This is a genomic window from Lancefieldella parvula DNF00906 (assembly GCF_000758945.1).
Lineage (GTDB): Bacteria > Actinomycetota > Coriobacteriia > Coriobacteriales > Atopobiaceae > Lancefieldella > Lancefieldella parvula_C.
The window spans coordinates 1-46,390 of sequence record NZ_JRND01000029.1 but is presented as its reverse complement, the minus strand read 5'-3'; the positions used below and the strand labels follow the sequence as shown (position 1 = coordinate 46,390).

The 46,390-nt window shown below is 50.1% G+C and carries 39 protein-coding genes and 1 tRNA gene; 25 read left to right on the top strand and 15 right to left on the bottom strand.

Translation table 11 applies throughout. The features are described from left to right. Positions 1–366: 366 nt before the first annotated feature. Positions 367–1,641, bottom strand: coding sequence for a class I SAM-dependent RNA methyltransferase (locus HMPREF1647_RS05925; protein ID WP_035433014.1), 1,275 nt, complete (start codon positions 1,639–1,641; stop codon positions 367–369). Positions 1,642–1,811: 170 nt separating this feature from the next. Here HMPREF1647_RS05925 and HMPREF1647_RS05920 point away from each other — a divergent pair, with 170 nt between their 5' ends. From HMPREF1647_RS05920 to HMPREF1647_RS05880, 7 genes are all read left to right on the top strand, one after another. Next, positions 1,812–2,780: a lactate/malate family dehydrogenase gene (locus HMPREF1647_RS05920; RefSeq protein WP_035433012.1), complete on the top strand. Its 969-nt coding sequence runs from the start codon at positions 1,812–1,814 to the stop codon at positions 2,778–2,780. 771 nt (positions 2,781–3,551) lie between these two features. Then, positions 3,552–4,541: an SPFH domain-containing protein gene (locus tag HMPREF1647_RS05915; RefSeq protein ID WP_035428197.1), complete on the top strand. Its 990-nt coding sequence runs from the start codon at positions 3,552–3,554 to the stop codon at positions 4,539–4,541. A gap of 17 nt (positions 4,542–4,558) precedes the next feature. Next, entirely contained in the window at positions 4,559–4,759 is a 201-nt protein-coding gene (locus tag HMPREF1647_RS05910; protein WP_035433010.1) for a type II toxin-antitoxin system antitoxin, read from the top strand. A gap of 1 nt (position 4,760) precedes the next feature. Next, positions 4,761–5,960: an ABC transporter ATP-binding protein gene (locus HMPREF1647_RS05900; protein ID WP_262363822.1), complete on the top strand. Its 1,200-nt coding sequence runs from the start codon at positions 4,761–4,763 to the stop codon at positions 5,958–5,960. Between the two features lie 2 nt (positions 5,961–5,962). Beyond that, entirely contained in the window at positions 5,963–7,807 is a 1,845-nt protein-coding gene (locus tag HMPREF1647_RS05890) for a hypothetical protein (RefSeq protein WP_035433008.1), read from the top strand. Positions 7,808–8,081: 274 nt separating this feature from the next. After that, on the top strand, positions 8,082–10,157 hold the full coding sequence (locus HMPREF1647_RS05885) for an elongation factor G (protein ID WP_035433006.1): 2,076 nt from the start codon (positions 8,082–8,084) through the stop codon (positions 10,155–10,157). Between the two features lie 711 nt (positions 10,158–10,868). Beyond that, positions 10,869–12,626, top strand: coding sequence for a 1-deoxy-D-xylulose-5-phosphate synthase (locus HMPREF1647_RS05880; protein WP_035433005.1), 1,758 nt, complete (start codon positions 10,869–10,871; stop codon positions 12,624–12,626). 251 nt (positions 12,627–12,877) lie between these two features. On the opposite strand, the gene HMPREF1647_RS05875 is transcribed toward HMPREF1647_RS05880, so the two are convergent. Next, entirely contained in the window at positions 12,878–13,972 is a 1,095-nt protein-coding gene (locus HMPREF1647_RS05875; RefSeq protein WP_035433003.1) for a glycerol dehydrogenase, read from the bottom strand. A 233-nt stretch (positions 13,973–14,205) separates the two neighbouring features. On the opposite strand from HMPREF1647_RS05875, the gene HMPREF1647_RS05870 reads away from it, so the two are divergent. From HMPREF1647_RS05870 to HMPREF1647_RS05850, 5 genes are all read left to right on the top strand, one after another. Then, complete coding sequence (locus tag HMPREF1647_RS05870) at positions 14,206–15,408, top strand: FprA family A-type flavoprotein (protein ID WP_035433001.1); 1,203 nt, start codon at positions 14,206–14,208, stop codon at positions 15,406–15,408. A gap of 653 nt (positions 15,409–16,061) precedes the next feature. Further along, entirely contained in the window at positions 16,062–17,405 is a 1,344-nt protein-coding gene (locus HMPREF1647_RS05865; RefSeq protein ID WP_035432999.1) for a hemolysin family protein, read from the top strand. 46 nt (positions 17,406–17,451) lie between these two features. Beyond that, a complete protein-coding gene (locus HMPREF1647_RS05860; protein WP_035432997.1) occupies positions 17,452–18,324 on the top strand; it encodes a cyanophycin synthetase family protein in 873 nt (290 codons plus the stop codon). A 57-nt stretch (positions 18,325–18,381) separates the two neighbouring features. Beyond that, complete coding sequence (locus HMPREF1647_RS05855; RefSeq protein ID WP_035432996.1) at positions 18,382–18,843, top strand: YtxH domain-containing protein; 462 nt, start codon at positions 18,382–18,384, stop codon at positions 18,841–18,843. Between the two features lie 65 nt (positions 18,844–18,908). Next, the gene (locus HMPREF1647_RS05850; RefSeq protein WP_035432994.1) at positions 18,909–19,895 is read left to right on the top strand and encodes a hypothetical protein; all 987 of its coding nucleotides are present in this window, start codon (positions 18,909–18,911) and stop codon (positions 19,893–19,895) included. Between the two features lie 85 nt (positions 19,896–19,980). Here HMPREF1647_RS05850 and HMPREF1647_RS05845 read toward each other — a convergent pair whose 3' ends face one another. From HMPREF1647_RS05845 to HMPREF1647_RS05830, 4 genes are all read right to left on the bottom strand, one after another. Beyond that, positions 19,981–21,312: an Nramp family divalent metal transporter gene (locus tag HMPREF1647_RS05845; protein WP_035432992.1), complete on the bottom strand. Its 1,332-nt coding sequence runs from the start codon at positions 21,310–21,312 to the stop codon at positions 19,981–19,983. Next, positions 21,313–23,199 (bottom strand): magnesium transporter, encoded by a 1,887-nt coding sequence (locus tag HMPREF1647_RS05840; protein ID WP_035432990.1) that lies wholly within the window; start codon positions 23,197–23,199, stop codon positions 21,313–21,315. A 430-nt stretch (positions 23,200–23,629) separates the two neighbouring features. Then, on the bottom strand, positions 23,630–24,172 hold the full coding sequence (locus tag HMPREF1647_RS05835; protein WP_035432988.1) for a LemA family protein: 543 nt from the start codon (positions 24,170–24,172) through the stop codon (positions 23,630–23,632). A gap of 240 nt (positions 24,173–24,412) precedes the next feature. Beyond that, positions 24,413–24,503 (bottom strand) — tRNA-Ser (locus HMPREF1647_RS05830). 179 nt (positions 24,504–24,682) lie between these two features. On the opposite strand from HMPREF1647_RS05830, the gene tadA reads away from it, so the two are divergent. After that, a complete protein-coding gene (tadA, locus tag HMPREF1647_RS05825) occupies positions 24,683–25,177 on the top strand; it encodes a tRNA adenosine(34) deaminase TadA (RefSeq protein WP_052039166.1) in 495 nt (164 codons plus the stop codon). A 9-nt stretch (positions 25,178–25,186) separates the two neighbouring features. On the opposite strand, the gene HMPREF1647_RS05820 is transcribed toward tadA, so the two are convergent. The 3 genes from HMPREF1647_RS05820 to HMPREF1647_RS05810 all read right to left on the bottom strand — a co-directional run bounded on the left by HMPREF1647_RS05820 (position 25,187) and on the right by HMPREF1647_RS05810 (position 28,359). Continuing rightward, positions 25,187–26,506, bottom strand: coding sequence for a class I SAM-dependent rRNA methyltransferase (locus HMPREF1647_RS05820; protein ID WP_035432985.1), 1,320 nt, complete (start codon positions 26,504–26,506; stop codon positions 25,187–25,189). 73 nt (positions 26,507–26,579) lie between these two features. Further along, on the bottom strand, positions 26,580–26,960 hold the full coding sequence (locus tag HMPREF1647_RS05815) for a DUF1304 domain-containing protein (protein WP_035432983.1): 381 nt from the start codon (positions 26,958–26,960) through the stop codon (positions 26,580–26,582). Between the two features lie 43 nt (positions 26,961–27,003). Beyond that, positions 27,004–28,359, bottom strand: coding sequence for a DEAD/DEAH box helicase (locus tag HMPREF1647_RS05810; protein WP_035432981.1), 1,356 nt, complete (start codon positions 28,357–28,359; stop codon positions 27,004–27,006). 46 nt (positions 28,360–28,405) lie between these two features. Between HMPREF1647_RS05810 and HMPREF1647_RS05805 the strand changes: the two genes are divergently transcribed. Both HMPREF1647_RS05805 and yfcE read left to right on the top strand, forming a co-directional pair. Beyond that, the gene (locus tag HMPREF1647_RS05805) at positions 28,406–29,389 is read left to right on the top strand and encodes a homoserine O-succinyltransferase (protein ID WP_035432979.1); all 984 of its coding nucleotides are present in this window, start codon (positions 28,406–28,408) and stop codon (positions 29,387–29,389) included. Between the two features lie 129 nt (positions 29,390–29,518). Further along, positions 29,519–30,079 carry a phosphodiesterase gene (gene yfcE / locus HMPREF1647_RS05800; protein ID WP_035432977.1) on the top strand — a complete coding sequence of 187 codons (561 nt, stop codon included), beginning with the start codon at positions 29,519–29,521 and terminating at the stop codon, positions 30,077–30,079. A 79-nt stretch (positions 30,080–30,158) separates the two neighbouring features. Here the strand turns inward: yfcE and HMPREF1647_RS05795 are convergent, their stop codons facing one another. Then, entirely contained in the window at positions 30,159–30,878 is a 720-nt protein-coding gene (locus tag HMPREF1647_RS05795) for a GntR family transcriptional regulator (RefSeq protein ID WP_035428170.1), read from the bottom strand. Positions 30,879–31,012: 134 nt separating this feature from the next. Between HMPREF1647_RS05795 and HMPREF1647_RS05790 the strand changes: the two genes are divergently transcribed. The 7 genes from HMPREF1647_RS05790 to HMPREF1647_RS05760 all read left to right on the top strand — a co-directional run bounded on the left by HMPREF1647_RS05790 (position 31,013) and on the right by HMPREF1647_RS05760 (position 38,038). After that, positions 31,013–32,410: a glycoside hydrolase family 1 protein gene (locus HMPREF1647_RS05790; protein WP_035432975.1), complete on the top strand. Its 1,398-nt coding sequence runs from the start codon at positions 31,013–31,015 to the stop codon at positions 32,408–32,410. Between the two features lie 23 nt (positions 32,411–32,433). Continuing rightward, complete coding sequence (locus HMPREF1647_RS05785; protein WP_035432973.1) at positions 32,434–33,873, top strand: PTS sugar transporter subunit IIC; 1,440 nt, start codon at positions 32,434–32,436, stop codon at positions 33,871–33,873. A 76-nt stretch (positions 33,874–33,949) separates the two neighbouring features. Then, on the top strand, positions 33,950–34,246 hold the full coding sequence (locus HMPREF1647_RS05780; protein ID WP_035428165.1) for a PTS sugar transporter subunit IIB: 297 nt from the start codon (positions 33,950–33,952) through the stop codon (positions 34,244–34,246). A gap of 55 nt (positions 34,247–34,301) precedes the next feature. Next, complete coding sequence (locus tag HMPREF1647_RS05775; protein ID WP_081933331.1) at positions 34,302–34,637, top strand: PTS lactose/cellobiose transporter subunit IIA; 336 nt, start codon at positions 34,302–34,304, stop codon at positions 34,635–34,637. 14 nt (positions 34,638–34,651) lie between these two features. Beyond that, positions 34,652–35,539: an ROK family protein gene (locus tag HMPREF1647_RS05770; protein WP_035432971.1), complete on the top strand. Its 888-nt coding sequence runs from the start codon at positions 34,652–34,654 to the stop codon at positions 35,537–35,539. A gap of 252 nt (positions 35,540–35,791) precedes the next feature. Further along, positions 35,792–36,076: a zinc ribbon domain-containing protein gene (locus HMPREF1647_RS05765; protein WP_035432969.1), complete on the top strand. Its 285-nt coding sequence runs from the start codon at positions 35,792–35,794 to the stop codon at positions 36,074–36,076. Between the two features lie 24 nt (positions 36,077–36,100). Further along, positions 36,101–38,038 (top strand): RNA polymerase sigma factor, encoded by a 1,938-nt coding sequence (locus HMPREF1647_RS05760; protein WP_035432967.1) that lies wholly within the window; start codon positions 36,101–36,103, stop codon positions 38,036–38,038. Between the two features lie 129 nt (positions 38,039–38,167). Here HMPREF1647_RS05760 and HMPREF1647_RS05755 read toward each other — a convergent pair whose 3' ends face one another. Both HMPREF1647_RS05755 and asnA read right to left on the bottom strand, forming a co-directional pair. Next, positions 38,168–39,709, bottom strand: a complete 1,542-nt coding sequence (locus tag HMPREF1647_RS05755; protein WP_035432965.1) for a zinc ribbon domain-containing protein — start codon at positions 39,707–39,709, stop codon at positions 38,168–38,170. 190 nt (positions 39,710–39,899) lie between these two features. Beyond that, on the bottom strand, positions 39,900–40,901 hold the full coding sequence (asnA, locus tag HMPREF1647_RS05750) for an aspartate--ammonia ligase (RefSeq protein WP_035432963.1): 1,002 nt from the start codon (positions 40,899–40,901) through the stop codon (positions 39,900–39,902). Between the two features lie 9 nt (positions 40,902–40,910). Between asnA and HMPREF1647_RS07020 the strand changes: the two genes are divergently transcribed. Together HMPREF1647_RS07020 and HMPREF1647_RS05745 are read left to right on the top strand one after the other, a co-directional pair. After that, positions 40,911–41,141 (top strand): hypothetical protein, encoded by a 231-nt coding sequence (locus tag HMPREF1647_RS07020; protein WP_156095559.1) that lies wholly within the window; start codon positions 40,911–40,913, stop codon positions 41,139–41,141. Positions 41,142–41,184: 43 nt separating this feature from the next. Beyond that, on the top strand, positions 41,185–41,616 hold the full coding sequence (locus HMPREF1647_RS05745; RefSeq protein ID WP_035432961.1) for a Dps family protein: 432 nt from the start codon (positions 41,185–41,187) through the stop codon (positions 41,614–41,616). Between the two features lie 226 nt (positions 41,617–41,842). On the opposite strand, the gene HMPREF1647_RS05740 is transcribed toward HMPREF1647_RS05745, so the two are convergent. After that, positions 41,843–42,193 carry a cupin domain-containing protein gene (locus tag HMPREF1647_RS05740; protein ID WP_035432959.1) on the bottom strand — a complete coding sequence of 117 codons (351 nt, stop codon included), beginning with the start codon at positions 42,191–42,193 and terminating at the stop codon, positions 41,843–41,845. A gap of 638 nt (positions 42,194–42,831) precedes the next feature. On the opposite strand from HMPREF1647_RS05740, the gene HMPREF1647_RS05735 reads away from it, so the two are divergent. Continuing rightward, a complete protein-coding gene (locus tag HMPREF1647_RS05735; RefSeq protein ID WP_052039165.1) occupies positions 42,832–43,470 on the top strand; it encodes a transaldolase family protein in 639 nt (212 codons plus the stop codon). Positions 43,471–43,619: 149 nt separating this feature from the next. Here HMPREF1647_RS05735 and HMPREF1647_RS05730 read toward each other — a convergent pair whose 3' ends face one another. After that, positions 43,620–44,813, bottom strand: a complete 1,194-nt coding sequence (locus HMPREF1647_RS05730; RefSeq protein WP_035432955.1) for a zinc-ribbon domain-containing protein — start codon at positions 44,811–44,813, stop codon at positions 43,620–43,622. Positions 44,814–44,824: 11 nt separating this feature from the next. Next, positions 44,825–45,676 carry a zinc ribbon domain-containing protein gene (locus HMPREF1647_RS05725; RefSeq protein WP_035432953.1) on the bottom strand — a complete coding sequence of 284 codons (852 nt, stop codon included), beginning with the start codon at positions 45,674–45,676 and terminating at the stop codon, positions 44,825–44,827. Positions 45,677–46,390: the final 714 nt, after the last annotated feature.

The following is a 46,390-nucleotide window of genomic DNA, read 5'->3' as shown; positions in this document are numbered from 1 at the left end:
TGCCTGTATCACAGCGGCAGAAACACTTCCGGCGTACTTGGCAGCATCATCAAATAAATGTAGGTCTGCTTCTGCAACATAAATATTTTTTGTGGCCATAACCATATCTCCTTATTATTGTAAATTATATCTGAAGTTCAGTATCTATATAACTATGAACATAGTTATAATCATATAGAGATATTTTGTCAATCTTGTTGCATAAATTGATTCGTAGTATTCCAGTTATAAACATTTCCCTTAATTGATTTTGCTCTATAAGTTTCCTTGGCAGCTATTTCTGCAAATTTATCCTTCATTAGTAGCTTTGCAGCTACTAATGAAGGATTTTCAGGTATTGCCCTCAATTCAATTTGCAACTTTAATTTAAGCCCGAGAAAGCACCACAACGCATTCAACGTGCTTGGTGTGAGGGAACATGTCCACAGGTGTCACGCGCTCAATGGCAAACCCGCTGTCGAGAAGAACTTTGAGGTCTCTGGCCTGCGTCACAACGTTGCAGCTCACGTACACGATTTTCTTCTGGGCTAGCTGGGCAGTTGCCTTGAGGAAGGTGGGCGTTGAACCCGCACGAGGCGGGTCAAGAATAATAACGTCAAAGTTCTGACCGTCTTTTGCCAGAGCTTGCATGTAGCGAGTGGCATCGTCGCAGATAAACTCAGCTTCAAGCTTATTGTTCCGAGCGTTTCTGCGAGCCATCTGAATGTTGTTTTCAACCTGGTCAACGCCAGTGAGCAAGAGGTTGATGCCTTGAGCTTGAGCGGCGTGCGCCAAGCAAAGTCCAATGGTTCCTGTACCGCAGTAGGCGTCAAGAACTCGTAGGTTGCTGGCCGGTGCGGAAGTGGCTGCCTGAGTGGAAATGCTGGCCTGCGCGGCATCAGCGGACTCGGAGCCTGTAAGCTCGGAGCCAGCAAGCTCGGAGCTAGCTAGCGCGCCGTCGATGGCCAGTTGGTAGAGCACCTCAGTTTGCTGAGGGTTGGTCTGGTAGAAACTGGTTGGACCAATCTCAAACGTGCAGCCCAAAAGCTTGTCGCTCATGGATGTTGAGCCCCAAAGCAGACGGGTTTCTCGCCCCAAGATTGCGTTGGTGCGCTTCTGGTTGACGTTCAAGAAAATGCTGGTTAGCTCGGGATGTGCCTTGCGAAGTGCGGCAATAAACTCCTGTTCATGGGGCAGGTGCTGACCGTTGATCACCAGCACCAGCATGACATCGTCGGTGGCATATCCGCAGCGAACTACGCCATGGCGCAGTGCTCCCTTGCCGCGATCTTCCTGGTAAGCGTGGATGTTGAACTGGCTGGCAAGATACGCCACATCGTTGAGGATGGCGCGAGCTCGACCGTCTTCTACCAGGCATTCCTTTGAAGCAATAATCTTGTGCGTTCCGCTTGCGTAAAAACCGGAGCGAACCGTGCGACCCTTGCCAGGCGCAAATGGCGTTGCCGCCTTATGACGATACGCCAGGGGCTCGTCCATTCCACGGATAGGCTCGATAGTTACGTTATTGATGCTTGCCAGCGGAGCGAGAAGTTCTTCTACCTGCGACTGCTTGCGCTTAAGTTGGATAGGATAGGGGATCGAAAGCCATTCACAGCCTCCGCAGCTACGCGCAATAGAGCATGTTGGTGTCTTGTATCCCATAGTTCCTCTCCAAATCTTGGATTACTACTATACCGTTTACAGGTTTTAATGGCACGTTGAGGTGACTGTTGTATCTAATCTGTTTCGTCTTTCTGTATCGTTGCCCGTTTATGCAAAAAACCGCTAGGCTATCAGGCACAGTAATTTTGGACGAGATAAAGGGGTGGATTATGGCTCTCATCAGTAAGATTGGCATCATTGGTGCTAATCACGTCGGCGCTCACGTTGCAAATGCCCTGCTTTACCAGGGACTTGTTACCGAGCTCTTTATTAGTGATACAAATGAGGTCCTGTGCAAAGCTCAGGTAAACGACCTGTTGGACGCAATGCCATTTTATCCACACCCCGCTCGCGTCTATGAGCTTGATGACCGTTACGAGGAACTTGCTGGCTGCGATATTATTGTTAATGCTGCTGGCCACATTGAGGCTGCAGCAGCTAGTCGTGATGGTGAGCTCTTCGTCACCACTGACGAGGCCAAGAAGTTTGCAAAGCGCATTGCAGACGCTGGCTTCAATGGTGTTTGGGTCAACATCGCAAACCCATGCGACGTTGTTACCACCGAGCTTCAGTATCTGACCGGCGCCTATCCAAATAAGGTTATCGGCTCCGGTACCACGCTCGACTCCGCTCGACTCCGCCACGCACTTTCCGGCGCTACCGGCTATCCAGCATCTTGCATCAACGCTTGGATGCTCGGCGAGCACGGCAACGGCATGTTTGCTTGCTGGTCACACGTTTCCATTGGCTGCCTCACCCTCGACGAAGTTGCAGCTCAGACGGGCAAGACCTTTGACCTCCCAGAGCTTGAGCAAGCTGGTCGCATGGGCGGTTACGTCACTTACAGCGGCAAGCAGTGCACCGAGTACTCCATTGCAAACGGCGCTGTCGAGGTCATCAAGGCTATTGTCCACGACACCAAGCTGATCACGCCAGTCTCCACGCTGCTCAACGACGTGTATGGCGTTTCTGGCTTCTACTCTTCACTTCCTGCAGTTATCGGCGCCAATGGTGTCGAGAAGGTCTTTGTGCCCGAGCTCTCCGACTCTGAGATTGAGGCATGGCGTAAGTCCTGCGAGCACGTCAAGGGCAACATCGACCAGCTTGGTTGGCTTGAGGTAGACGCTCGTATCGACTAGCGCGCCGCGAGACTGCGTGCGGGCTTCGGGCTCTGACGGGCGCGAACTGCGGCGGACGCGAGCAGTGTCGGCTGCGAGCAGGTAATAGTGCACACCGAACACACCTTGGGGCTTCTCCCGAGGTGTGTTTTTTATGCGATCAAGCTGTCTCTCTCCATTTTTTGATTGGCTCTGATTGCGAGCCTGAAAAGCTCATCATGTCTGAGTAAACTTACTCAGATATGATGAGAAAACCGGCAAATCGCTCAGACAAGGTGTACTTTTCCGGCAAATCGTTCAGACATGGCGAGAAAATCAGGCTCCATAAGAGTGCTCATGAAACTAACCTCGGATTCAAAAGTCACATCACGAAGGGTCCGCCTGAAAAGTGCAAAGAATCTGTGTTTTGGATACAGATTCTTTGCAGAAATCAGGCAAATCCACAGATTCTTTGGTGTTATCAGGCAAAAGTTACAGAATCTTTGCAGAAGTCAGGCGCGCTTGATGTAAGCCTTGCGATTCAGCTGCAATTCTCGAAGAGAAGAACTTCTCGCCTTGCGCATCACACACGGTCAAGCGCACGGTCAGGCGCGCTTGGTCCAGGCTCTACAGGTCAACTGGCATTTCAATGCACGCGACCAGACATGCTCCTGAGTGCGCAACGCATGCAGAAAAACCACCTCCTTACCTGCGATTTTTGAACAACATTTAAATAAAAATTTCTATTGACTTGTAATCAACGTGATATCACAATGATGCCAACATGAAGCTCATTGTTACAAAGGAGATCTTATGAGCACCGAGAAAATCATTAAGTCCAAGAGTGGTTGGCTGTTCCTGCTGATTACCATTGTTCTTTTTGCAGTTGCAGCCCTGTTTTTGGCTAATTTTGTACTCAGCGCTATCGCTGCAGACAGAAATCCTCTCCTGGACCCATCGTTCCCAAGCATCATTGGTGCGCTGGTATTCTTCTTTGCCGGAATGTTTGTTTCAAGCGGCTTATTCAGCCTTCAGCCTGGTCAAGCAAAGGTTTGCGTGCTGTTTGGTAAGTATATTGGCACCGTTAAGGACGAGGGTCTTCGCTGGGCAAATCCTTACTATGCCAAGACTCTTTCCACAAACTTGGGAGACCTTTCTTCTCTCGCTGCAGGCGTTACTCCCAGTGTAAGCGTACATACCTCCATCATTTCCACCCGTGCTCGTACGCTGAACGGCGAAGTCCTCAAGGTCAACGACCGCATGGGTAACCCAATCGAGATCGCCGAGGTTGTTGTTTGGCGCGTGAGCGATACCGCAAAGGCCCTCTTTGACGTCGACGACTACGACAGCTACGTTACTATGCAGGCAGAGACCGCGCTCAGGCACGTCGCGAGCATCTACAGCTATGACCACATGGAGGACGAGTCCGAGTCCAACACCGCAATTACTCTGCGTTCCAACATCGAGGAGGTCTCCGAGGCGCTTCAGTCCGAGCTGAGTCGCAACCTTTCTGTTGCTGGTATCACCGTTGACGACGCTCGCCTCACGCACCTGTCCTACGCCCCTGAGATTGCGCAGGCAATGCTCCGTCGCCAGCAGGCAGAGGCAATCATCGCTGCACGTAAAAAGATCGTCGAGGGCGCCGTTTCCATGGTTGACATGGCCCTCACCCAGCTTTCTGAGAATGGCGTTGTTGAGTTCGACGAGGACCGCAAGGCTGTTATGGCTTCCAACCTCATGGTTGTTCTCTGCGGCGAGTCCGAGGCTCAGCCTGTGCTTAACACCGGTTCCTTGCAGCAGTAAAGCATGGCGAGAAACCCATGGCACCTCGCAAACAATATCCACTTCGTGTGGCTCCAGAAGTCTGGGAGGCAGTTGAACGCTGGGCGCAAGATGACATGCGTTCAACCAACGCTCAGGTAGAATGGATTTTGCGCGATGCTCTGAGAAGGGCAAAGCGCTCTCCAAAAGCTAACGACACTCGTGTGAACAAGATAGATAAATTGGAAGAAGGAAACTAACATGGCCGACAACATCCCACAGCCACCTGTTCCTAACGCTCCCGTACCTCCTGCCGCACCCGCAGCTCCTGCTGCTCCTGCGGCTCCCGCACCCGCTGCTCCCGCCGCTACGCCTACTGCACCTGCCGCTCCAGCTGCTGTACCAGCACCCGTAGCCGCCGCAACTCCAGCAGCACAGAGCGAGGTTGTTCCTGTGTTGAGCGTCCAGCACTTTACCAAGAAGTATGGCTCCAAGGCAGCTGTTTCTGATCTTTCGCTCGACGTTATGCCTGGCGACATCTACGGTTTTATCGGCCACAACGGCGCAGGTAAGACCACGCTTATCAAGTCCATCGTTGGCGCTCAGCCATTTGAGGGTGGCGTCATCTTTGTGGATTCAAAGAATGTGCTGGTTGACCCTGTTGGCTCAAAGCAGGTCATCGCTTACGTCCCAGATAACCCAGACATTTACGAGTTCATGAGCGGCATTAAGTACCTCAATTACGTCAGTGACATCTTTGGCGTTCCTGCGGAGAACCGCGTCGAGCGCATTACAACGCTGGCCAACCGCCTGGGCATCACTGATTCCCTGGCAAACGCTATTGGCAGCTACTCTCACGGTATGAAGCAGAAGCTGGTTCTGATTTCCGCCCTGCTCCACGAGCCAAAGCTCATCATTTTGGACGAGCCATTTGTTGGTCTGGATCCAGCGGCAAGCTTCGAGCTGAAGAAGATGCTGCACGAGCTTGCCGACCGCGGATCTGCCGTGTTCTTCTCGTCACATGTTCTTGAGGTTGTCGAGAAACTCTGCAATAAAATTGCAATTATTCGTCAGGGCAAGCTTCTTGCCGCAGGTAAAACAGACGAGATTCGAGGCAATGCTTCTCTTGAGGAAGTCTTCCTTGGTCTTGAGGCTGGCGCTCCTGGCGTTTCTGCCGAGATTGCTCAGGATATGGCTACTACGAAGGACGGCGCCGCTGTTCAGCCAGTCATTCCTGGCGCACCTGTAGCAGCCGCGCCTGCAGCTCCCGCTGCACCTGCAGTACCTGCGGCACCTTCAGCACCTGCCGCACCAGCAGCACCAGCCGCGCCCGCAGCACCTGCAGCACCAGCAGCACCAGCCGCGCCTGCAGCGCCCGCCGCACCTGCGGCTCCAACTGTGCCCGGAGCACCAGTACCTCCAGGCGCTCCAGTTCCTCCCTCCTTCCCTAAGGAGAACTAGTCATGGCAAACAATGTTCCACAGGCTCCTCAGCGCCCCGATGTGCCTGAGCAGAACCTGCAACTCTCAGGAGATGTCTTTATTCCAGCTCAAGTAAGTGCTGGTCAAGTTCCTGTTCTCGATCGCTCTGAGCTCAAACTGCCTTCCAATCTCAAAGTGTTCTGGATGCTGCTTAAGGTTCAGATCACCATGATTTGGACTACGCAGGTTATAGGTGCTCGAAAGAATTTTGAGAAAAAGGTTGGCGCAAACGCTCTGCCTATTGTCGGTGGTATTTTTGTAGTTGTTGGCACGCTCTTCATGATGGTTTACATTTACGGCATTGCGACAACTCTAGCCATTGCTGGCTTCACAAGGCTGCTTCCTCTGGCAGGAATTCTTGTTGGCGCTCTACCTGGTATTATTTTGACGTTTGTAAAGGCCAATGGCGTGCTTTTTGCGTACAAGGATTACGACTTTATCATGTCGCTTCCAATCAAAAAGAGCACCATTATTTATTCTCGCGTAGCAGCTCTGTATGCTGCAGAGGGTATCTGGTCTATTGTCATTATGCTGCCAGTCTTTTTGGCTTACTTCACCTTTGAGGCTGTTACACTTCCACGCTTGATTGGTGCCTTGTTCGCGCTTCTTCTTGGGCCTAACCTTGCGGTTTCTGCTGCAATTCTCTTGGCTTTTGTGATTGCTGCCCTTGCTGCAAAGCTGCACTTCAAGTCACTCGGCGTGGTTATCGGTGGAGCGTTCGGTCTTCTATTTATGGTCGCTTATCTGTTCTTTATCTTTACGGTATCTTTCAATGCAGACAAGTTTGCCCCAGGTGTGGTGGGTAATTTCCGCGACACCGTCTTTAGCGTTGCAAGTTCAGTTGGCGTAGTTTATCTTCCATCACTGTGGATTGCGGACTTCTTTAACTCTGGCTCCCTTGTCAGTTTCTTGCTGTTTGTCCTAGTTTCTGTTGGAGCTCCTGCAGCAATTGTGGCAATCATTTCTCGCTTCAACGACCGCATTAATGCACTAGTAAGCGAGGACAAGGTCCAGAAGAAGTTCACCACCAAACAGATTTCCACCAAGTCCGCGACGCCTTTTGTTGCTCTGATCAGAAAAGAGATTCAGACCATCACAGGTTACCCAGCAGTCTTTATAAACATGCTTTTTGGCTGCTTGCTGATGGTTGTTCTCGCCTTTATTTCCATGTTCTTTAGCACGTCGTCTATCGTGGCCTACTTTGTTCCTGCGTCCGAGGTTCCGCGCTATCTACCTTTGGCAAGAACCATCTTTGGCATGATAACCACCTGGTTTGGCACCTCGATGTTCTGCGCTGCCAACTCCGCTGCTATTTCGTACTCGCTGGAAGGCCGCTCAAACTGGCTGATGGCAACTATGCCCGTATCTTCAAAGCAGATTTTTGGCGCAAAGATTGCCGTTAACATGCTTTACGTGCTCATTTTCAGCGTTGTGACCCAGATTTTCTTCCTGATTCCTGGTCACATCACCATTGAAACAGCCCTGAGAAACGTTATTCTGCCGCTCTGCATTGTGTTCCTGGTGTCTAACGTTGGCCTAGCCATTGATATTCGACGTCCAAATTTTGACTGGACTTCTGTTGTTGATATTACCAAGAGGAGTCTTTCGGTCACGGTGTCTTCTCTTGCGGGCACGCTGGGCTCCATGTTTGTTATCGGCGGAACGTTCATGATGATGATTGTTCCGGTTATCGAATCATTTAGCTCGTCAACGGGCGTGATTAACGAGACGCTGCCAAACATTATCTTTGTTACGCTGTCGCTGGTGAACGCAATTATCGGCTATCTGATCTTTAACAACACCGTTCACCGAGGAGTTAGAATCTAACTTTTGTGATGCACGCGGGTGACGTTCTGCGATTTCATACTATCTACCTGCGGCAACATCACAAATTCTTCTGTCGAGAAGAAACTTTGAGACACCCACCACATGTCGTTTATCGAATGGTGGGTGTCTCTTTTTGTGCTTTGCGGTACGGTAGGGTGGCTAGAGGTTTTCTTGTTCGGTAAGCAGCAGGAAGGGCCGAAGCATACCGCGCTAGACTCGGGCGCGTACTATCGGCTGACCTTCTCGGCTGCTTGCCGCAGTCAGAGGAGGCATCATGGCCGAAAAAAATGTTTCTAAGGTAAAGAATGTGGTCCTGGTGGGCCAAGGTGGCGTGGGCAAAACCATGCTTGCCGAGGCAATGCTGCATCTGACGGGTGCAACCACTCGTTTAGGCGGTCACGCAGGCACAAAGCCCACGCTTGATTACGATTCACAAGAGTCAGAGCGCGGATTCTCTATCTCTACTACTATCGCACCAATTACCTGGGAAAATACACGCATTAACGTGCTTGATGCGCCGTGCTATCCTGACTTTGTGGGTGACGCCTATTCGGCAATGAGCGCTGTTGAGACTGCGCTGTTTGTTGTTGATGCAGCTAGTGGACCTGGCACTATTACCACCAGGCTTTGGTTTGCCGCCGAGGATCTTTCTCTCTGCCGCGCGCTGTTCATCAACCGCCTGGACCGCCCTGATGCAGATTACGAGACCGCGATGGCTATGCTCCAGGATCGTTTTGGCTCCTCGCTTGGTGCAGTGACCATTCCAATGGGTTCTGGCGAGGCATTCTCCGGCATCATTGACGTTGTTCATCAGAAGGCTCGTAAGTTGGTAGATGGCAAGCCTGAGGTCACCGATATCCCTGCTGAGTTCCAGGCAGAGGCAGAAGCTGCTCGCGCCGCTCTGACCGAGCTGGTTGTTGAGGCCGACGATGAGCTGATGATGCGCTACCTTGAGGGCGGAGAAATTACGCAGGAAGAGCTTGAAGGCCTGCTGGGTAAGGCCCTTATGGAGCGCATTTTTGTTCCTGTTTTCTCGGGCTCTTGCGTCCGCGAAGAGGGCGTTATCTCCCTGCTTGATGCTGTTGACGGCTGGTTCCCAACTATGTCTGACTTTGGCCGCATTCCGCTGGTGAACGGCGAGCAGCTTGATATTTCCCCTGATGACGAGCGCCCTGTTGCGTTTGCCTTCAAGTCGCTGCAGGATCCACAGAACGGCAAGCTTACGTTTGTAAAGGTGCTTGCAGGTACTGTTTCTGCAGGTTCCGAGCTTATCAACGCTCGCACACGCAAGCCCGAGCGCCTTTCTCACCTGTATCGTATGTGCGGCAAAGAAACAGCTGATGTGAGCACCGCCGCGGCCGGTGACATCGTAGTAGTTCCAAAGCTCGAGGCCATGACGGGCGACACGCTTTCCGTTACCGGTAAGGTTGAGGCTGCTGCATTTAGGTTCCCCAACTCCCTGTACCGCACGGCTATTGAGCCTGATGAGCGCGGTACCGAGGGCAAGCTCTTCGCGTTCCTGGAGAAAGCCGCCGACGCCGATCCAACCCTTAAAGTTGAGCGTGATGAGGACACCGGCCAGACCATTGTTTCTGCAATCGGCGAGGCACAAGTAGCCGTTCTTCTCGAGCGTCTTGAGCAGCGAGCCGGCGTTTCCGCACATAAGGTTGCGCTCCGCATCCCATATCGCGAGACGATCCGTCGAGTTGCAAGCGCTCAGGGTAGGCACAAGAAGCAGACCGGCGGTTCCGGTCAGTACGGCGACTGCTGGCTGCGCATTGAGCCAAACCCAGATGCAGGCTACGAGTTTGTGGACGAGATTGTGGGCGGCCACATTCCTCGCGGCTTCATCCCCGCTATTGATAAGGGCGTCCAGGAGACCATGCGCGAAGGCGTTTTGGCTGGTTATCCTATGATTGACGTTAAGGTTGCTGTCTACGAGGGCTCTTACCACCCAGTTGACTCCAACGAGATGGCATTCAAGACGGCCGCTCGCATTGGTTTCCAGAAGGCTGTTGATCAGGCAGAACCCGTTCTCTTGGAGCCTATGGCTCACCTGGAGATCACCGTTCCAGACAGTTACGCAGGTTCCGTCATGGGCGACGTCTCCGCTTCCCGCGGTCGCGTTGAGGGAATGTCTTCCGGCACCGGTGTTTCTGCTGGTGAAACTACCATTAAGGCAACGATTCCATACGCTGAGGTTACCGATTACGCTACAAGGCTGAGGTCCCTCTCGCGCGGAACAGGCGAGTATACCGTTGAGCTGGCAGGATACGAGCAGGTCCCGCACGACATTCAGGCTCGTCTTGCTGCCGAGTACGCTGAGCGTCGCGCCGCTGGCGAGCGCTAACCTGCAGGTTAGGTACGCCGCGAGTACGGCAGGCGCTGCGGGCGCGGTGCCGCAGGTAGATAACGAGTTTCAAGCAAGAACCCTCGCATCTTTCAGGTGCGAGGGTTCTTTTACGCTGGTGCAATGCGTCTAGCGTTGGTTTTTTAGGTTTTGCGCACAAATAGTGATGCTTTTTGTTTCTTACTGAAGAATCGTCTAGCTCTTAAACAAGATAACTGGGTATTAATCGGATAGCTAGACCGCATTCTACCTGATATGCATCTCTATGCATAAACTTTACCTAATATGCTGAAAAATGAATAGCAAGATATAAAAGATTAAACTATAGGTAAATTCCGCACCTAAGGAACACATCTATGTCGGATATTCTGCTCAATTACGGGCATATTGCACATCTAATGACGATATTCTGCACATTTCAGGCGTTTTAAGCGTCATGTATACGTCTTTTTGACAGATTATCCGACATAGGTGTGTTCAGCCATCTTCAACCATCGTCAACCATCAGCAAAACAGTACAAGCAACTAATGATGTTGCCCGTACGGTATGGTTGATCGTGGGCGGAAGCTTCTAGAACTTACTTACTCATGTGGCTTATTTTCTTGCCTGTCGGTATTGCGTGGCGGCGATCTGGGTACGTATTTCAGACAAACAGCGTTGAGATGGCGATGTTATTCGTGATAGTAGCTTAAATCCAAGAAAGGTCGCTCATGTACCTAGAGAATATCAATGGACCAGAAGACGTAAAGAAGCTGGACGCAGAGGCTCGCAAGGTGCTTGCGCAGGAGATTCGCGACAACTTGCTGGTCATGGAGTCAAAGCATGGCGGCCACTTTGGTCCAAACTTTGGCATCGTCGAGGCAACTATCGCGCTTCATACCGTGTTCAATTCGCCCGTTGACCATATCGTTTACGACGTCTCGCACCAGACGTATCCTCACAAGATGCTCACCGGCCGCAAGCAGGCATACATGGATCCCGCGCTTTACGACTCGGTGTCCCCTTACACCGATCCCGCCGAGACCCCGCACGACCTCTTCAAAATCGGCCACACTTCCACGTCCATCAGCCTGGCGCTTGGCCTGGCAAAGGCTCGCGACATCATGGGCGGCAAGGAGAACATCATCGCCGTTATCGGCGACGGCTCCATGTCCGGCGGCGAGGCGCTTGAGGGCCTGAACGTTGCCGGCGAGCTGAACAGCAACTTTATCATTGTCTTCAACGACAACCAGATGTCCATCGCCGAGAACCACGGCGGCATGTACGACCAGTTCGCTGAGCTGCGCCGCACCAACGGTGCTGCCGAGAATAACCTCTTTAAATCGATGGGCTTGGACTACCTGTATGTCAATGACGGCAACGACATCGAGGCTCTTATCGCCGCATTCGAGCAGGTAAAAGACTCGACCCATCCGGTCGTGGTCCACATCAACACGCTCAAGGGTAAAGGCTACGCTCCCGCGGAGGCAAACAAGGAGAAGTGGCACTGGCACATGCCGTTTGACATCCAGACTGGTCAGAGCCCTGCATCCGGCTCTTCCGAGTCGTATGCCAGCATCTTCGCAGAGTATGCCCTCAAGCGCGCAAAGACTGACCCAAAGTTCTTGGTGCTTATGTCAGCGGTTCCAGCTCTGCTTGGCCTTACGCAGGAACGTCGAGAAGAGCTGGGAAAGCACTACCTTGACGTGGGCATTGCCGAAGAAACTGCAGTTGCGATGGCTTCCGGCGCGGCTCACGCGGGCGCGCACGTGATTTGGGGCTCAAGTGCAACCTTCATCCAGCGCACCTACGACCAGCTAACTCAGGACCTGGCGCTCAACCAGAATCCTGCGGTTATCGTGGGATCCGGCTCCATTAGGGGCTTAATGGCCGCCACCCACCAGGGCCTCAGCAGCATTTCCATGATCGCAAACATCCCTAACATGGTGTACCTCGCGCCATCCAACGCCGAGGAGTATATCGCCATGCTCGACTGGGCGCTTGACCAGGACAAACACCCCGTCTACATCGCAATTCCTTCCGGTCCTGTGGTCCACGCCGAGGGTCCCGTCCGCACAAACTTTGACGCCCTCAACACCTACGAGGTCACGCGCAAGGGCTCCAAGGTGGCCGTTCTTGCCCTGGGCGATTTCTACGACCTTGGCGAGAAAACCGTTGAGGCCCTCAGCTCCACCTTGGGAATTGAAGCCACGCTGGTCAAACCATACTTTGCCTCGGGCGTTGATCAGAATCTGCTCGACAACCTGGTAAAAGACCACGACGTCATCGTGACCATTGAGGACGGCATCATCGAGGGTGGCTGGGGACAAAATATAGCCAGCTACCTGGGAACTTCTTCCGCACGCGTGCTGAACTACGGCGTCAAGAAGGCTTTCTATGATCGCGTCAACATCGCGGACCTTATGCGAGAAAGTCATCTGGATCCCGAGCTGATTGCTGTGGACATCAAGCAGGTGCTGGGCCTGTAGGCGCTTGGCCTGTAAGTGCGTCGCCGCTGGTAGGTAGTCGCCGCCACGCTGTTGCACTGCTACCCCAGCGTGAGCCTTGTCTGTGCTATGTACCGTTGCGACACCGTCCGCACTTCTCGCTATCACATAAAAGCTGCAACAAAAAAGAGGGGCCGCATCTGCGGTCCCTCTTCTGTTCAAGCAAATGTGCTGTTGCGGTGCCGTTGCGACCTGCCGCCAGGCGTGTCGTCGCGCGGCGTGCAGCTAGAAGCTTAAGCCTTAAGAGCGCGGCCCATAGCGTCAGCCTGGACGATAGCTGCATAGAGCTCGTCAGGAGTGACGTCGCCAGCAAGGTTGTGGATGGTCTCGCCAGGAACGCAAGCAGCCTCAGCGATCTTCTTGATCTGCTCGTCAGTGGTGATGCCAACCTCCTCGAGGGTAGTTGGAAGACCAACCTCAAGGCAGAAGTCCTGGACCTCGTCGAACTCCTCCTGAGGAACGCCCTCAAGAACAAGCTGGACCAGGGTACCAAAAGCAACGCAGTTACCGTGAGGTGCGCTGTGGCCACCAAGGGAGGTGAGGCCGTTGTAGAAGGAGTGAGCTGCTGCGCAGTTAACATTGTCAGCGCCGACGCCACTCATGTAGACGGTTGCCTCGCAGATAGCCTCAAGAGCTGGGGTTACAACGTTGTTCTCGCAAGCCTTAATTGCCTGTGCACCGTAATCGCGAAGGGTGAGGTAGCACTCCTTAGCAATTGCCATACCAACGCGGGTAATGCCGGTTCCCTCAAGGGAAGGAGACTCGGTGCGGATGGATGCGCGGCCCTCAAAGTAGGTGCCCAGTGCGTCGCCCATGCCTGCTACCAGGAAGGAAACAGGTGCGTTAGCGATGATCTGGGTGTCGACCATAACTGCATCTGGGTTCTGTGGGTAGAAGAGGTACTTGTCAAAGGAACCGTCATCGTTGTAAATAACGGAGAGGCCGGTGCATGGAGCGTCGGTAGCTGCAACGGTAGGAAGAATAACGATGCGCTTACCAGCGTAATATGCGGTTGCCTTTGCGGTGTCAACAGCGCTGCCGCCGCCGATAGCGACGACTACGTCGATGTTGTCCTCCTCGACGATAGCCTTCATGCGGTTAATCTCGCCGTTGGAAGAGATGCCACCGAAGACCTCGTAGCGACGGTAATAGTCGCCCTTGCCCTCGAAGCTCTGCTCGATCATGTCGTGGGTTGCTTTGTAGCCGCTGTTAGAGCAAACAAACAGGAAGCGCTTTCCCATGTAGCCCATCTCTTTTTCAAACTCGAGACAAGCATTTTTGCCCTGAACATACTTCAGTGGCTCACGCATTGCGCGTAGCATTTTCATAGGTTCCCCTCTCCGGATACGTTTTAGGCCTATGTAATTTATGGTAACACTATCAAAAGAACATAACAGCAAGGAAAATATTTAGATTCGGACAAAGTGAAAATCTAGATTCCAGCACGGAAAGAATTTGGATTCGGATAACTTCTGGAAAGTTTACGTGAACATACATTCACTAGCCGGCAAATGATATCCTTGTAGTGTCAAATTTTCGCACTGTGGTCTTTGGAGGACACATGCTTAGTTCTGTCGAAATCAAACCCGATGTCTACTTTGTAGGCGCCCTGGATTGGAACGCTCGCGAGTTCCACGGCTATACCACTGAGCAGGGCATTACCTACAATGCATACCTTATCCTAGACGAGAAGGTCACGCTTATTGACACCGTCAAGCGCCCATTCTCCGAGGAGCTAGTCGAGCGCATTAAGAGCATCATCGATCCAGCAAAGATTGACGTTCTGATCTGCAATCACATTGAGATGGACCACTCCGGCAGTGTTCCTCGCATTCTTGAGCTCGCGCCAAACGCCGAGGTCTACGCAAGCGCACCTCAGGGCGTCAAGGAGCTCAAGGCTTTCTATGGCGAGAATATCAACGTCAACGGCGTAAAGACGGGCGATACGCTCAACATCGGTAGGCGCACCCTGACCTTTGTGCAGACCCCAATGGTCCACTGGCCAGACAACATGGTCACGTATTCTGACTACGATAAGATCCTCTTCTCCAACGATGCATTTGGTCAGCACTACGCTTCAAGCACCCGCTTTGAGGACGAGTCCGACTACTGCGAGGTCATGAAGCAGGCTCGCAAGTACTACGCAAACATCGTTCTCCCTTACGGTCGTCAGGCTGACTCCGCTGTTACCGCAGTTAAGGGCATTGGTCTGGAGAACATCGATATTATCGCCCCAGCTCACGGCGTTGCATGGCGCTCCCACATTGCCGACATCATCTCCAAGTACGAGGAGTGGACTACCGGCAAGCTTGAGGAGAAAGCCCTGGTTGTGTACGACTCCATGTGGGGCTCAACCGACAAGATGGCTCACGCTCTTCTGGACGGTTTTCTGGCTGAAGGCATTCCTGCCCAGCTCATCGACCTCAAGGAGACTCATATCTCCAACGTCATGTACCACTTCCTGGACTCTAAGTATGTCTGCGTTGGTTCGCCTACGCTGAACTCTAAGTTCCTGCCTACCGTTTCTTCGTTCCTGACCTATATGAGCGGTCTCTCTCCAAAGAACGACCACCGTATTGGCTTTGCGTTTGGCTCTTACGGCTGGGCTCCACTTGGACCAAAGATGGTCCAGGCCGAGCTTGAGGCAGCAGAGTTCACTATGCCACTGCCTGTTCACGCTATCGGTTGGCTTCCTTCTGACGAGGACCTGGATGCCGTTCGTGCGCAGGTCAAGGACCTGGTCGAGGCTGGCAAGCAGCTCTAATTTAGCGGTATATTGAGCAAGGCCCTCACATTCATGCTGAATGTGAGGGTCTTTTGCTGTTAAGGGAGTTAAGCGGACAAAAAATGATGCAAATGACCCCGAAGTGACCCCGAAATGACTCCGAAGTGACCCGAAGTGGTAAAAAATGTGTTTAGTTGGAGATTTCATTTTTCTGCATACAACGTTTGCCCAGATAAAAGTTTTTAAGGCGGTAAAAAATCGTCTTAGTTGGAGATAAATCAACCAAATTTCAATTTTCATTTCCAACTAAACGGGTTTTTTACCTTTTTCGGCACATAATTTTAGGCGTAAAAGTTACGTATTCATGGAAATGAATTAATTGGACGAGTTATTCAAAATTCTGCATCAAATATTGGGAACTGCGTGTTAGCCAGAATTAACGCAGAAAATAGAGAAGCATGATATTAAAATGGCTGGCAAAATCGCAGAAAAGTAATTCGTATCGCGGGAAAAGCGTGCTGCTCGTATAGTTGACGCTATCACCTCGCGGAGCCGTTCGCGCCATCGCGTCTCGCGCCTGACGTTTCATGGCGAGACTGTGTCAAATTCCTGAAGACTACAAGGTAGAGCGCGTTAGAGTACAATAGTCTGTACAAAAAGTAACTTCGAAGAGGTAGGTGCCCATACACTCGATGGACATTGCGTTAAGTATTGGAATAACTCTGCTGCTTACCCTGGTAAACGGCTTCTTTTCTGCGGCCGAGATGGCCATTGTGAGCTCTCGTCGCGCGGCACTTGAGGCGGACGTGGACGAGGGCGATCCAAGAGCCCTTGCTGTCATTGACATTGCCACTGATCGCGGATATTTCCTCGCAACAATTCAGGTCGCAATTACCCTGGTTGGTTTTGCGTCCTCGGCATTTGCTGCAACAAGTCTTTCCGAGCCATTCGGCGCTTGGCTGGTCAGTATCGGTGTCCACGCTGACCTGGCGCTTCCTTTAGCTGTCGTGGCTATTACGCTGATTGTTTCCTTCTTTTCCGTGGTCATCGGCGAGCTGGTTCCAAAGAGTATCGGCCTAGCAAACTCCGAGGCAGTGGCCAAAGCAGTCGTCGGCCCCATGAAGGCGTTCATGCAGATTGCGCGCCCACTCGTGTTTATCACGTCTGCCTCGGCAGATGCGGTTACCACGCTGATGGGCATTGACACTACCAACGACCATCAAGAGGTCACCGAGGAAGAGCTCCGCTACATCGTCAAGGATTCCGAAGACCTCTCTGAAGAAGAAAAATCCATGATCCACGAGGTCATCGAGATGGGCGACACCGTTGTCCGTGAGGTAATGGTCCCGCGCGTTGACATGACCGCCATGGAGGACACTGCAACTATCGCCGAGGTCCTGCGCGTCATGCGCCAGACGGGCTTCTCGCGCATCCCTATCTACCACGAGAATATCGATCGCATCGTGGGCATCGCTCACATCAAAGATTTGCTGGAGCCAGCGCTTGACCAGCACGATAGTGACGAGAAGATCGCGCGCTTCGTGCGTTCCGCTGACTACGTACCCGATACCAAAGATATCATTCCGCTGCTCACTGAGATGCAGACAAGTCGCGACCAGATGGTCATCGTGGTTGACGAGTACGGCGGAACCGCTGGTGTTATCACCGTTGAGGACATCGTCGAGGAGATTGTTGGCGAAATTGAGGATGAGTTTGATCCGGACAACAAGTACCTGACGCAGCTCTCTGATAGAGAGTGGCTGGTAGATGGTCGTTTCTCGCTCAATGATGCAGCTGAACTTGGATGGCCGGTTGGGGAATCCGAGGAGTACGAGACTATCGCGGGCTTTGTGCTGGATTTGGCAAATCATCTACCTCGTCCAGGTGAGGTTTTTGAGAAGGATGGCTACGTGTTCCGCGTGCAGTCGATGCGTCGTCGCCGACTATCTTTGTTGCGTGTAATTGCTCCAGAACCACAGGTAGACGGTGAATCTGAGCCAGCTGGCGAAAACTCTGACACATCAGAAAATGAATAACTAAAAGAATGATTACAATAGAGTGAACCAATAGAAAGAGGTTGAAATGGCGCAGTTGATTTCTATCAAAAAAGTTGTGGTAGGACCTAAAAACTTGACCGCTACCGTTGAGTTTTCGGCTAAAGCGCCACGTTTGACCTCGGAAAATGCTGAGGCAACTGAGCGCGTACTTGAGCTTTTGCCAGGTCTTTCCAATCACCTGTGCTTGGGCGATGCCGATGCCCGTTTTGGCCTTGTCGCAGAAGATACCGAGGTAGCGCACCTGCTTGAGCATGTGACCGTCGAGCTTCTGGCCCTGACCAACCTCGCGGGAGACGTTGCTTCCGGTAAGACTTCCCTGGTAGATTCCCGTCGCGGCCTCTACGAGATCATCCTTGCATGTCCAGATGACGTGCTGGTTGCAGCCTCGCTCTCCAGTGCCGTATGGCTCCTTAACTGGGCATATGGCAACCAGGAGGACGCCGATCCAGACATCAATGCAATCGTTTCTGGCCTCGTTGCGCTCATCCAAAGCCTTGACGGCGAGAAGACCGATGAGCTCGCAGACTCCGCGGAACCTGAGGCGGACGCTGTACCCCAGGCAGAGAGCGTAGTCGCAGAGGATTACGCTGCCGACAACTCCTCCGAGGACGTCGCTGATGCAGCTGCTGCTGATGCAGTTGAGGCTGAGGCTGCTGACGCTGAGGAGAACAATGCCGAGGTCGCAGGTATCGACGCATCCGACGAGGACGCGGTCGCGCCCGCTGCCGACGCCGACCCCGCAGCCGACGCCGAGCCCGCAGCCGACATCGCCGAGGCACCCGCCGACGAGCTCGCCGAGGCAACAGCTGCCGAGGACGCCACTGACGACTCTGAGGTCACCGACGTCCCAGACGATTGGAACATGATTAACGTTCCTCGTCCAAAGCCCGTTCGATAAACGCCCTTATTGCGGTATGATTACGTACAGCGTTTTGCTGTTTAACAGGAGGTACTTATGAGCAAGAAGTCTGCTGGTTTCTTTCTAGGCGCTATTTTTGGTGCTGCTGCTGGCGCTGTAGCTGGTCTTTTCCTGGCTCCACGTTCCGGCGAGGAGACTCGCGCTTTGGCTGCAGATGCTGTCAATGACGCATGGGATTCCGCACTTGATTCTTATGAGCGCACATCTAAGGTTGTGAGCACTAAGATTGACGAGGTCAAGCCTACTGTTGACGCAAAGACCGACGAGCTCCGCGCAAAGGTTGACCTTGCTCGCGAGCGCATGGATCAGCTCCGTGAGTCACTTTCTGACGCTGTGACCTCTGCTTCTAACACTGTCGCAGATGCTGCCGATGTTGTTGCAGACTCCTTTGTTGTTCCAGAGCCAACCGCCACAACCGCTGAGGCTCAGGCTGTTCGCATCGAGAACGTTGAATCCCACGAGCAGGAGCACGCTGGCGAGGGCTACCAGGAGGCATAAGCCTCACTTATAAGCAATGTGACGGGACGCCTTATGACGTCCCGTTTTTTATAGAGAGGTTTCACGTGAAAACAACCGAGCTCCTAGGCGCAAAGGTCCTTCTCCCCAAAAAGCCTGCTACAAAGGGCAAGCACGCGGGAGAAGAGCGGTTTTCCAAGTTAGGAAAAATCCACAACGTGGTTTTTGCACCCTTCAAACAGGGCCAGCCTTCGCAGGTAGTGGGCGTGATGGTTCAGAAGCCCGACATTGCTGGCATGATTAAGCAGGATGACGCGTTTGTCACGCTGGAGTCTCTGGAGACCATTGAGCAGGGGCTTTGCGTAAAAGATCCCGAGAATAACGTCGATAAAGCAGCAATCAAGCGCTTGAACTTGGATTTTGATACCTGCATCTTGTGGCACGGTATGGAAGCTCGCACTAAGAGCGGCAAAACCTTAGGTTACGTAAGTGGTGCAGAGTTTGACCAGGTCACTGGTGTGGTCTCGGCATTTCTTGTGGGTGATGGCGCTGGATCTGAAGCGCTGGTAGGCTCGTTTGCCATCAAGCCTGAGTGGCTGTTGGGTTACTCTAACGGCGCCATGGTTCTCTCCGACGAAGCGGCAGATGCCCAGCTCACTGGCGGTCTAGCTGCAAAGGCGGGCGAGGGTTACGCGGCAGCTGCCGCAAAGGCTTCTGAGGCTACAGCTAAAGCCGGAAAAGCTGTTGCAGAGGCCACCGAGAAGGGCGCGTTTGCCCTGGGTAAGACGCTGGCCAAGGCAAAGCGTGCGATCGAAGACGCTACCGAGCCCGACGCAGAAGACGATTCCGAGCGCCCAGCTCCCATTGCTGCAGAGGATGTTCGCCTCGAGAAGCCATCTGCGGAGGAGCAGGCCGCAGCTGACAAAGCCGCTGCTGACAAAGCCGCTGCTAGTAAGCCTGCTGCTAAGCCTACAAGCAAATCATCTACACAGGCCACCGCTAACAAGGCAGCTAAGGGTTTTGGCATGCAGCTCGGACGCATGGGCAAGATGTTCTCTGACTTCAAGGACGAGTTTGACAAGGCAAGCAAGTAATAAATAGCAGCTAAATGCATAAAACAATAGGGCGAGAAGACCGATCTTCTCGCCCTATTTTTGTGTTGCAGTTGCGTGACGTTTGCTACAAGCCCATGGCCTGCAGAATGAACATCACAATGGTCAGGATGATAACGGTGACGATGGTAAACCAGGTCAGAGCGTTCCAGATGCGGCCGTTGGCGTACTTGCCCATGATGTGTTTGTCGGCCGCAATGATAACCATAAAGACAAGCAGAATTGGCAGCAGAATACCGTTGATGACCTGGGCGGCCATCATGATACCAAAGAGGCTCATGCCTGGAATCAGAACAACCAGTGCAGAAATAACCAGCACGGTTGTAATAATGCCGTGGTAGACAGGGGCCTCCTGCCAGCTACGGTCGGCTCCGCGCTCCCAACCAAATGCCTCGCAGATGGCGCTTGCGGTAATGCCTGGTAGAACGCATGCTGCAAGGAAGGACGCGCCAACCATACCCAGCGCGAAGAGGGTACTTGCATACTGACCTGCAAGTGGTTCAAGAGCGCGAGCAGCGTCGGCAGCAGAGTCAACAGAGATTCCGCGAGGGAAGAGGACAGCGCCGGTGGTCAGCATAATGAACCAGGTGATGATCTCGGCCAGGACTGCGCCGGCAACATTGTCTGCACGTTGTGCGGGAATATCGCTGGTATCAAGGTTTTTCTCGACAACATTTGATGCAACCAAGAAGATCATGTACGGACTGATAGTAGTACCAATATTTGCAACTAACAGAGAAATGTATGACGGTTCAGCGGAAGGCTGCGGAATGATGGTGACGCGCAGAGCCTCGCCCCAGTCTGGCTGAGCTAGCACGCCAGCCACTACGTATGTGACAAAAATGCAGCTAATTGCCAGCAAAATCTTCTCGATACGGCGGTACGATCCGCCAACGGTCAGGAGCCACACCATCAGAGCGCTGATAGGTACCGAGACGTACGTTGGGATGCCAAAGAGCTCCATACTGGACGCAATACCTGCGAATTCGGAGAAGGTAACAGCAATATTGGAGAGCAGCAGCGCGCCCATTGCCAGTGTGGAAAGGCGAATACCAAAGCGCTCACGGACCAGCGATGCAATACCTTTACCGGTAACACAGCCCATTCGAGCTGCAGTTTCTTGAACCACAATCAGCAGGAAGCACATGAGTGGTACGGTCCACAGCTGCGAGTAGCCAAACGTAGCGCCCGCGCTGGAGTAGGTTGCAATGCCACCGGCGTCGTTACCAGCAAATGCGGCGAGAAGACCGGGACCCATTGCCATCAAGATGTACTTGATGCTGTTTTTGTTGACCGGAGCCTTCTCTTTAGGCGCGTGTTTGCCCTGCTCGATGGCGTCCTGACCAGCGGCGCTCTGCTCTGCGGCTGTGCTCTTTACCTCTGCGTTCTCTTGCGCCATTTACATCACGCTCACAAGCGAGAGAGCGTAAGAGAGGACGAAGAATGTCACCACCGAAAGGCTCATGGAAATCAGGGTAAGTGTGAGGCCTGAAGTTTCCTGGTTTTTCTCCTCACGATGGCGAAGTACAGCCAAGAAAATTGGGGTTAGCAGGAAGGAAATAAGCGTAGAGCCTGCTGCTGCACCAAAGATCTGAATAATGGTCTGGTCAAAGAGTGCGGCGTAGAATACGCCTGCATTTGGATCGTAGGGGTGGAACAGAGCCTCTAGCAGGGCATGGGCTGCGGCACCAAGGATGCAAATGAGGCCGCTGACCAGAAGACCAAGTAGAAGCGAGCGGAAGGCAAAGCCTAAGATAGAAGGAGACTTCTCGCTGCCAGGATCGTCTGTGAGGAAGAAGTTTGTCACGTAGTTGACGGTATTCTCGCTCAAGTTCAGTGAGATTGGCATAGTAATAGTGCAAAGAGCTGCGAAAATACCCATGGTTGGATTAGATGTTGCAGCTGTTCCTACAAAGGCAGCAATCACAACGGAAGCAACCCAGAACAAAAGCCAGAGGTTGCGGTGGAGGAACCAAATAATGTTGCGGCCACGGTCGCCAGAGTCGGAATCGCTCCTGCCGCCACCAACAATCTGCAGGTCCTCGGCGTGCTCCTCTTCAAGAACGTCAAGAGCATCGTCGACGGTAACAATACCCAGCAGGCGGTTGTCGTCAGAAACAACAGGCATGGCCAGCAGGTTGTACTTTGCAATGTTTCGAGCAACGTCCTCCTGGTCGTCCTCTGGTGAGGCGGTGACCAGGTTCTTATTAGCAATCTCCTCCAGACGAGTTTCTGGTTCGGAGACAATCAGGCGGTTCAGCGAAACGGTTCCGGACAGGCGGCCGTCCTCGTCAGTAAGGTAGAGATAGCGGACGGTCTCAAAGTCTTCGTCCAGGTTACGCAGGCGATCAAAAGCGTACGCAACGGTCTGATCCTCAGGAACAGAAAGCGCCTCGGACGTCATAATACGGCCAGCGGTGTACTCGCGATATCCCAGCAGCTGCCTAATTGCGCGCTGCTCCTTAACGCCCATCAAGCGCAGGAGTTTCTCGGCACGGTCATAGCTCAGCTCGGAGACAAGCTCGGCCGCGTCGTCTGGGTCCATCTCGGACAGGATGCGAGATGCTTCTTTTTCGTTCAGGCCACCGATGAGCTCAACTGCCATGGCGTCGTCGTTGAACTCTGCCATTGCGCCGGCGCGCTGTTCGTCATCAAGCTGGGCAAATACCTGACTACGCAGGCGAGAGTCCAGGCGTTCGATGATGTCAGCAACATCAGCAGGGTGCAGCTCGTCCAGCGTTTTGTGGGAAACGGAGAGCTTGACGTTGGAGAGGTCGCGCTCAACCAGGTCCATGTAACTCCACGCAATGATGCGCTCTTGCATGGGGTGGCCCATAGCGCGCGCAATGCGGGTGACCAGGTGCTCTAGATGGGGAGAAAGGCTGCGCAGCAGACCACGTGCGCCAACCTCTGCGCCCAGAAGGCGAAGCTGCGTTGAGCTGGTATCGGAAAGCTTGAGGTCGTTTACGCGGACAACGCGAATGCCGCGCGTATCAACGATCTGCTTGTTGAGAATATCTCGGGCGAGAAGAACTTCGTTAGGCTGCAGGTACGAGAAACGAATCTCAGTTGAAGGTACCTTGAGCCTGATGACGTCCTCATCGTAGGTATCAACATACTTGCGCCAAGAAATCATCATTGGCGTGCGGCCAGGGCCCATAAAAGCAAGGGAAGTGATGCGAGGAAAAACTTCTCCGGTAGCAATTCCAAGGTCGGAGACAGAACCGATCTTCTCGCCTTCTGAATCTAGAACCGGATTACCCATTAACTGGGAAAGATAAATCATGTGTGCTCCTTACATGCGTCCGAAGACTAAAGCGTGGCTTTGGCGAGAAACTCCGCATACTTGCCACGGGGACTGCATTGCGATTTCACCCCTCACGGTGCAAATCGGCACACCGCAAGAGGTCAGCGACTGTGAGGTCGAGGTTTCATGCTGACCTTTCTCTTCAACCAATAGGACGTGAATTGTGCTTGCGAGGACAATTCACAGATGTAACTATTTTAACGATTTTCTCGCGAGGCTGTAAAGACTCTTCACATAATCTAGCTGCTCGGATTTACCTGCAGCCGAGGTGCGACCGGCGCGCGTGCGACGTGCGCAGTCAGCGCACGGCTGGCCCGATTAGCGAAGCTTGACAGCACACAAAAAAGCCCGGTACCTGCGGAATGCAGATACCGGGTTGTACTGGTACAAAGTGTAAACGAAACAGCTCTTAGAACTGTACGTTTGGTGCCTGACGAGCGGACTCGTCGGTAACCTGGAAGCTTGTACGTGGGGAACGTCCACCAGCAAGAAGGTTGTTTGGGAAAACAGCGATGATGTTGTTGTAGTTCATGACAACATCGTTGTAGCTCAAGCGAGCGTAGCTGAGGCGGTTCTCGGTGTCAGTAAGCTCTGCCTGGAGCTCCAGGAAGTTCTGGTTAGCCTTGAGCTCTGGGTAGTTCTCAACAACAGCAAACAGGTTGGTCAGAGCATTGGAAAGAGTGCCGGAAGCCTGCATCTTCTCTTCAGGAGTGCGTGCATTTGCGACTGCAGCGCGAGCAGAAGTAACTGCCTCAAAAGTCTTAGACTCGTGAGCTGCGTAACCCTTAACGGTGTTGACCAGGTTAGGGATCAGATCGTTACGACGCTGAAGCTGCGTATCGATAGCTGCCCAAGCGTTATCGCACCTGTTGCTTGCGCGAATGATGCTGTTGTGAATGCTAATGGCCCAGAAAACCAGAAGGACAATAACTACAACTGCGGCAATAATCATGCTAAATCCTTTCAATCACTGACAATCCTGTGTCAGCCATCCATTTGGACAGGTTAATTATACCCAAAAGTAAAAATCTAAGGCGTTTTTAATTAAAGCTTTTAACTTGCTAACGAGTCTTTTGGTAAATGGAATGCTCGCCCACACACTGGCGAGAAGAACGTTGAGCTAGAAATAACGTGGAATGGAATGGAATGAAAGTTCTGAAGGTAAAACGTTAAGTTGAGGTCCGCCAAAAAATGGCGGAGAGGGAGGGATTCGAACCCTCGGAACGGGGACACCGCTCAACGGTTTTCAAGACCGCCGCATTCAACCACTCTGCCACCTCTCCAAAGCGGTAATATCCTACCTCATAATTCAGTTTTTTGCGAGTAGGGGATTTAGCAAGTTAGGTTTTGCTTCATAATTGAGAGTAGATAAATAAGCGTCAGAGTCATGAAAGATTTACGTCAGAATCGCGACAGAACAGCGACAGATTAGTAGCAACAATCAGACAAGAGAGGAGCAGCTATGAGCGACGAAGCGCAAGAGCCTTTGACCCCACAGGCTGCTCTTGATCAGAAGTACATGAAACTTGCTCTTGAACAGGCAGAACTTGCAGCTCAGATAGGAGAAGTGCCTATCGGCGCAGTTGTAGTGTGCGATGGAGAGGTTATTGCCGTTGCACATAATCGCCGTGAGATAGATAACGACCCTTCTGCACACGCTGAGTTTCTCGCCATGCAAGAGGCTTCAAAAAAGCTTGGCCGCTGGAGGCTTTCGGGCTGTACGGTTTACGTGACGCTGGAACCTTGCTTGATGTGCGCAGGATTGATGGTCAACGCTCGTATCGATCGCTGTGTGTTTGGCGCGTTTGACCCCAAGGGCGGCGCAACGGGCACGTTGTTTGATGTGAGCAGTGACTCAAGACTTAATCACGAGTTTGCAGTCTCAGGCGGAGTATTAGCAGACGAAGCATCTGCACAGCTCAAGGCGTTCTTTAAAGAGCGTCGCAAAAGCAAATAATAAGTAGTTCTAGATCACCTGGAAAATGAAGAAATCAAGGTAGTGGCTCTCGGGAACACCCCAAAGAATTGGGTGGTCAGGAGCTTGCTGTCGCTCTTCAATTTGCTTGAGCTGCACGTTGGTGTGGTGAGCTGCCTCGGCAATTGCCTGGGCGAGAAGATCTCTGGTCATGAAGTGTGAGCAGGAACAAGTTGCCAGGTAGCCACCTCGAGGTAGCAGCTTCATGGCTGCTGCATTGATTTCCTTATAGCCGCGCATGGCGCTGCGAACCTTGTCGCGCGTCTTAGTAAATGCAGGCGGATCCAGAATGATGAGGTCAAACGGACCTCCCTCTGCCTTGAGCTGACCTCGGTCACCAGCCAGTTCTGGCAGGTATTCAAGAACGTTTGCACAGGTAAAGTCCATGCGATCTGCTAAGCCGTTGAGCTCCGCATTTTGGCGTGCAAGGTCAATGGCGGTTTGGCTGACGTCTACGCAGCGGACAAAATCTGCCCCTCCTGCTGCAGCGTTAAGGCCAAACGGACCAACGTGGCAGAAGCAATCCAGCACACGACGGCCTTGTGCAAGCTGACGAACTGCTCGGCGGTTGTATTTTTGATCCAAGAAAAAGCCGGTTTTCTGGCTGTTCTCCAGGTCAAGGTTGAACTTGAGTCCGTTTTCTGTTGCAAGAACATGAGTTGAAGGCAGAGCAAGAGAGCTGTCTGCAAGCAAGCCATTCTCGTCAGGAGAAGTGCCTGTCCACCAGCCCTTATATTGTGGAAGTCCTTCTTTAAGGCGCGAAGGAGAGTCATTTCTTTCGTAGATACCGTCAATTATCTGCCCGTCTGCAGATAAAACCTCAAGAAGCAGCGGATAGATAACGTTGCGCAGACGCTCCATACCAATGGTTCCTACCTGCGCAACAAGTATGTTCTCGTAGCGGTCAACGATTAAGCCAGGAAAGCCATCGGCCTCAGAGAAGATAACACGGCAACAATTGGTGTCGGGCTCAGTCCCTGGTAGAGCTCGGTTTCCCATAGTGGTTTTGCGGTGTTCCCACGCCCAGCTGATCTTACGACTCCAAAACGCTTCGTTGAGCCTATCGTTGGCGTTTCTTGTCACAATTCTGACGCGAATCTTGCTCATTTCTGACAGAAGGCCAGTTCCCTGGTAGGTGCCGTTCTCCTCAAAGACATCAACAATGCAACCATTTTGAGCACTCTTGCCGCTTTCTGGAGACGGTTCTACACGAATAACCTCGCCCTCAAAGACCCAAGGATGTCCGCCTGCAAGTGCGCGAGCAGCTTTCTTGGTGATAATAACCTGTGGATAAGGGCGGAGTTGCTTCATGATGGTCCTTCTCGCGAGAAGCGCTTACAAAAGGCCGGGTGCTTGTATGTGCCCAGCGTCGATGCTCAAAAAGTTACAGAATCAAATTGCAGAGTGCCATAATGGGGAATATTGCCTGTTTAATGGCTGCGGAGCGTTTGTCGGGAGAAGTTACATAGAGAAGAATTGCGGCAAATGCCATTGAACATACAGCAAAGATAACAAGCGCTTTACCTGCTGGATTTCTGGTGGCCATCAAGAAGACGCCAACGAATACCTCAATGGCAAGAAAGAGATTGTAAAATCCCTGGTTAAAAGCTATTTTTTCGGTGCTCTCTGCCTCTTCTTTTGTCATGTTAAAGGCCTTGAGCGTACCGTCAGAAGTCCAGGTAAATGACTCAAGATAAAAAATAACCACATGAAGAGCCGCTGCTCCAAGAGCAAAAATTACACCAACGCCATTAAAAGGGCCCATTTTGATTCCTTTACTGTATGAACTGACTGCATCTGATTATAGATTACGTGTGTCGGCCATATCTGCCGCCAAATCCAAATCCTTTGCCTCTTGACCTTGAACCCGAGAACATCGATCGCGTGGTCTTGGTGGTAGAGCGGGAGTCTTGAAGCATAATGCGACCCGAGTCATAAGAAAAGCCAGGTAGATCCCATGTAGGAATGAGTGCTTTTGTAAAGTATTCAATTTCCCTAAGCGGCGTGACCTCATCTGGTCCCATAAAAGTGAAAGCCTGACCTGCGGCCCCAGCGCGGCCTGTTCGGCCAATGCGGTGAACATAATCCTCAGGGTCAAGCGGCACATCAAAGTTAATGACCGCGTCAATGCCCTGGATATCAATGCCGCGACTCATGACGTCGGTTGCAACAAGAACCTGAATGGCGCCACTACGGAATCGCTCCAGTGCTCTTGCGCGAGCTTTTTGCGGACGGTCCGCATGCATAACATCAACCTTGAGACCTGCGGCTTTGAGATTTTTGTAAATGCTGTCAACGCGCGACTTTGTCCTACAGAACACCAACACACGCTCTGGCGCAGGATTAAACGAGTCGATAAGCGCCTTTAAGAGCTGCGGTTTTTGTCCCTGAGTGACCGAGCATAAATGTTGCTCGATTGTTGCCGCAGTCTGTCCGGTTCTTGCAATCTCAATGCGCTCTGGATCTTTAAGCAGCGCGTCTATAGTCGATGTGATTGATGCGGGGAGCGTTGCCGAGAAAAGCAGCGTTTGGTGCGCCTTGGGTAGCTGCTCCATAATGCGGCGAACGCTTGGCCAAAACCCCATGTCAAGCATACGATCCGCCTCGTCGAGCACCAGTACCTGGATGTTCTCTAGGCTTGTATGATTCTTGTCGAGAAGATCTATCAGGCGGCCAGGTGTTGCCACCAGTACATCGCAACCTTTTTGCAGTGCGGTTATCTGGTGCTTGTAGCGAGCGCCACCGGTAACAATGACGGCTTGCTGACCAGTGGATGCACAAACGCTTTTAGCAACGTTGTCGATTTGGGCAGCTAGCTCTCGTGTTGGGGTGATGATGAGTGCGCGGGGATATGCGTTGCGTTTGGCGTCGCCTCGCTTGGCGCCGCGTCCGGCGGCCGCGTTGGGTTTGGCGCTCGCGTTGGGCTCCTTGGCGCCGCGCTTCTCGGCCCCACCGGGTTTCTCGACAGCAATGCGCTGCAGCGTAGGCAACATGAACGCTGCAGTTTTACCCGTTCCCGTTTGCGCTGACGCAACAACGTCCTTGCCCGCCAGGACGGCGGGAATTGCCGCGGCTTGCACGGGAGTAGGTGCGTTGAACCCAAGTGTTGCTACGCCTGCCAGAATTTGCTCGTTTAGCCCGAGCTCGGCAAAAGTTATTTCCATACAAACAAGTATACTTATGTGCAACGATTAGCCAAAGGAAGTTGCCATGCCTATTAATATTCCAGATGGTTTACCAGCTAAGAAGACGCTGCAAGAAGAGCGCATTTTTGCGCTTGAGGAAGAAGTTGCAGAACACCAGGAGATTCGTCCACTGCGCCTGGCAATTTTGAATTTAATGCCTAAGAAAATTCAGACCGAGACACAGATTCTCCGCTTGATTTCAAAGTCTCCTATACAGGTTACGTGCGACTTTATGCGTATCTCTTCACATGAATCTAAAAACACTGCAGCCGACCATCTGGTCACGTTTTATTCAACTTTTGATGACTTCAAAGATAAAAACTATGACGGTTTGATTATTACCGGCGCTCCTATTGAGGACCTTAAATACGAGGACGTTGACTACTGGGATGAATTCTGTCGCATTGTTGATTGGTCTCAGGAGCACGTCTTTTCTACCATGTACCTGTGCTGGGGCGCACTAGCTGGCCTCTATTACCTGCACGACATTCCCAAGAAGATGCTGGGCGCTAAGCTCTTTGGTATTTTCCCGCAGCGTTTATGCGATGAGTATTGCTTCCTCACCAATGGATTTGACGAGGTACATTACATGCCACACTCTCGTCATGCTGCAATTGAGACATCAGCTCTGGTAAACCATCCTGAGCTTGCCGTGCTTTCTGAGGGATTTACCAGCGGACCCGCACTTCTCGCCACCAGAGACTTCCACGAGATCTTTGTAACCGGTCATTTTGAATATGATCGCGATACGCTTGCAGAGGAGTATTGGCGCGACTTCCACAAGGGCCTGCCGATTCGTCTGCCAGAGAACTACTTCCCTGATAACGATCCAGAAAAGCAGCCGCTGTTTACCTGGCGTGCGCATGCTAACTTGCTGTATCGCAACTGGATTAACTGGGTGTACCAGATGACGCCGTACAACACAGACGAGATACCTGCGGCTATTGCAGATCTTCGTCAGCGTGTTTCCGAGGCTGATCCTGATGCAAGGATGACCGGTAGGTTCTAAGCAGGCGTTTACACGGTGACCGAATTGCCGGCGCTTGTAACTGGTTGGACGCCATCAATACAATAAAATAATTGATTGATACACGCGTATGAAGCTACGTGTAGAAACACGTATAGAGAGGATACGTTGATGAAGGTTGTAATTGCTTCAGATATTCACGGCGCTGCCGACTATTGCGAGAAGCTTATGCAGGTCATTGAGGAGGAGCAGCCAAAGTACGTTTTGCTTCTTGGAGATTTGCTTTATCACGGCCCTCGCAACGATCTTCCTGCAGATTACGCTCCAAAGCGCGTTATTGAGATGCTGAACAGCATTTCCGATAAGGTCATTGCGGTCCGCGGAAATTGCGAGGCAGAGGTTGACCAGATGGTTCTGGACTTCCCTTGCATGGCTGATTACAACATCTTGTTTGACAAAGACCCCAAGACTGGCAAGCAGTTCACCATCTTCTTTACTCACGGCCACGTCTTTGGCCCTGGTATTCACAACAGTGTTGATAAGTGGCCTCAGATGCCAAGCCTCGACGCGTTTGTGTACGGCCACACGCACAGAAAAGTCAACATGCAGAGCGCCGACCACCCAGAGGTCACCGTGTTTAATCCAGGTTCTGTAGGCATTCCAAAGGACGGCACTCACAGCTGTGGAATCTACGAGGACGGCGAGTTTAGGCACGTCATCCTGGGCGAGTAAGTCTGTGTTGTTCACACGCAAAAAATGGCGAGAAGACCGATTGATCTTCTCGCCTTATTTGTGTCGCTGCTTCAGAGGTCTAGTGCATAGAAATGGTCATGAATTCATAGCCATGCGCATGTCGCGAGATGGAATATTCAAACGCGCGACCATCGTCGATATAACCGATTTGCTCAACCTCTAAGAGGGGGTCGCTTGTACTAATTTCTAGCCTTGAGGCCTCAACCTCTGTAGGCATGACGGCTCTAATTACGCGGTGCGCATTGGCAATTCTGAGCCCAATTTCGCTCTCAATATAGTTGTAAATTGAGTGCTCCAGATGAGCCTTTTTAAGATTGGGTACTAAGCTGATAGGCATGTAGGTATACTCGATGACCTGCGCAATTCCTTCAACAAGCCTAACGCGCACAATTCTATAGACAAAATCTTCGGTAGTAATATCAAGAGCTTTAGCAATGTATTCAGAGGGACGCTCAACTTCAAAGGTATAGACCTTTGATTTAACGCGCTCACCTCGGGCAGCGTGTTCAGCCATGAAGCCTTCCATTTGACCGGAGACTTCTTTACTTGGCTTAATTTGTGTTCCTTCTTCCAACTTTTTGACAAAAGTGCCGGAGCCTTTTCGCCTGAAGATAAGCCCTTGCTGCTCAAGAACTTCTAGTGCCTTATTAATGGTAATTTTGCTCACTTCATATTGCTCGCAGAGCTGAGCAACAGAAGGCAGGCGAGAATAAGCAGGATACGTGCCTATAGCAATATCAGTTTTGAGATCCTGAACAATCAAGTCGTACTTATTCATGACACCTCCTCAGGTAGCAAAATTTTTACTTTGCATTCTAGCTGATTTGCATTAGTATACTACATAGAAAACCTAACATATCTATTTCATAAAGTTGACATGTCAGGTTTAGATACTTTTGAGAAAGGATAGGCATGTCGTATCAGTTGCCTGAGAATTTCTTCTTTGGTGGGGCAATGTCTGGTCCACAGACCGAGGGTAAATGGCAAGACGGAGGAAAGCTGCCAAACCTTTGGGACACCTGGTCCAACCTGGACATTCATGCATTCCACAACCGCGTTGGTTCCTACGCTGGAAATGACTTTACAGAAAGAATGGAAGACGATCTTCAGCTTCTCAAGTCTCTAGGCTTGGATTCCATTCGCACTTCTATCCAGTGGAGCCGTTTGTTAGACATTAACGGCAACCTTAATCCAGAGGGCGAGAAGTACTATCACCACCTTTTTGCTGTTGCTAAGAAGGTTGGTATTGAGATTTTTGTAAACCTTTACCACTTTGACATGCCTGAATACCTCTTCAACCGCGGTGGCTGGGAGTCTCGTGAGGTTGTTGAGGCATACGCACATTACGCGCGCATTGCGTTTGAAACGTTTGGAAAAGAGATTCGTTATTGGTTTACCTTTAACGAGCCAATTGTTGAGCCAGAGGTCCGCTACACACTTGGTGGCTGGTACCCCTTTGTTAAGAATTATTCGCGTGCTCGTGCTGTTCAGTACAACATTTCACTTGCTCACGCGCTTGGTGTTCGCGAGTATCGTCGTGCAAAAGCAGCAGGTTTTATGCTTGAGGACTCTCGCATTGGCCTCATCAACTGCTTTGCACCACCATATACCAAAGAGAATCCATCTGAGGCAGATCTTGAGGCGCTGCGCATGACCGACGGCGTCAACATTCGCTGGTGGCTTGACCTGGTAACTAAGGGAGAGCTTCCACAGGATGTCATCGATACACTGCAGACCCGTGGTGTTGACCTGCCTATTCGCCCTGAGGACAAGCTTATTCTTGCCGACGGCGTTGTGGATTGGCTGGGTTGCAATTATTACCACCCAGAGCGTATTCAAGCTCCTGCAAAAGATACTGACGAGAATGGCATTCCAAACTTTGCCGATCCCTATATCTGGCCAGAAGCAGAAATGAATGTATCCCGTGGTTGGGAGATTTACCCACAGGGTCTTTACGACTTTGCCATGAAGGTTCGCGATGAGTATCCAGAGCTTGAGTGGTTTGTTTCTGAGAATGGTATGGGTGTAGAGCGAGAAGATCTTAAGAAAGACGAAAACGGCGTAATTCAAGATGATTATCGTGTTGATTTTGTCCGTCGTCATCTTGAGTGGATTGCTCGTGCAATTCAGGACGGCGCAAAATGCCGTGGTTATCACTACTGGGCCATCATCGATAACTGGTCCTGGGCAAATGCCTTCAAGAACCGTTATGGCTTTGTTGAGGTTGACCTGGAAGATAACTACAACCGTCGTCTTAAGAAATCAGCTGAGTGGCTTAAGCAAGTTGCCACTACACATATAGTTGACTAGAAACTCGTGAAAGGAGTTTGTTCATGGCAAAAGATAATGGCCAGGCATCGTTTCTAGATAAATTTGCAGAAGTTTCTGCAAAAGTAGGTAATCAAGTTCATTTGAGGAGCCTGCGCGATGCATTTGCAACTGTCAGCCCAATTTACATTTTGGCTGGTATTGCAGTACTGATCAACAACGTTCTGTTCCCACTCATCTTTGCAAATGATCCAGTTACCTTGGCTAATTTCAAGGTTTGGGGCGCAGCAATTGCTCAGGGCACTCTGAGTTTCTCGGCAGTTATTCTTGCAGGCATTATTGGTTATTGCCTCGCTCGTAACAAGCGTTTTGAAAACGCAATCTCTTGCGTTGTTATTGGTATTGCTGCACTTATCATCATGATGCCTCAGAGCATTGTTGCCACTGCAGGTGCTGTTCTTCATGCAGCAAACGCCGCTGATGCAGCAGCTGCAGGAGTTGCACTTCCTGTGGCTGATGTTGCTAAGCTCCTGCCAAGTGGTTATGCAGTTACCGGCGTTGATGTAACTGGTGCTTTCTCCACTTCCTTCACTGGTACAAACGGCCTCTTTGGTGCAATCATCATTGGTCTGCTTTCCACCACCATCTTCATCAAGCTCTCCAGCGTTAAGCAGCTGAAGGTCAACCTTGGTGAGGGCGTTCCACCAGCGGTTGCAGATTCTTTTAACACCATGATCCCTATGATGTTGACCCTTACCGTCTTTGGTATTGCATCTGCTCTTCTTGCAGTTTGCGCTGGCACTGACCTTATGACCATCATTGCAACAAGCATTTCTGCCCCACTGAAGGGCCTCATGAATGCTGGTCCATTTGCAGTCATCATCATCTACACCTTTGCAAACCTGCTCTTCTGCCTTGGCATTCACCAGTCCACCATCTCTGGTGTTCTGATCGAGCCAATCCTGACCATGCTTATTGTTGATAACATGGCAACCTTTGCAGCTGGTCAGCCAATTCCTCAGGACCACTACATGAACATGCAGATCATCAACACCTTTGCGCTGATCGGCGGTTCTGGTTGTACTCTGATGCTGCTTCTTGACACCTTTGTCTTCTCAAAGAACAAGGCTTCCAAAGATGTTGCAGCACTTTCTCTTCTTCCAGGTATCTTCAACATCAACGAGCCAGTTATTTACGGTTACCCAATCGTCTTTAACCTTCCTTTGATGATTCCATTTGTTCTTGTTCCAGATTTGTTCATCGGCCTGACCTACCTGTTCACCAACCTTGGTTGGATTAACCCTTGCGTTGCAATGGTTCCTTGGACAACCCCAGTCTTCCTGAGTGGTTGGCTGGCAACCGGTGGCGACATTCGTGCCGTCATCTGGCAGGTCGTCGAGGTTCTTCTCGCCATGGCAATTTACCTGCCATTCATGAAGATCTCCGAGCGTGCACAGGCCAAGCAGGCTGAGGCTCTTGCAGAGAATGCTCAGGATGCAGAGTAGTTTGTAAGCTTATAATCTGAGTATCACTTGAAGCCAGCCATCGTATTTGGTGGCTGGCTCATCAAAAGGAGATCATATGAAAATCTTACTTGCTTGCAACGCCGGAATGTCCACAAGCCTACTTGTTCAGAAGCTTCAGAAAGAAGCTGCTTCTCGTGGTTTGGATGCAGAGATTATTGCAAATCCTCTTAATAAGGCACTTGAGCTTATCGATGGTGCAGATGTTTTTTTGCTTGGACCTCAGATTGCGTATGCAAAGGCAGACGTTGAGGCCGCAGCAGGATCTACTCCTGTAGCTGTTATTCCTATGGTTGATTACGGCAGGATGAACGCTGCAAAAATCCTTGACGACGCACTGGAGCTTATTAAATAAGCGATAAAAGATTTTCTGAGCTCCCAGGTGCTCAAGAAAAGAGTATGGGGTAAAAATGGATTTAGATGACGGCATGACTGCTACGCAAGAAGCAGCCTTTGAGATTATTGCTACCGTTGGAACGGCAAAGTCAATGTATATTGGCGCTATCCAGAAGGCAAAAACGGGTGATATTGAAGGCGCGCGTGCAGATATTATTGCTGGTACAGAGATCTTTAATGAGGGCCATAGCACGCATCTGAACATGCTGCAGCAGTCCGCAATTGATAACAGCAATGTTGAGTTCTCGCTCATCTTGCTGCATGCTGAGGACCAGCTTATGCAGGCCGAGTCTTTCCGCATTATTGCTGAGGACTTTATTGACGTGTATGAGAAGCTCCTTAACAAGTAACTGGCGAGAAAAACATGTGTGCAGAGACGCTTCTTGGTGGTATTGAGTTTGGCGGAACAAAGATTGTTCTTGCCACGGGTACACCAGACGGAAAAATTTGTGAGCGTGAGGTCTTTCCCACGGCAGCGCCAGAGTCTGTTTTGCCAAAGATTGTGGACTGGTTCAAAGCTCGCTCTATTCAGGCTCTAGGTGTTGGCGCATTTGGCCCCACGGGAGTCAATCCTGACCTGCCTAGCTACGGAAAGATTCTCTCGACTCCTAAGCAAGGTTGGCGCAACTTCAATCTGTTGCAGGCGTTGAAGGATGGACTGAACGTCCCTGTTGGATACGACACTGATGTTAATGCAGCTTGTTTAGGAGAAGCAGTTTTTGGCGCAGCTCACGGCCTTGATAACGTTGTCTACCTGACCGTAGGAACCGGAATTGGCGCCGGCGTGCTGCTTGAAGGAAAACTCCAGCACGGTATGCTCCATCCCGAGGCTGGTCATATCCTTGTTGAACGTGAGGCAAACGATTCTTGGCAGCAGACTAAGTGTCCCTATCACCAGAACTGCCTTGAAGGACTGGCATCAGGTCCTGCTATTCAAGAGCGCTGGGGACTTCCAGCTGTTGAGCTTACCGAGAAAGACGAGGTATGGGAGCTTGAGGCTGCCTACCTTGCAAAAGCCCTCTCCACATATGTAATGTGCTACTCACCTCAGCGCATTATTCTGGGCGGAGGCGTCATGGAGCAGAAGCAACTGTTCCCGCTTATCCAGCAGAAACTTGTTACGTACCTCAACGGCTACATCAACACTCCGGAGATAGAGGACATACAGAATTACGTTGTTCCTGGAGGTTGCGAGGGAAACCAGGGCATTCTAGGTGCTTTGGTGCTTGGACAGCGTGCACTTGGTGCGTAGGAGTTTGGCAAGAAGAACGAGTACCGTGTAGAACGGCGTTCACTTTGTAAACAATAAGGCGAGAAGATCTATCGGTCTTCTCGCCATATTTTGTGGAGTGTGAGTATTACAAGAATAAATGACAAGAAATATGTATAGAATTGCAAACGATGTGCGTTGATAAAAACTAATTGAATAAAAAAATAATGAACCTTTTGGAGAACTCTCTCGTCTTAGTGAGAGACAAGGAAAACCTTCAAAAAGGGAGTTCAAATGAAATGTATTCAGTGTGGTCAAGAATTAAAAGAAGGCACAAAGTTCTGCTACTCGTGCGGAGCAAAGGTACAGAATACCTTTTGTAGCAAGTGCGGAGCCAAAATGCCTCGTGATGCAAAATTATGTGGTTCCTGCGGAAGTAAAGCCAGCGATTATTCCTCACTTCCAACTTCAAACAAATATGCGATTGAAACCTCGTTATCCGAAAGCGAAAGAAAGCTTGTAAACGAGCTAAAAAAACAAACCCCTGGGCTTACTTACAAGGCACAAAATGATAAGTAGATCAAATAGGAGGATAAGCGCCAAATGAAAATGTATTGCTTGAACTGCAACAAACTCTACGACTCTTCTGACAAGTTTTGTCACATCTGTGGAAACAAGCTTGAAGATGAACTGGGCTGTTATGCCGTTCAGTTCCTCAAAGGTGATCAAAATGCTGTTGAGAAAATCTACAGGTGTACTGAAGGTTGGGTAAGAGCACTTGTCTGCCAAAGTCTTAGAGGAGCAGATGTTGAAGATTGCATGCAAGAGCTCTATCTTCGTGCTTTTAAAAACATGAAGCAGTTCAAGGGTCAGCCTGCAGCGTTTAGAGGTTGGTTTAATGCGGTTGTTAAGTCTGGCATTATTGATTACGTCAGAAGTCAAAAGAAAACTTGGGATCATCAAGCTGAAAAGACAGATGATACTGAAGACGAGTTCTTTGATATTGCTGATGAGAGCATAGAGCTTAATCCTGAAGCACGACTTGACAAAAAAGAAGCTTATAACCTGATGGATGTACTGCTCAATGAACTTACCGAAGAGCAGCGTCTTTGTATTGGACTTTTCTATATTGAGAACAAAAAGCAAAAAGAAATTGCTGAGTATCTCAATATTCCTTTAGGAACAGTCAAATCAAGACTTTTTAGTAGCAAAGAAATTCTTCAGACAAAGATTCGTGAGATGGAGAAAAAGCAAGGTATTTGCCTGTTTGGCATGTCTCCTATTTGGTACTTTATGTGGCTTGCACATGGAGAAAACTCCGATGCAATTATGGCGGAGACGCTTTCAAAGATTTCTCATCTTCTCGCAGCTTCTGGAGCTGGTGCAGCTCAGGCGGCAGGAAAAGCAGCGGCCAAGGGCAATGCGCTAGCTGCAAAGACTGCCTCATCTGCAGGCGCTAAGGCAGCTGCTACCAAGGCAGCAGGATTAGGCGTTAAATCACTTGCTACAAAAATTGCTATTGGAGTAGTTACTCTATCTTTTGTAGGAGCAGGCATAGCTTATTCTGCTGGAGTATTTAGCCCTTCTCAACAAAAGAGCCAAGAGGCTGAAGTGAGCACTCAAGAAACAAATAATAAAGAGGAAGACGCACCAGAAGTAGATCCAGTCAAAAAGGCAATGTACGAGCAATACAGCGAGATTATTGATAATGCCTCAAGTTACGATTTTGGAAGCGTTCCATCAAATGATCGGCGTTTTTATCAGTACGCCCTAGTGTATATGGATAGTGCTAATCCTGATATCCCTCAACTTCTTTTAAAGACTGAATATGCTTATGGCGTCAACACTGTAAAGATTTTTAGTTTTGATAAGGACACAAAACAAGCTTACGAGGTTCAAAATGCAGGGGACATTCTAGAAGGAGTCGCATCTGCAGGTGGCTTTAGAGGTTCTTTGACAGTAGATAGTGATAAAAACGGGTTAATTGCAGTGAGCTGGTCTGGTTCAGGTGTTGGTAGTGATTACGGCAGTGCTTACGGTTACAGATATACGCTCTCTGGTCCTGGTGTAATTTCGACCAAAGAATGGGAAGGCAATATTACAGATCTTCCTGATGATATGAAGGGAGAAGAAATTACTTGGTCTGACAGCCGGGATAGGACGCTCATCGCGAAAGCTTTCTCAGATGTTTCAATTTTTGATAAAAAGCAAATAACGGTTCAGGGAAGACTTAGATATTTGACATTGCAAGAGATTCTTGATTTGCAAGGAATGCAATATCCTGCACAAATGGATTTTACAGAGCGTGAGTACGTCTTTGTCTTGGATAAAAAACAGGATGTTGCGGGACGTGCTGCATATGACAGTAGTTATAAAATTATGCGTACAACAATGATTGAAGTTGATCCCCAAGATGGCTTAGATCAATATTTGGATAAAGATATAAAGATGACATATTCGGTTGATGATACTATGCATCCGCATGACGCTCGTATACCCATGTATTCGCCTTTTACTAAAAATGTTACCTTCTCAGAGTAACAGGTAGCAGGTTAGCGCAGTCATAATACTATAGCCAGTGTCCATATTGGATGCTGGCTATAGTGGTCTCTATTGGATTTACGCTTGTTGTAGACAGCCTACTGAACACAGCTTGTTCAGTAGAATTTCTTATTGTCTGGTCAGAGTATCAGTATTCCAGGTGCTGCTTTCAGAACTGATTGAAACCGTACGGCCGCCATTTGTGGAGGTAAGAGTAAAGGGTTCGCTTCTCTGGCTTACCTGTCCGTTGAAGGTAAGCTGGATGCCCTTCTCGTCACCTGTCCATGAACCTGTTACGTCAGGCTCGCCACCAATTCGCCAAATAACAGTGCCATCTTTTTGGATGACTACCTCCATGGACTTGCCGTCAGTACCGGTTCCGCTGTAGGTACCCACCCATCTCTGTGCCTTTTCAAGGTCCTTCTTGTCTTTTTCTTTCTTTTCTTGCTCTTTTTTGGTCTTCTCGGCCACGCCAGATTTAAGAGTTTCACCCTTCTTTATCTGGTCAGATACGCGAGAGTGATATGAATCATAGGTTGAATTGTTGCCTGTATCGTCGCCCCAAATAACCTTCTCGTGCTCAATATCTCCGAGAAGGGCCTGTAGCTCAACAAGCTTATTTGCCACAGACTTTTGATCCATAGTATTTGCGGTATCTGTGTCGTTGAAGCTGTTTGCGGTTAGTCTGCGCTTGTAGTCGGCCTCAAACCAGTCGCGAATGCTTTTCTGTCGATCAGAGATTGAGCTATTCAAAATATTTACACCAGAGTCGTCGGTACCGTTTGATAGGCGGAACTGACCATTTTTCTGGTCGCCAGTGATTTGCTCTTCAATTTGATCGAGCTTCTCGTATTGGTTGAGAAGTTCAACGCGACTGCTATCGCTGTGTGGATCAACATTTACGCTTTCAATTTGCTCTTGATATGAAGCAATTCGTTGTTGAACTGCGTTACGTTGCGCAGCATTGTCTTGATGAGATTGGAAAACCCAAGCAATGGCCAAAACTCCCACGACTAAAACAGCTGCAAGAAGGCCAAATACAGCTTTGCGAAGTGCGTCCGAGCCGTCCTTATTCTGCTTGCGCTCAACGGAAGTTGGTCCGCTTGAAACGACGGTGAACTGCGAGGGGTCAAAGTGCGAAATAGCAGTTGAGTCATAGTCAGAAGGGGTAAAGACATTGATGCGGTCTGGGTCGTTGATGAAAGTTGTGGGCTCCTCGGCATCTGCGACAACGGTGGGATCTTCAGCAGCGGTGGGGTCGGCAGCGCCGGCGACAACAGTAGGAGCCTCATCTGGGGAGATGTAGGAGTCGTCAGCCGGCGCCTCAAGGAGCGAGGTTTCTGCAGCAGTTGCGTCTTCGCCATCGGTTGGGTACTCTGCCAGGACAGTTGCGTCTGGATCAGCTACGTCTGGATCGGCTGTGTCTGGGTCGGTTGTGGTATCAACTGGATCGTCAGCCTCTGCTGGTGCGATAACCTCAGTAGCTGTGGTGGAGTTGTCGGATGCGGTTTCTGTTGCAGGTTCTGTGGACTCGGCGAGCGCATCGGGTTTCTCGACGTCTGCGGCGTCTGCAACGTCTGCGACGTCCGCGACGTCAGAAAGCTTCTGTCCGCAGTTAGAACAGAACTTTGCGTGCTTGCTAATTTCAGCTCCGCAGTTGGGGCAATTCATAGAGTCGCTCCTTAAATCGCCAGTTAGACTCAGTGGCTTTTTATTACACTGAGTTACTATTGTAGCGTTAACAGGAGAAACGCCAAAATGTTTTTAGTTTTGAGGGCGGCTGCACGCGCTGAGGGCTGCGTGATGTGGCTTGGTGCCAAGTGTTCCAAGCAGCGGATTAGAGCGCAGCTTAAAGCGCGGATTAGAGCAGAGAAACGCCTGCTTCTGCACAGCGGTCTTCGGTCTGCTTGTCCCAGATAGATGCCTGCACCTCTCCGACGTGCGCTTTTTCTAGCAGCAGCATGCAGAGGCGGCTTTGGCCAATGCCGCCGCCAATGGTAAAGGGCAGCTCACCATCAACGAGCATCTTGTGGAATGGCAGCTCAAGGCGGTCTTCGCATCCAGCGATTGCCAGCTGCGACTTAAGCGCCTCAGCGTCAACACGAATGCCCATACTGCTAATCTCAATCGCAGAGTCCAGGGTCTCATCCCAGAACAACAGGTCACCGTTAAGTGACCAGTCATCGTAGTCGGGAGACCTGAAATCGTGAGGCTGTCCAGAGTTTAGAGCGCCGCCAATGCCCACGATAAAGGTGGTTGGATGCTCGCGAACAAACAGATTTTCTCGCTGCTTGGGCGTTTGAGTGGGGTAGAGATCCTCCAGCTCTTGCGAGGTCACAAAGGTAACTTCGCGGCTGAGCTGCGTGTTAAGCTGCGGATAGTGCCACTTGAGCTCGTCAAGGGTTCCGCAGATTGCCTCAACAATGCGACAAACGGCGTCTTCCAGCGTATCGGTATTGCGCTCGTCTTGCGTGATGATGCGTTCCCAGTCCCACTGATCCACGTAAATGGAGTGCAGGTTATCGGGCTGTTCGTCGCGACGGATAGCGTTCATATCGCAGACCAGGCCACGACCGACGGCAAAGTTGTAGCGCCAGAGTGCATAGCGCTTCCATTTTGCGAGCGACTGAACTACCTCGGCGTTCTTGCCTACGTTTGGCAGGTCAAAGGCAACCGGGTGCTCGACACCATTGAGGTTGTCGTTCATGCCGGTAAGCGGGTCAACAATCAGCGGAGCAGTGACGCGCGATAGCTTTAGCGCGGCACACAGCTTGGTCAGAAACACGTTCTTGACCTGCTCAATAGCTTTCTGCGTATCGTAAAGCGAAAGGCTAGAACGGTAGCCCTCGGGAATCTTGGTCATGGGGTCTCCTTGGAAGAGAGCGCTAAAAATTTGATTGCGCTGATTTTGCCTTCTTTCCACAACCCTTTGGCGAGAAACCCGTGTGATTTAACCGTTTTGTCAAAAAGACGAGTGCAGGTCGACTGCAATGGCAAAAATCATGCAGGTCATTGTGGGGTTGTGACTTCAAACATTGCAACCCAAAAAATTTTAGAAAGTTGGTATATCCCATCCAAAGAAGGGAATATAGCTATTAAATAGTAATCATTCCTATTTAGTAGGAACCAGATAGAAAGGTTTACCTATGCTAAACGATAAGCTCAATGTTCTTCTCGCCAACTACGCTGTTGAGGCTCACAAGATTCACAACTTCCATTGGTACGTCAGCGGCCCTTCATTCTATAACGTCCACACTGACCTCGACGAGGTTTACGGCGCAATGTACGACCAGCTTGATGCGGTTGCAGAGCTCATTCTGATGAACGACGGCTCTCCACTGGGCTCCATGGATTCCTTCCTCAAGAACGCAACTCTTTCCGAGGCAGCAGAGGGATTCAAGAATCCCCAGGAAATTTACGAGGCCATTCTTGCTGACTACGAGGCAATTCGTGCACTCGCAACAGAGATCAAGAAGGACGCAGACGCTGAGGATAACTTCCTTGTTTCCGCAGCAATGGACGAGCACATCTCTCTTCTCTCCAAGATCATTTGGATGATCAAGCAGTCCAACAAGTAAGTTTGGCAAATACCCAGCCGGTTTCAACGACCGGCTAAACCTTGTGTTTCTTTCTTTCCCTATGTTCTGAAAATGCCGTCGGTTTTCCGGCGGCATTTTTTTGTGGCTACCCGCTCTAAAAGAGGGCCACCGCCAGGCAGCCCTCTTCGCGTTTGCGTTGGCGAGAAGAACGTCACGCTTGAGCGATCTTCTCGCCAAATGCTGGTTTTCTCGTCAGATATTGAACTTAGTAGGTAGGGTTCTCTACCTCAATCTTGTCGACCTCCTGGAAAGGAGCAAGGGTTGAGACCATGACGATGGGCTCGTCGTAAGGGTTGTTGACGTAGTGGACCTCGCCGGGCTCAATGTGGATGAAGTCGCCAGCCGAGAGGGTGTGAACCTCACCGTCAACCACAATGTCAACCTTGCCCTGGAGAATGTGGAAGTTCTCCTCCATGATGTTGTGGTAGTGGGCCTGGAAATCCTGGCCAGGCTGGAACTGGACCATGGCATAGTTCATGCGAGGGCCTTTCATCAGGTACTTAGGACCGTGATCTCCGCACCTGTACTCAAAATCGTTCTCGTTGACAATAAACATCTTGCTTTCCTTTCAGGCGCAACCGACGCTCAGGCATGGGAGTTCTTCGAGGACGCAACCCACTAAGAGTGCGTCAGATACGAAAGCGCTGCTCACACGTGGCTTTATCATGTGGCGAGAAATACACTGACCTTGAGCTGGTAATCCGAAAGGATTACCAGCTTTTTTGTGGCGCGTTAACGTTGACTTTTAGGCTTGAGGTACAAAATAGCACAGCTTTGGTAGGTTCTGCTAAAGAATCGACATGTTCCTAATCAAGATAGCCAGGCAGCTAGGGGTTCACTGCATGACACTTAGAGAGCGTCAACGCTTGATATACATTTCTATGCATAAACTTCAATTAATATGCTGAATAATGAATAGACTTATATAAGAAATTTAACTATCGATGAATTCTGTACCTAAGGAACACACCTAAGTCGGATATTCTGCTCAGATGCGGGCATTTTACACATCTAATGACGATAATCTGCACGTTTGGGGTAATTTCTGCGTCATGTATACGTCTTTTTAACAGATTATCCGACTTAGGTGTGTTCCCCAAATCCGAAATTTGCCTCGCGAGGCGATGGTGAGAAGACCAACGGCTAAAATAGTTGTTAGCACATAGATACCCTAGTGATGAAGGGAAGCTACGTATGGAGTTTATTCTAGACACAGCTGATCTTGAGGCAGTTAAACAGCTGGATGAGCTTTTGGCTATCGATGGAGTTACCACCAATCCTGCAATCATCACCAGAAGTGGCAAGCAGCCTGAACAGGTCATAAAGGAGTTTGTTGAGTATCTGCGTCCAGAGCAGAAGTTTTTTGTTCAAGTTGTTTCAACTGACTATGAGCAGATGCTTGAGGAGGCTCGTTACATTTGTGGCCTGCGTCCAAAGAACACCTATGCAAAGATTCCTGTCACTCACAATGGCTACAAGGCAATTAAGCAGCTTAAGTCCGAGGGTCTTGGCGTTCTTGCGACGGCAATTTATTCTGCTAATGAGGCGTTTCTTGCTGCCATGAATGGTGCAGATTACCTGGCTCCTTATGTTAACCGCATGTGTAATTACGGTGACGGCATCGGTCAGGTTTTTGATCTTATGCAGATGCTTGAGACTCATGGACTGAATTCTAAGATTCTTGCTGCATCATTTAAGAATACTGAGCAGGTCCATGCGCTTATCTCTGCAGGTATCGATGCAGTTACCCTTCCACCTGATATTGTCTACACAATGATGGATCACCCTGGAACAAAGATTGCCGTTGATGAGTTCTCTGTCGCATGGGCGTGAGGCTTACGGTAGGGATACGCTGCTCTAGTTACTCTTACGTACTCAGCACAAAAAGAGCATCTACGCCAGTAGATGCTCTTTTAATGCCAACCTGAAACTTTGTTTCATGCCCAAAAATTTGTGCTTAAAGCGTTTACCTCAAGAATTTTTTATCGCTTAGTCAGATAATCTGTCTGCCAAGTTCCACTATCGGAGCTAACGGCAATAGTACGACCGCCATCTTTGGATGTGATGGTAAATGGTTCGCTTCGAGTGCTGATTCTGCCTCCAAAGCTAATCTTGACAGTATTTTCGTCACCGCTCCAAGTACCCTCTGTGGTCTTATTGTCGCCCTCACGATAAGTGACTGTACCATCACTCTTCAGAACAATCTCAAGCTTCTTGCCATCGGTTCCTATGCCCGTGTAGGTACCAACCCACTTGTTGACTGCGGACTTAGAAGCCTGAGTATCTTGCTTCTGCTGATTCTCCTTACCCTTGAGCAGGGAAGTAATCTTGCTTACTTGACCGTTAATCTTGTCGCCGAATGAAGCATAGCTGTAGTCTTTATCGGTATTGCTCTCCCAAACAGCTTTCTCGTCCTCAATGTTATTTTGAAGGTTTTTCAGCTCAGTCAGCTTGTTGTTTAGATCAGTTGCATCGGAGTTGTCTGCTGTTGCGCTTGCGTCAACAGAGTTGGCTCTAAGACGAGTCTTGTAATCGTTGAGGAACCAATCAAAAATCTTTTTCTGCTTATCCGTAATTGAGCTGGTGACGTCTTTGAGATGAGAGTCGTCATTGCCGTCAGAAAGAGTAAACTTACCGTCTTTTTGATCTGCGCTGATTTTGTTTTGAATATCTGCAAGCTGATTATATGCGGCGAGAAGGGCGGACCTATCTCCATCAGAGATAAGAGAATCAACGTCAACGGCATCAATTTGAGAAGAGTAAGACTTCTCAAGATCAGTCACCTCTTGCGCGCGAGCGTTTTGCTGATGGTTCTTGTAGAACATCCATCCGCCAAATCCGGCAGCACAAAGCAAAACAAGAGCAACGACTACAGTGAGGACAGTCTTACCAGCACTGGAAGGTTTTTTGTTGACGCTCTTTGTCTGAGGCGCGCTCTCAACAACAGTAGTGTCTTCGGAGGTTTCGACAGAATTAAAAGAACGTGAAGCTCTTGTTCGCGCAATGCTTGGGAAATGTGTGGTCGGAGTTACCTCTGGCTCCGAATTACGGTCATCTGATACGAATGTGTCTGCATCAGTAACTTCTTCGACAGAAGGTGACTCGATTTTTTCTCCGCAGGACGTACAGAAGACAGATCCGTCGTTAATTTCTGCACCACAATTAGGACATTTCATCTCTAGAATCCTTACTTAACAGCGGTTCCGCATTTACCGCAGAACTTAGCGTTTTCTGGGAGCTCTGCGCCACAATTAGGGCATGCAGATGGAGCGTCATTATTGTCTGTAGCAGGCTGATCAGCAGTTGAACCTACTACAGGGTTCGCGTTTTCTTCAACCGCGTCAACAGTTGGTGCTGCAGATGTGTTCTGAGCAGTCGGAGTTTGAACTGGAGCTGCATTGAATGCTGTAGTGCTTTGCTGCTGGGAAGGAACAGCAGCGGCAAAAGCAGCCTTCTTTGCCTCATTATTGCGATAGAAAATGAGTGCGCTTGCGCAAACGATTGCAAGGTGAATAGCAACGTAAATATAGCCAGCAAGAGAAAGTTCACAGCCAACACCAAAAGAATCGGAGCTTCCAATTGCTTGGGTGATTCCGTTTGTAATACCAGATTTGGTGAGGAAGAGAACTAAAAGGTTGGCAATTCCAGGAACCCACAGGAAAGAAATGAAGTTCTTAAATTTTGGAGAAAGTGAAACGACCATCATTGCAAGAGAGATAAAAAGGGTCACATTAAGGATAGTGGTGTCAACTGTTCCAGCCTTGAGATAGTCAGAGAGAACTCCGCTGTCACCACCTAGAAGACTTGAAGAGGTTTTAAGGATCGAGAAAATTGAGGAAAGCTCGGCAAATGAGAAGCTAATAGAAGCAAGTCGACCAGCTCGAATTTCAAATACAGGAGCTAGGAAAAAAGCTGCACTTAAAACGGCTGCAATTGCAATGACAAGGGACAGTTTCTCATTGTCATACTTGTCAAGCTTAGCGAGGTGTTCTTTAACATTGATTGCTTGCTGATTGGGGGATGAAACTTGTTGATCCATGGTTCCTTCTTTCCTTACTAATAACAGGCGCTATAAATGTATTATTTCTAGATACTAATTTGCTGTTTAATTGCATAAAACATAATTTGTTCACGATTTAGCAGATTAAACTAAATAAATATTTACCCTCTGCACATTTATGTAAAACCTTCTTTGCTGAGCACGGCAATCCTTTCATTGAGTTTTGCTTTCAATTACTAAGACGGAGTAGAACTACTAAAGGTTCAAAAAATTTAGTTGAAAAAATAAAAAAGAGAATAGTGAATCAATAGATACTTCTAACTCCTCAGATAGAGAGGGATTTTATTAGATATTTCTACTTTTACACTTGATGGAACTACATTTGATACAATTTTAAAGTTTTCAGTAATTGTCACTATGGCTAATGTCCAGCGTTGGATGAAGATACACGCTTCAATAAGTTCTCTGTCGCCTGGTGTTAAGCCTACGGTAAGGAAATGTTGCAGAGTAGCTTTTATTGCAGGAGAGGTGGAGCGCAGCTTTTTAGATTTGGCGTACAAAATAGCGCAGCTTTGTTATGCCTTGCTGAAGAATCGTCAAGCGCTTAATCAAGGTAACCAGGCAACTAGGGGCTCAATGTCTGACATTTAGAGAGCCTCGCTACTTGAGATATATTTTTATGCATAAACTTAACCTAATATGCTAGAAAATGAATAGCATCATATAAAAGATTTAACTATAGGTAAATTTCGC

Bases quoted from the DNA above. Each gene is read 5' to 3' on its own strand.
- HMPREF1647_RS05810 (WP_035432981.1), bottom strand. From the start codon at position 28,359: ATGGAAATAACTTTTGCCGAGCTCGGGCTAAACGAGCAAATTCTGGCA.
- yfcE (WP_035432977.1), top strand. From the start codon at position 29,519: ATGAAGGTTGTAATTGCTTCAGATATTCACGGCGCTGCCGACTATTGC.
- HMPREF1647_RS05860 (WP_035432997.1), top strand. From the start codon at position 17,452: ATGGCGCAGTTGATTTCTATCAAAAAAGTTGTGGTAGGACCTAAAAAC.
- HMPREF1647_RS05880 (WP_035433005.1), top strand. From the start codon at position 10,869: ATGTACCTAGAGAATATCAATGGACCAGAAGACGTAAAGAAGCTGGAC.
- HMPREF1647_RS05755 (WP_035432965.1), bottom strand. From the start codon at position 39,709: ATGAATTGCCCCAACTGCGGAGCTGAAATTAGCAAGCACGCAAAGTTC.
- HMPREF1647_RS05805 (WP_035432979.1), top strand. From the start codon at position 28,406: ATGCCTATTAATATTCCAGATGGTTTACCAGCTAAGAAGACGCTGCAA.
- HMPREF1647_RS05855 (WP_035432996.1), top strand. From the start codon at position 18,382: ATGAGCAAGAAGTCTGCTGGTTTCTTTCTAGGCGCTATTTTTGGTGCT.
- HMPREF1647_RS05765 (WP_035432969.1), top strand. From the start codon at position 35,792: ATGAAATGTATTCAGTGTGGTCAAGAATTAAAAGAAGGCACAAAGTTC.
- HMPREF1647_RS05845 (WP_035432992.1), bottom strand. From the start codon at position 21,312: ATGGCGCAAGAGAACGCAGAGGTAAAGAGCACAGCCGCAGAGCAGAGC.
- HMPREF1647_RS05915 (WP_035428197.1), top strand. From the start codon at position 3,552: ATGAGCACCGAGAAAATCATTAAGTCCAAGAGTGGTTGGCTGTTCCTG.
- HMPREF1647_RS05920 (WP_035433012.1), top strand. From the start codon at position 1,812: ATGGCTCTCATCAGTAAGATTGGCATCATTGGTGCTAATCACGTCGGC.
- HMPREF1647_RS05795 (WP_035428170.1), bottom strand. From the start codon at position 30,878: ATGAATAAGTACGACTTGATTGTTCAGGATCTCAAAACTGATATTGCT.
- HMPREF1647_RS05820 (WP_035432985.1), bottom strand. From the start codon at position 26,506: ATGAAGCAACTCCGCCCTTATCCACAGGTTATTATCACCAAGAAAGCT.
- HMPREF1647_RS05885 (WP_035433006.1), top strand. From the start codon at position 8,082: ATGGCCGAAAAAAATGTTTCTAAGGTAAAGAATGTGGTCCTGGTGGGC.
- tadA (WP_052039166.1), top strand. From the start codon at position 24,683: ATGAGCGACGAAGCGCAAGAGCCTTTGACCCCACAGGCTGCTCTTGAT.
- HMPREF1647_RS05730 (WP_035432955.1), bottom strand. From the start codon at position 44,813: ATGAAATGTCCTAATTGTGGTGCAGAAATTAACGACGGATCTGTCTTC.
- HMPREF1647_RS05890 (WP_035433008.1), top strand. From the start codon at position 5,963: ATGGCAAACAATGTTCCACAGGCTCCTCAGCGCCCCGATGTGCCTGAG.
- HMPREF1647_RS05760 (WP_035432967.1), top strand. From the start codon at position 36,101: ATGAAAATGTATTGCTTGAACTGCAACAAACTCTACGACTCTTCTGAC.
- HMPREF1647_RS05815 (WP_035432983.1), bottom strand. From the start codon at position 26,960: ATGGGCCCTTTTAATGGCGTTGGTGTAATTTTTGCTCTTGGAGCAGCG.
- HMPREF1647_RS05780 (WP_035428165.1), top strand. From the start codon at position 33,950: ATGAAAATCTTACTTGCTTGCAACGCCGGAATGTCCACAAGCCTACTT.
- HMPREF1647_RS05925 (WP_035433014.1), bottom strand. From the start codon at position 1,641: ATGGGATACAAGACACCAACATGCTCTATTGCGCGTAGCTGCGGAGGC.
- HMPREF1647_RS05745 (WP_035432961.1), top strand. From the start codon at position 41,185: ATGCTAAACGATAAGCTCAATGTTCTTCTCGCCAACTACGCTGTTGAG.
- HMPREF1647_RS05870 (WP_035433001.1), top strand. From the start codon at position 14,206: ATGCTTAGTTCTGTCGAAATCAAACCCGATGTCTACTTTGTAGGCGCC.
- HMPREF1647_RS05790 (WP_035432975.1), top strand. From the start codon at position 31,013: ATGTCGTATCAGTTGCCTGAGAATTTCTTCTTTGGTGGGGCAATGTCT.
- HMPREF1647_RS05775 (WP_081933331.1), top strand. From the start codon at position 34,302: ATGGATTTAGATGACGGCATGACTGCTACGCAAGAAGCAGCCTTTGAG.
- HMPREF1647_RS05865 (WP_035432999.1), top strand. From the start codon at position 16,062: ATGGACATTGCGTTAAGTATTGGAATAACTCTGCTGCTTACCCTGGTA.
- HMPREF1647_RS05770 (WP_035432971.1), top strand. From the start codon at position 34,652: ATGTGTGCAGAGACGCTTCTTGGTGGTATTGAGTTTGGCGGAACAAAG.
- HMPREF1647_RS05740 (WP_035432959.1), bottom strand. From the start codon at position 42,193: ATGTTTATTGTCAACGAGAACGATTTTGAGTACAGGTGCGGAGATCAC.
- HMPREF1647_RS05840 (WP_035432990.1), bottom strand. From the start codon at position 23,199: ATGATTTATCTTTCCCAGTTAATGGGTAATCCGGTTCTAGATTCAGAA.
- HMPREF1647_RS05900 (WP_262363822.1), top strand. From the start codon at position 4,761: ATGGCCGACAACATCCCACAGCCACCTGTTCCTAACGCTCCCGTACCT.
- HMPREF1647_RS05875 (WP_035433003.1), bottom strand. From the start codon at position 13,972: ATGAAAATGCTACGCGCAATGCGTGAGCCACTGAAGTATGTTCAGGGC.
- HMPREF1647_RS05785 (WP_035432973.1), top strand. From the start codon at position 32,434: ATGGCAAAAGATAATGGCCAGGCATCGTTTCTAGATAAATTTGCAGAA.
- HMPREF1647_RS05735 (WP_052039165.1), top strand. From the start codon at position 42,832: ATGGAGTTTATTCTAGACACAGCTGATCTTGAGGCAGTTAAACAGCTG.
- asnA (WP_035432963.1), bottom strand. From the start codon at position 40,901: ATGACCAAGATTCCCGAGGGCTACCGTTCTAGCCTTTCGCTTTACGAT.
- HMPREF1647_RS05910 (WP_035433010.1), top strand. From the start codon at position 4,559: ATGGCACCTCGCAAACAATATCCACTTCGTGTGGCTCCAGAAGTCTGG.
- HMPREF1647_RS05835 (WP_035432988.1), bottom strand. From the start codon at position 24,172: ATGATTATTGCCGCAGTTGTAGTTATTGTCCTTCTGGTTTTCTGGGCC.
- HMPREF1647_RS05725 (WP_035432953.1), bottom strand. From the start codon at position 45,676: ATGGATCAACAAGTTTCATCCCCCAATCAGCAAGCAATCAATGTTAAA.